The 54,903-nt window shown below is 71.5% G+C and carries 57 protein-coding genes (2 of these 57 cut by a window edge); 25 read left to right on the top strand and 32 right to left on the bottom strand.

Going from position 1 to position 54,903, the window contains the following annotated elements:
* Positions 1-246, top strand: partial view of a 2Fe-2S iron-sulfur cluster-binding protein gene (locus ACFT32_RS07160; protein WP_382486660.1) — the 3' end only. The gene continues 615 nt to the left of window position 1, outside the view; only the last 246 of its 861 coding nucleotides appear in the window; its start codon lies beyond the left edge, outside the window; it ends in the stop codon at positions 244-246.
* Between the two features lie 7 nt (positions 247-253).
* On the top strand, positions 254-1,102 hold the full coding sequence (fdhD, locus tag ACFT32_RS07165) for a formate dehydrogenase accessory sulfurtransferase FdhD (protein WP_382486662.1): 849 nt from the start codon (positions 254-256) through the stop codon (positions 1,100-1,102).
* Positions 1,103-1,194: 92 nt separating this feature from the next.
* Here the strand turns inward: fdhD and ACFT32_RS07170 are convergent, their stop codons facing one another.
* Complete coding sequence (locus tag ACFT32_RS07170; protein ID WP_382486664.1) at positions 1,195-1,632, bottom strand: MarR family winged helix-turn-helix transcriptional regulator; 438 nt, start codon at positions 1,630-1,632, stop codon at positions 1,195-1,197.
* A gap of 104 nt (positions 1,633-1,736) precedes the next feature.
* On the opposite strand from ACFT32_RS07170, the gene ACFT32_RS07175 reads away from it, so the two are divergent.
* The 3 genes from ACFT32_RS07175 (at position 1,737) to ACFT32_RS07185 (ending at position 5,932) form a co-directional block, all read left to right on the top strand.
* Positions 1,737-2,654 carry a zinc-binding alcohol dehydrogenase family protein gene (locus ACFT32_RS07175; protein ID WP_382486666.1) on the top strand — a complete coding sequence of 306 codons (918 nt, stop codon included), beginning with the start codon at positions 1,737-1,739 and terminating at the stop codon, positions 2,652-2,654.
* Between the two features lie 156 nt (positions 2,655-2,810).
* Positions 2,811-4,682 carry an exo-alpha-sialidase gene (locus ACFT32_RS07180; protein ID WP_382486668.1) on the top strand — a complete coding sequence of 624 codons (1,872 nt, stop codon included), beginning with the start codon at positions 2,811-2,813 and terminating at the stop codon, positions 4,680-4,682.
* A gap of 11 nt (positions 4,683-4,693) precedes the next feature.
* Positions 4,694-5,932: a DUF4185 domain-containing protein gene (locus tag ACFT32_RS07185; RefSeq protein WP_382486670.1), complete on the top strand. Its 1,239-nt coding sequence runs from the start codon at positions 4,694-4,696 to the stop codon at positions 5,930-5,932.
* On the opposite strand, the gene ACFT32_RS07190 is transcribed toward ACFT32_RS07185, so the two are convergent.
* Positions 5,868-6,881 carry a bile acid:sodium symporter family protein gene (locus tag ACFT32_RS07190; RefSeq protein ID WP_382487081.1) on the bottom strand — a complete coding sequence of 338 codons (1,014 nt, stop codon included), beginning with the start codon at positions 6,879-6,881 and terminating at the stop codon, positions 5,868-5,870. The two genes, ACFT32_RS07185 and ACFT32_RS07190, sit on opposite strands and share 65 nt — an antisense overlap.
* A gap of 190 nt (positions 6,882-7,071) precedes the next feature.
* Between ACFT32_RS07190 and ACFT32_RS07195 the strand changes: the two genes are divergently transcribed.
* The 3 genes from ACFT32_RS07195 to ACFT32_RS07205 all read left to right on the top strand — a co-directional run bounded on the left by ACFT32_RS07195 (position 7,072) and on the right by ACFT32_RS07205 (position 11,026).
* Entirely contained in the window at positions 7,072-7,950 is an 879-nt protein-coding gene (locus ACFT32_RS07195; protein WP_382486672.1) for a LysR substrate-binding domain-containing protein, read from the top strand.
* Between the two features lie 298 nt (positions 7,951-8,248).
* Positions 8,249-10,075, top strand: a complete 1,827-nt coding sequence (locus ACFT32_RS07200) for an AMP-dependent synthetase/ligase (protein WP_382486674.1) — start codon at positions 8,249-8,251, stop codon at positions 10,073-10,075.
* Positions 10,076-10,234: 159 nt separating this feature from the next.
* Positions 10,235-11,026, top strand: a complete 792-nt coding sequence (locus tag ACFT32_RS07205) for an aldo/keto reductase (protein ID WP_382487084.1) — start codon at positions 10,235-10,237, stop codon at positions 11,024-11,026.
* A gap of 88 nt (positions 11,027-11,114) precedes the next feature.
* Here ACFT32_RS07205 and ACFT32_RS07210 read toward each other — a convergent pair whose 3' ends face one another.
* Positions 11,115-12,020, bottom strand: a complete 906-nt coding sequence (locus ACFT32_RS07210) for a class I SAM-dependent methyltransferase (protein ID WP_382486676.1) — start codon at positions 12,018-12,020, stop codon at positions 11,115-11,117.
* 137 nt (positions 12,021-12,157) lie between these two features.
* Entirely contained in the window at positions 12,158-13,879 is a 1,722-nt protein-coding gene (locus ACFT32_RS07215) for a glycoside hydrolase family 6 protein (protein ID WP_382486678.1), read from the bottom strand.
* A 408-nt stretch (positions 13,880-14,287) separates the two neighbouring features.
* Between ACFT32_RS07215 and ACFT32_RS07220 the strand changes: the two genes are divergently transcribed.
* Positions 14,288-17,206, top strand: a complete 2,919-nt coding sequence (locus ACFT32_RS07220; RefSeq protein WP_382486679.1) for a glycoside hydrolase family 48 protein — start codon at positions 14,288-14,290, stop codon at positions 17,204-17,206.
* A 213-nt stretch (positions 17,207-17,419) separates the two neighbouring features.
* Positions 17,420-20,074 (top strand): cellulose binding domain-containing protein, encoded by a 2,655-nt coding sequence (locus ACFT32_RS07225; RefSeq protein ID WP_382486681.1) that lies wholly within the window; start codon positions 17,420-17,422, stop codon positions 20,072-20,074.
* A 61-nt stretch (positions 20,075-20,135) separates the two neighbouring features.
* Here the strand turns inward: ACFT32_RS07225 and ACFT32_RS07230 are convergent, their stop codons facing one another.
* Both ACFT32_RS07230 and ACFT32_RS07235 read right to left on the bottom strand, forming a co-directional pair.
* Positions 20,136-22,010, bottom strand: a complete 1,875-nt coding sequence (locus tag ACFT32_RS07230) for a rhamnogalacturonan lyase (protein WP_382486683.1) — start codon at positions 22,008-22,010, stop codon at positions 20,136-20,138.
* 38 nt (positions 22,011-22,048) lie between these two features.
* Positions 22,049-23,017 (bottom strand): helix-turn-helix transcriptional regulator, encoded by a 969-nt coding sequence (locus tag ACFT32_RS07235; protein ID WP_382486685.1) that lies wholly within the window; start codon positions 23,015-23,017, stop codon positions 22,049-22,051.
* 39 nt (positions 23,018-23,056) lie between these two features.
* Here ACFT32_RS07235 and ACFT32_RS07240 point away from each other — a divergent pair, with 39 nt between their 5' ends.
* Together ACFT32_RS07240 and ACFT32_RS07245 are read left to right on the top strand one after the other, a co-directional pair.
* Positions 23,057-23,536 (top strand): hypothetical protein, encoded by a 480-nt coding sequence (locus tag ACFT32_RS07240; RefSeq protein ID WP_382486687.1) that lies wholly within the window; start codon positions 23,057-23,059, stop codon positions 23,534-23,536.
* Complete coding sequence (locus ACFT32_RS07245) at positions 23,533-24,006, top strand: hypothetical protein (RefSeq protein ID WP_382486689.1); 474 nt, start codon at positions 23,533-23,535, stop codon at positions 24,004-24,006. Before ACFT32_RS07240 ends, ACFT32_RS07245 begins: the two co-directional genes overlap by 4 nt.
* Here the strand turns inward: ACFT32_RS07245 and ACFT32_RS07250 are convergent.
* The gene (locus tag ACFT32_RS07250) at positions 23,975-24,733 is read right to left on the bottom strand and encodes a class I SAM-dependent methyltransferase (protein ID WP_382486691.1); all 759 of its coding nucleotides are present in this window, start codon (positions 24,731-24,733) and stop codon (positions 23,975-23,977) included. The genes ACFT32_RS07245 and ACFT32_RS07250 overlap by 32 nt on opposite strands.
* 4 nt (positions 24,734-24,737) lie before the next feature.
* Entirely contained in the window at positions 24,738-25,043 is a 306-nt protein-coding gene (locus tag ACFT32_RS07255) for a 4a-hydroxytetrahydrobiopterin dehydratase (protein ID WP_382486693.1), read from the bottom strand.
* A gap of 129 nt (positions 25,044-25,172) precedes the next feature.
* On the opposite strand from ACFT32_RS07255, the gene ACFT32_RS07260 reads away from it, so the two are divergent.
* The gene (locus ACFT32_RS07260) at positions 25,173-25,988 is read left to right on the top strand and encodes a helix-turn-helix domain-containing protein (RefSeq protein ID WP_382486695.1); all 816 of its coding nucleotides are present in this window, start codon (positions 25,173-25,175) and stop codon (positions 25,986-25,988) included.
* Here the strand turns inward: ACFT32_RS07260 and ACFT32_RS07265 are convergent.
* A complete protein-coding gene (locus tag ACFT32_RS07265; protein WP_382486697.1) occupies positions 25,970-26,395 on the bottom strand; it encodes a hypothetical protein in 426 nt (141 codons plus the stop codon). The two genes, ACFT32_RS07260 and ACFT32_RS07265, sit on opposite strands and share 19 nt — an antisense overlap.
* Positions 26,396-26,648: 253 nt before the next feature.
* Between ACFT32_RS07265 and ACFT32_RS07270 the strand changes: the two genes are divergently transcribed.
* Positions 26,649-27,512: a helix-turn-helix domain-containing protein gene (locus tag ACFT32_RS07270; protein ID WP_382486699.1), complete on the top strand. Its 864-nt coding sequence runs from the start codon at positions 26,649-26,651 to the stop codon at positions 27,510-27,512.
* Between the two features lie 93 nt (positions 27,513-27,605).
* A complete protein-coding gene (locus ACFT32_RS07275) occupies positions 27,606-28,073 on the top strand; it encodes a nitrate reductase molybdenum cofactor assembly chaperone (RefSeq protein ID WP_382486701.1) in 468 nt (155 codons plus the stop codon).
* Between the two features lie 21 nt (positions 28,074-28,094).
* Here the strand turns inward: ACFT32_RS07275 and dnaK are convergent, their stop codons facing one another.
* The 6 genes from dnaK to ACFT32_RS07305 all read right to left on the bottom strand — a co-directional run bounded on the left by dnaK (position 28,095) and on the right by ACFT32_RS07305 (position 35,413).
* Entirely contained in the window at positions 28,095-29,960 is a 1,866-nt protein-coding gene (gene dnaK, locus ACFT32_RS07280) for a molecular chaperone DnaK (protein WP_382486703.1), read from the bottom strand.
* Between the two features lie 65 nt (positions 29,961-30,025).
* Positions 30,026-30,766 (bottom strand): glycerophosphodiester phosphodiesterase family protein, encoded by a 741-nt coding sequence (locus ACFT32_RS07285; protein WP_382486705.1) that lies wholly within the window; start codon positions 30,764-30,766, stop codon positions 30,026-30,028.
* A complete protein-coding gene (locus ACFT32_RS07290) occupies positions 30,763-32,145 on the bottom strand; it encodes a hypothetical protein (protein ID WP_382486707.1) in 1,383 nt (460 codons plus the stop codon). The genes ACFT32_RS07285 and ACFT32_RS07290 overlap by 4 nt, the downstream gene beginning before the upstream one ends.
* A 122-nt stretch (positions 32,146-32,267) precedes the next feature.
* Complete coding sequence (locus ACFT32_RS07295) at positions 32,268-32,696, bottom strand: OsmC family peroxiredoxin (protein WP_382486709.1); 429 nt, start codon at positions 32,694-32,696, stop codon at positions 32,268-32,270.
* A 102-nt stretch (positions 32,697-32,798) separates the two neighbouring features.
* Complete coding sequence (locus tag ACFT32_RS07300; protein ID WP_382486711.1) at positions 32,799-34,871, bottom strand: phage holin family protein; 2,073 nt, start codon at positions 34,869-34,871, stop codon at positions 32,799-32,801.
* Positions 34,872-35,011: 140 nt separating this feature from the next.
* The gene (locus tag ACFT32_RS07305) at positions 35,012-35,413 is read right to left on the bottom strand and encodes a hypothetical protein (protein ID WP_382486713.1); all 402 of its coding nucleotides are present in this window, start codon (positions 35,411-35,413) and stop codon (positions 35,012-35,014) included.
* 83 nt (positions 35,414-35,496) lie between these two features.
* Between ACFT32_RS07305 and ACFT32_RS07310 the strand changes: the two genes are divergently transcribed.
* Both ACFT32_RS07310 and ACFT32_RS07315 read left to right on the top strand, forming a co-directional pair.
* Positions 35,497-36,270 (top strand): MBL fold metallo-hydrolase, encoded by a 774-nt coding sequence (locus ACFT32_RS07310; RefSeq protein WP_382486715.1) that lies wholly within the window; start codon positions 35,497-35,499, stop codon positions 36,268-36,270.
* Positions 36,267-36,935, top strand: coding sequence for a DedA family protein (locus tag ACFT32_RS07315; RefSeq protein WP_382486717.1), 669 nt, complete (start codon positions 36,267-36,269; stop codon positions 36,933-36,935). Before ACFT32_RS07310 ends, ACFT32_RS07315 begins: the two co-directional genes overlap by 4 nt.
* Before the next feature lie 2 nt (positions 36,936-36,937).
* Here ACFT32_RS07315 and ACFT32_RS07320 read toward each other — a convergent pair whose 3' ends face one another.
* The 5 genes from ACFT32_RS07320 to ACFT32_RS07340 all read right to left on the bottom strand — a co-directional run bounded on the left by ACFT32_RS07320 (position 36,938) and on the right by ACFT32_RS07340 (position 41,540).
* Positions 36,938-37,999 carry an MBL fold metallo-hydrolase gene (locus ACFT32_RS07320; protein WP_382486719.1) on the bottom strand — a complete coding sequence of 354 codons (1,062 nt, stop codon included), beginning with the start codon at positions 37,997-37,999 and terminating at the stop codon, positions 36,938-36,940.
* On the bottom strand, positions 37,996-39,243 hold the full coding sequence (locus tag ACFT32_RS07325) for an aminotransferase class I/II-fold pyridoxal phosphate-dependent enzyme (protein ID WP_382486721.1): 1,248 nt from the start codon (positions 39,241-39,243) through the stop codon (positions 37,996-37,998). The genes ACFT32_RS07320 and ACFT32_RS07325 overlap by 4 nt, the downstream gene beginning before the upstream one ends.
* Before the next feature lie 191 nt (positions 39,244-39,434).
* A complete protein-coding gene (locus tag ACFT32_RS07330; RefSeq protein ID WP_382486723.1) occupies positions 39,435-40,175 on the bottom strand; it encodes a hypothetical protein in 741 nt (246 codons plus the stop codon).
* A 144-nt stretch (positions 40,176-40,319) separates the two neighbouring features.
* Entirely contained in the window at positions 40,320-41,114 is a 795-nt protein-coding gene (locus ACFT32_RS07335; protein WP_382486725.1) for an RNA polymerase sigma factor SigF, read from the bottom strand.
* A gap of 234 nt (positions 41,115-41,348) precedes the next feature.
* Positions 41,349-41,540, bottom strand: a complete 192-nt coding sequence (locus ACFT32_RS07340) for a hypothetical protein (protein ID WP_382486726.1) — start codon at positions 41,538-41,540, stop codon at positions 41,349-41,351.
* A gap of 160 nt (positions 41,541-41,700) precedes the next feature.
* On the opposite strand from ACFT32_RS07340, the gene ACFT32_RS07345 reads away from it, so the two are divergent.
* From ACFT32_RS07345 to ACFT32_RS07360, 4 genes are all read left to right on the top strand, one after another.
* Complete coding sequence (locus ACFT32_RS07345) at positions 41,701-42,102, top strand: DUF2795 domain-containing protein (protein ID WP_382486728.1); 402 nt, start codon at positions 41,701-41,703, stop codon at positions 42,100-42,102.
* An 84-nt stretch (positions 42,103-42,186) separates the two neighbouring features.
* Positions 42,187-42,618 carry a CBS domain-containing protein gene (locus ACFT32_RS07350; protein ID WP_382486730.1) on the top strand — a complete coding sequence of 144 codons (432 nt, stop codon included), beginning with the start codon at positions 42,187-42,189 and terminating at the stop codon, positions 42,616-42,618.
* Positions 42,615-43,247 (top strand): diguanylate cyclase, encoded by a 633-nt coding sequence (locus ACFT32_RS07355; protein WP_382486732.1) that lies wholly within the window; start codon positions 42,615-42,617, stop codon positions 43,245-43,247. Before ACFT32_RS07350 ends, ACFT32_RS07355 begins: the two co-directional genes overlap by 4 nt.
* A 5-nt stretch (positions 43,248-43,252) precedes the next feature.
* Positions 43,253-43,795, top strand: a complete 543-nt coding sequence (locus ACFT32_RS07360; RefSeq protein ID WP_382486733.1) for a type 1 glutamine amidotransferase domain-containing protein — start codon at positions 43,253-43,255, stop codon at positions 43,793-43,795.
* 35 nt (positions 43,796-43,830) lie between these two features.
* Here the strand turns inward: ACFT32_RS07360 and ACFT32_RS07365 are convergent, their stop codons facing one another.
* Complete coding sequence (locus ACFT32_RS07365; RefSeq protein ID WP_382486735.1) at positions 43,831-44,088, bottom strand: DUF6158 family protein; 258 nt, start codon at positions 44,086-44,088, stop codon at positions 43,831-43,833.
* Positions 44,089-44,181: 93 nt separating this feature from the next.
* Between ACFT32_RS07365 and ACFT32_RS07370 the strand changes: the two genes are divergently transcribed.
* On the top strand, positions 44,182-45,282 hold the full coding sequence (locus ACFT32_RS07370; protein WP_382486736.1) for a Vms1/Ankzf1 family peptidyl-tRNA hydrolase: 1,101 nt from the start codon (positions 44,182-44,184) through the stop codon (positions 45,280-45,282).
* 109 nt (positions 45,283-45,391) lie between these two features.
* Here ACFT32_RS07370 and ACFT32_RS07375 read toward each other — a convergent pair whose 3' ends face one another.
* Positions 45,392-47,011, bottom strand: a complete 1,620-nt coding sequence (locus tag ACFT32_RS07375; protein WP_382486738.1) for an ABC-F family ATP-binding cassette domain-containing protein — start codon at positions 47,009-47,011, stop codon at positions 45,392-45,394.
* A gap of 111 nt (positions 47,012-47,122) precedes the next feature.
* Between ACFT32_RS07375 and ACFT32_RS07380 the strand changes: the two genes are divergently transcribed.
* The 3 genes from ACFT32_RS07380 (at position 47,123) to ACFT32_RS07390 (ending at position 49,759) form a co-directional block, all read left to right on the top strand.
* Positions 47,123-48,619, top strand: a complete 1,497-nt coding sequence (locus tag ACFT32_RS07380) for a bifunctional phosphatase PAP2/diacylglycerol kinase family protein (protein WP_382486740.1) — start codon at positions 47,123-47,125, stop codon at positions 48,617-48,619.
* Positions 48,620-48,725: 106 nt separating this feature from the next.
* Entirely contained in the window at positions 48,726-49,547 is an 822-nt protein-coding gene (locus tag ACFT32_RS07385) for a class I SAM-dependent methyltransferase (protein ID WP_382486742.1), read from the top strand.
* A 41-nt stretch (positions 49,548-49,588) separates the two neighbouring features.
* Entirely contained in the window at positions 49,589-49,759 is a 171-nt protein-coding gene (locus tag ACFT32_RS07390) for a hydrophobic protein (protein ID WP_382486744.1), read from the top strand.
* Positions 49,760-49,786: 27 nt separating this feature from the next.
* Here ACFT32_RS07390 and ACFT32_RS07395 read toward each other — a convergent pair whose 3' ends face one another.
* The 10 genes in view from ACFT32_RS07395 to ACFT32_RS07440 are tightly spaced (at most 46 nt apart) and all read right to left on the bottom strand, a layout consistent with a single transcriptional unit that may run on beyond the window.
* Positions 49,787-50,116, bottom strand: a complete 330-nt coding sequence (locus ACFT32_RS07395) for a gas vesicle protein K (RefSeq protein ID WP_382486746.1) — start codon at positions 50,114-50,116, stop codon at positions 49,787-49,789.
* On the bottom strand, positions 50,116-50,304 hold the full coding sequence (locus ACFT32_RS07400; RefSeq protein ID WP_184588487.1) for a gas vesicle protein: 189 nt from the start codon (positions 50,302-50,304) through the stop codon (positions 50,116-50,118). Before ACFT32_RS07400 ends, ACFT32_RS07395 begins: the two co-directional genes overlap by 1 nt.
* Before the next feature lie 16 nt (positions 50,305-50,320).
* On the bottom strand, positions 50,321-51,076 hold the full coding sequence (locus tag ACFT32_RS07405) for a GvpL/GvpF family gas vesicle protein (protein WP_382486748.1): 756 nt from the start codon (positions 51,074-51,076) through the stop codon (positions 50,321-50,323).
* A complete protein-coding gene (locus ACFT32_RS07410; RefSeq protein WP_215117553.1) occupies positions 51,073-51,414 on the bottom strand; it encodes a gas vesicle protein in 342 nt (113 codons plus the stop codon). The genes ACFT32_RS07405 and ACFT32_RS07410 overlap by 4 nt, the downstream gene beginning before the upstream one ends.
* Positions 51,411-52,523: an SRPBCC family protein gene (locus ACFT32_RS07415; protein WP_382486750.1), complete on the bottom strand. Its 1,113-nt coding sequence runs from the start codon at positions 52,521-52,523 to the stop codon at positions 51,411-51,413. The genes ACFT32_RS07410 and ACFT32_RS07415 overlap by 4 nt, the downstream gene beginning before the upstream one ends.
* Positions 52,520-53,185 (bottom strand): DNA primase, encoded by a 666-nt coding sequence (locus tag ACFT32_RS07420; protein WP_382486752.1) that lies wholly within the window; start codon positions 53,183-53,185, stop codon positions 52,520-52,522. Before ACFT32_RS07420 ends, ACFT32_RS07415 begins: the two co-directional genes overlap by 4 nt.
* Positions 53,182-53,448, bottom strand: coding sequence for a gas vesicle protein GvpG (locus ACFT32_RS07425; protein WP_382486754.1), 267 nt, complete (start codon positions 53,446-53,448; stop codon positions 53,182-53,184). The genes ACFT32_RS07420 and ACFT32_RS07425 overlap by 4 nt, the downstream gene beginning before the upstream one ends.
* A gap of 4 nt (positions 53,449-53,452) precedes the next feature.
* Positions 53,453-54,229: a GvpL/GvpF family gas vesicle protein gene (locus tag ACFT32_RS07430; RefSeq protein ID WP_382486756.1), complete on the bottom strand. Its 777-nt coding sequence runs from the start codon at positions 54,227-54,229 to the stop codon at positions 53,453-53,455.
* Positions 54,226-54,660, bottom strand: a complete 435-nt coding sequence (locus ACFT32_RS07435; RefSeq protein WP_382486758.1) for a gas vesicle structural protein GvpA — start codon at positions 54,658-54,660, stop codon at positions 54,226-54,228. Before ACFT32_RS07435 ends, ACFT32_RS07430 begins: the two co-directional genes overlap by 4 nt.
* 46 nt (positions 54,661-54,706) lie before the next feature.
* A protein-coding gene (locus tag ACFT32_RS07440) for a gas vesicle protein (protein WP_382486760.1) crosses the window boundary here: on the bottom strand, positions 54,707-54,903 show its final stretch. 199 nt of this gene lie beyond the right edge of the window; the window shows 197 of its 396 coding nt (coding positions 200-396); the start codon falls outside the window, past its right edge — the gene reads right to left on this strand; the stop codon is at positions 54,707-54,709.

The raw sequence follows: 54,903 nt of genomic DNA on the forward strand, positions 1-54,903 counted from the left end.
TGCCCCACGGGCGCGCTGTCCTTCAAGTCGGAGTTCGACATGCGCGCGGCGGGTACGTGGGAGGAGTCGCGCCAGACGGAGACGACCACGGTCTGCGCGTACTGCGGAGTGGGCTGCAACCTGACGCTCCATGTGCAGGACAATGAGATCGTGAAAGTCACCTCGCCGCACGACAACCCGGTGACCCACGGCAATCTCTGCATCAAGGGCCGCTTCGGCTACCAGCACGTACAGAACCGGGGCTGATCAGGACATGGGACGTGTCACGGAACGACGCAAGGTGCTCCGCATCCGGGACGGGGTGGTCTCCAGCCGCCCGGACACGCTCGTCGCGGAGGAACCCCTGGAGATCCGGCTCAACGGCAAACCGCTGGCGATCACCATGCGCACCCCGGGCGACGACTTCGCCCTGGCCGCGGGATTCCTGGTGAGCGAGGGGGTGCTGGGCGGGCAGGACGACCTCCAGAACATCGTCTACTGCGCCGGGGCGACGGTCGACGGCTCGAACACGTACAACATCGTCGACGTGAAGACGGCCCCGGACGTGGTGATCCCCGACATCACGCTGGAGCGGAACGTCTACACCACCTCCTCCTGCGGCCTGTGCGGCAAGGCGTCGCTGGACGCGGTGCGCACCACGGCACGGTGGCCCATCGCCGACACTCCTCCGGTCCGGGTCACCCCGGAGCTGCTGGCGAGCCTGCCCGACCGGCTGCGCGCGGCGCAGCGGGTCTTCGACCGGACCGGGGGCCTGCACGCGGCGGCGCTGTTCTCCGAGGAGGGCGAGCTGCTGGACGTCCGGGAGGACGTGGGCCGGCACAACGCGGTCGACAAGCTGGTCGGCCGTGCCCTGCGGAACGGGGACCTGCCGCTGTCGCGGACGATCCTGCTCGTCTCGGGCCGGGCCTCCTTCGAGCTGGCGCAGAAGGCCGTGATGGCCGGGCTGCCGGTGCTGGCCGCGGTGTCGGCGCCGTCCTCGCTGGCGGTGGATCTGGCCGCAGAGACCGGCCTGACGCTGGTGGGCTTTCTGCGGGGCGGTTCCATGAACGTGTACGCGGGTGAGGACCGGATCGCTCTGCGGGCGGCGGCCGCCCAGGGCTGAACAGGTTCCTCCGCGACACGGCGGCGGGGCCCCGACCGGCGGGGAGCGCCCCCTGCGCCGCAGGGGCCCCGTCTCACATCTGTCCGGCCGCCTCAGTCAGCCGTGCCGGATATCCGTCGCAGCATCCCGGTGAACTGCTCGCGTTCGGCTGCCGACAGCGGGGCGAGCAGCTCGTCGTTGGCGGCCCGGGCCGCCTTCTCGCAGCGCTTGAGCAGCCGGGCTCCCCGCGTGGTCAGGGACACCGCGTTCTTGCGGCGGTCCTTCGGATCGGGCTCGCGGACCACCAGGCCGGCCGACTGGAGGTCGTCGAGGATGCCGACCAGGTCCTTGGGGTCGAGCCGGATCCCGCGGCCGAGGTCGGCCTGGGCGACAGGGCCGAGGTCACGGACGGCGGAGAGCACCACGTGGTGCCACATCCTCATCTCCTCCTCGGCCAGCGCCTCGGCCACCAGGGTCCGGCCGCGGGCGGCGGCGCGGCCGAGCAGCCAGCTGGGCAGGGAGCGGATCGCGGGCAGAGGGGCTTTCGACATGGCCGCAGCCTAGCCAAGAAATCGTTGGTCCTTCCTATGATCGTCCTATACCGTTGGGCTCCCCAATGACTTCGTTGGGAGTACCAACGAGTACCGGAGGTGCGATGCGTCGCGTCCGCTACGAATCCCGAGGTGGCCCCCTGTTCGTGGAGGAGGCTCCGGTCCCCGGGCCCGGCCCCGGAGAACTGCTCGTGCGCGCGGAGGCGATCGGCGTCACGCTCCCGGTCGTACGCAAGGTCACCGAGGCGGCCGAGCCGGGCCCGCTCGGCGGCGAGATCGCCGGGGAGGTCACGGCCGTCGGCGAGGGCGTCACGCGCTTCGGCACCGGCGACCGGGTGACAGGGCTCTGCTTCGGCCACGGCTATGCCGACTTCGCCCTCCTGCACGAGGCCATGGCCTCCCCGGTGCCGGCCGGTGCCCGCGCCGTCGACGCGGTCGCCCTGGTCCGCAGCGGCCTGGTCGCCCTCGGCGCCCTGGCGGCGGCCCGGCCCGAGCCCGGCGAGGCGGCCCTGGTCACGGCGGCGGCGAGCGGCGTCGGCCATCTGGCCGTCCAGCTGGCCAGGACGCGGGGCGCGGGCCGGGTCGTGGGGGCCGTTTCCGACCCGGCGAAGGCCGGGTTCGTCCGCGGTCTGGGCGCCGATCACGTCGTCACATACGGCGACGACAGCTGGGGCGCTCCCGTCGACTACGCCCTGGACGCGGTCGGCGGCGAGCTGCTCACCCGGGCCCTCGCCGCGCTCGCCCCGGAGGGACGGCTGGTGGCGTACAGCTCGGGCGGCGGCACCGTCCAGGCCTACGACCTGCTGGTGGGCGCCAAGTCGGTGATCGGGTTCCAGATGGCGCGTATCGCTCGCGGGAGACCGGAGTTGTACGAGCAGTGGCGCGAGGAGCTGTGGCGGCTGTTCGCGGCGGGAGAGATCGCGCCCGTCGTCCACGGGGAGTTCGCCTTGGCGGACGCCGCGAAGGCCCACGGGGAGATCGAGGCGCGGGCCAACCACGGAAAGGTCGTCCTGATCCCCTGACGCACGCTTCTTGTGGGGGGTCTGTGAGTCCAAGTACCGTCTGTGGCCCCACACATGGGACGTGGGATGTCCGGTTGTCCGCACCTCTGCCGCCCGGATGTCCGTTCCCATGCCTCGGTGGTCCAGCCGACAGACGCATGAAGGGCAGGTCGCACCATGCCGTCAAGTCTTCGCGCACGTCTGAGATCCACCCTGACAGCCGCTCTCGCCGCCGCCGCGCTGCTCGCGCCGGCCCTCCCCGCCCAGGCCCGGCCGGCCACGGCCTTACCGGAGTTCGAACAGCAGGTCCTCTTCAAGGCCTCCCAGGACCCCGGCTACGCCTGCTTCCGCATCCCGGCGATCGTGCGGACCACGTCCGGCACACTGCTCGCCTTCGCCGAGGGCCGCGTCCTCAACTGCGGTGACGCGGCCGACATCGACATCGTCCTCAAGCGCTCCACCGACGGCGGCCGCACCTGGGGGCCGCTCCAGGTCGTCACCGAGGGCGCCGGCGACACGCACGGCAATCCGGCGCCCCTCGTGGACCGCAGGACCGGCCGGATCCTGCTGGCCGAGACGTACAACACCGGCCGGACCGACGCCGGGAACTGCACCGTCCCCTGCGACCGCACCCCGCATCTCCAGCACAGCGACGACGACGGCAGGACCTGGTCCAAGCCGCGCGACCTGAGCGACCAGATCCTGCCCGCGCACTGGAACTCCTGGTACGCCACCGGCCCCGTGCACGGCATCCAGCTCACCCGCGGCAAGCACGCCGGGCGGCTCGTGTTCGGCGTCAACACCGAGACGTGGGACGGCAGCCGGGTCACCGCGAACCACGCCGCGCTCATCGTCAGCGACGACGGCGGCGACCACTGGCGGGTCGGCGCCACGGACTCCTGGCCCATAGCGCAGGACGGCACGTTCCGACAGAAGCCCTCCGAGGTGACGCTCACCGAACGCACCGACGGCGTCGTCCTCGTCAGCGGCCGGGAACAGGACGGCACCGATCTGGGCCACCGCGCCCAGACCCTCAGCCAGGACGGCGGCGACAGCTTCGCCACGCCCTTCCGCGATCTCCCGGACCTCTACACCCCACAGGTCCAGGGCGCGACCGTACGCCTGGGCGACCGGCTCCTGCTGTCCGCTCCGGCCGACCCCGACCGCCGCCGGACGATGATGGTCCGCTCCTCCTACGACGGCGGGCGCACCTGGGACACCGTGGACCGGGGCACGGTCGTCACCACCGACTGGTCCGGCTACTCCGACATGGCGGCCGTCGACGGCACGACGGTGGGCCTGCTGTACGAGGGCGGCGCGGTCGACGCCCGCGACGAGATCCGCTTCGCCCGCTTCACCGAGGACTGGCTGAAACCGCGCCGGGGCCCCGACCCGACCACCCGTGACGCCGCGTCGGCCGCGACGCCGGCGGCCGTGCTCGGCGGTGCGGGCCGGACCACCGGCGTGCGCGGCGGTGCGCTGTCCTTCGACGGCACCGACGACGCCGTACGGCTGCCGTACCGGTCCCGGCTCCCGCTCGGCGAAGGGGACTTCACCGCCTCGCTGTTCTTCCGCTACACGGCCACGACCGGCGAGCAGCCCTTCCTGTGGATGGGCGGCATCGGCAGCACGCAGCCACAGATCTGGCTGCGCGGGGAGCCGGCGAGCAATCGGGTCCGGGGGCTCATCACCACGCGGTCGGGCGCGAGCACCGTCAGGTCGGCCTCGGTGTGGACCGACGGCGCCCACAACGACGGACGCTGGCACCATCTGGCCCTGCGCCGGGGCGCCGGGAAGCTGACGCTCTTCCTCGACGGCGCGCCGCTCACCACCACGGACGTGGCGGGCTCGGTCAGCCGTAACTCCCCGTTCGGTGTGCACATCGGCCAGCGGATGGACAGCAGGGCGTTCCTCAGCGGGGCGATCGACGACGTCCACGTCTGGAACCGGGCGCTGTCCGACGAGGAGTTGGCGTCGGGCGCCGCGAAGGCGGCCGCCGGGGGCACCGTCCTGTGGCTGCCCATGGACCAGGTGAGCGGCAGCAACTAACGTCACGGAGCGTGCCCGACGACTCAAGAGCAGCACGAGCACGACAGCGCACCGGAACCGGGATCGGCCTGCTGCTGGCCCTGGTTCTCGGTGCCGCCCTGATCGTCGCCCTTCCGGAGGACGAGAGCCGGGACGACGACGGCGCCTGCCGGGCGCGGACGGTGGACTCGTGGCGGGCGGACGACGGCCTCACCGCCGAGTTCGCCCGCTACGGCGACGACGCGGGCCGCACCGACGACTGGACCGGCGGCGACGGCACCCACTCGCTGCGGCTGCCCGACGGCCGGGTGCTGTGGCTGTTCTCCGACACCTTCCTGGGCCGGGTGTACGGCCCGCCCAACCCGGCCGGCGAGTCCCACGCCTGGCGGGACACGGCCGCGCCGCTGGTGCGCAACTCGGCCGTGCTGATGCGGGAGGGCCGGCTGGAGACCACCCTCCCCGCCCCGCTCTTCGCCGACCCGGCGCCGAACCAGTGGCGCTGGCCGGTCGCCGCCCGCGTCGAACCCCGCTCCCCCGGCTCCTCCGAGCAGGTGGTCCGGGTGCTGCTGTGGGTGCGCACGGCCGGCCAGGCCCCATGGATCTACGGCGTGCCCACCGCGACCGAGGTCGCCACCCTGTCGCTGCCCGGTCTGCGCCTGGAGTCGATCACCAAGGTGCTCGACCAGCAGCTGGTCCCCGACCCGTCCCGGCGTGTGCTGTTCGGCACGACACTGGTCGAGGAGGACGGCTGGACGTACGTCTTCGGCGGCGACGACGGCCGGGCCGCCTCCCGCCCGGCCTCGCACGCCTACGTGGCACGCGTACGGGAGGGCGGGCTCGGGGATCCGGCGGCCTGGCGGTACTGGAACGGCTCGGCGTGGACGGCCGCCGCCCGCCCCCGGCCGGTGCTCGGGGACGGGCAGCGCAGGGGCGTCGGCAGCGCGTTCTCGGTCGTCCGGGACGCCGGCACGTACATGCTGTTCACGATGGCCACGGGCACCAAGGGCCTGACCACCGTGGCCTCGTACTGGGCGTGCTCCCCGGCCGGGCCGTGGCACGGGCCGGCGAAGGAGTTCAGTCCGTCGCTGCCGCAGGGCCAGGTGGCCGCCTACAACCCGCAGGTCCATCCGGTGCTGAGCGGCGACGGACGGCTCGTCCTGAGCTACGACGTCAACTGGCTGGAGACGACCGGTGCCGCGGCCCAGCTCAGCCGGAACGTGTCCCTGTACCGACCGCGGTTCGTGTCGCTGCGACTGGCTCCGGCGGAGTGACCTCCGCGCGGGGGTCGTGCGAGCGGCGCTTGGCGATCACCGCGCACACCATCAGCTGCATCTGATGGAAGAGCATCAGCGGCAGCACGGCCAGCGAGGCGTGCGCGCCGAACAGGACGCTCGCCATGGGCAGTCCGGAGGCCAGCGACTTCTTCGAGCCGGCGAACTGCAGGGTGATCCGGTCCTCCCTCTTGAAGCCCAGCGCCTTGCCGCCGTACCAGGTCAGCAGCAGCATCACGGCGAGGATCACGGCCTCGACGACGAGCAGCGCACCCAGCCGGGCGGGGCTGACCTGGTGCCAGATGCCCTGCACCATGCCCTGGCTGAACGCGGTGTAGACGACGAGCAGGATCGAGCCGCGGTCCACCAGACCGAGGATCTTCTTGTGGCGGGTGACGAAGCCGCCGATCCAGCGGCGCAGCAGCTGTCCGGCGAGGAACGGCACGAGCAGTTGCAGCACGATCTTCAGCAGCGAGTCGGCGGAGAACCCGCCGCCGCTGCCGCCGAGCAGCGAGGCCGCGAGCAGCGGGGTGGCGACGATGCCGATCAGTGAGGAGAAGGAGCCCGCGCAGATCGCGGCGGGCACGTTGCCGCGGGCCATCGAGGTGAAGGCGATCGACGACTGGACGGTCGACGGGACGAGCGTGAGGAAGAGCAGGCCCTGGTAGAGCGGGTCCGTGAGGATCACCGGCACCAGCCCGCGGGCCGCGAGGCCGAGCAGCGGGAAGGCGACGAAGGTGGCGGCCAGGACGGTGATGTGCAGCCGCCAGTGCCGCAGGCCGTCCAGTGCCTCACGGGTGGAGAGCCGGGCTCCGTAGAGGAAGAACAGGAAGGCGATCGCCGCCGTGGAGGCCCCGGACGCCACATCGGCGACCGACCCGCGGGCCGGGAACAGTGCGGCGACTCCCACGGTCGCCAGCAGGAGAAGGATGTACGGGTCGATCGGCATCCGGCGCGGCCGGCGCAGGCGTTTCACGGTGCTCCACTTGCTCGGTACTTGTCGCTCGGTACTTGTTGCTCGGTACGTACGGGCGGTGCGGGGCCGGGGAGGCCCCCTCCCATCCTGCTCCCCGGCCCGGCGATCGGGAATCCCGTACACCGCTCTGACTGTCATCGCGTTCCGCGATAACCTGAGGCTCATGTACGACCCCTCCCATCTGCGCACCTTCCTGTCGGTGGCGCAGACGCTGAGCTTCACTCAGGCCGCGCGGCGGCTCGGGCTGCGGCAGTCGACGGTCAGCCAGCACGTACGGCGGCTGGAGGACGCCACCGGGCGGACGCTGTTCACACGGGACACACACTCGGTGGAGCTGACGGAGGACGGCGAGGCCATGCTCGGTTTCGCGCGCCGGATCCTGGAGGTGCACGAGCAGGCGGCGGCGTTCTTCACGGGCACCCGGCTGCGCGGCCGGCTGCGCTTCGGCGCCTCCGAGGACTTCGTGCTGACCCGGCTGCCCGAGATCCTCGAGGGCTTCCGCCATGACCACCCGGAGGTCGACCTGGAGCTCACGGTCGAGCTGTCGGGCACGCTGCACGAGCAGCTGGCCGCCGGGAAGCTGGATCTGGTCCTGGCCAAGCGGCGCCCCGAGGACCCGCGGGGTGAGCTGGTCCGGCACGACAGGCTGGTGTGGATCGGCGCGGAACGTCTCCGGCTCGACCCGGACCGCCCGGTGCCGCTGATCGTCTACCCGCCGCCGGGCATCACCCGCGCGCTCGCCCTGGAGGCGCTGGAGCGGCAGGGCCGCGACTGGCGTGTGGTGTGCACGAGCGGGAGCCTCAACGGACTCGTCGCGGCGGCCCGGGCCGGTCTCGGTGTGATGGCCCACTCCCGCGGCCTCATCCCGCCGGGTCTGGTCCGGGTCCCGGACCGGGCGGGCCTGCCGGAACTGGGACAGGTCGATTTCGTGGTGGTCCACGGCCGGCGCCGCTCCTCCGCGCCGGGCGCGGCGGACGCTCTGGCGGCGGCGCTCCTGGCGGGCGGGGACCGGCTGCGCCGCAGCTCACGCAAGGATCTGTGACAACCGGAGTGACGGAATCCGCCGCCGCCGCGCTGACAGAAGAGACGCTCCTCAGAGTGCTCCGCATTGCGCCTGAAGTCGTACAGATTCGGTGGAGATTACGGCACCGAAACTTACTCAACCGTCAGTAATCTGTCCGACCCTTCCCCATGTGAGCGCTTTTTCCCTCGCTGACCAGCGCCGATGAGAGCGCTGCTCACCTTCGACCCCCCTCCCGCACCCTGGCCCCGTGGGGTAGCTTTCACGGCGCTGTGCGGAGCGTCACTCAACAGAAGCGCTGAGGAGCGGGGAGCGGGGTTTGCGCGAGTTCACCAACCCTCCGTTGGCGTTGGCACCTCCGGTGGGCGGTCTGGCCGACGTGGTCTTCGAGCATGCCCAGGAAGACCCGCTGTACATCGCCCTGGGCCGTAAGGACGACGCGGGGTACTGGCGGGATGTCACCGCCGCCGAGTTCCGTGACGAGGTGCTCGCCCTGGCCAAGGGCCTGCTGGCGAGCGGCATCCGGTTCGGCGACCGGGTCGCGATCATGTCCCGTACGCGCTACGAGTGGACGCTCTTCGACTACGCGCTGTGGACCATCGGCGCCCAGGTCGTGCCGATCTACCCGACGTCCTCGGCCGAGCAGTGCTTCTGGATGCTGTACGACGCCGAGGTGACGGCCGCGATCGTGGAGCACGAGGACCACGCGATGACGATCGCCACCGTCATCGACCGGCTGCCGCAGCTGCGCCGTCTGTGGCAGCTCGACTCCGGCGCCGTGCAGGAGCTGTACGACGCGGGCGCGCACCTCGACGACGAGGTGGTGCACCGCCACCGGCAGGCCGTCACGCCCGACTCGATCGCCACGATCATCTACACCTCGGGCACGACCGGACGCCCCAAGGGCTGTGTCATCACGCACGGCAACTTCGCGTACGAGGCGGACACCGTCATCGAGCGCTGGGAGCCGGTGTTCCACTCCAAGCGGGGGGACGAGGCCGCCACCCTGCTGTTCCTGCCGCTCGCGCACGTCTTCGGGCGAATGGTCCAGGTCGCGGCGATACGCGGTGGGGTGAAATTCGGCCATCAGCCGCAGCTGAACGCGGCGGCCCTGCTGCCCGATCTGGCCGCGTTCAAGCCGACGTTCTTCCTGGCCGTGCCGTACATCTTCGAGAAGGTGTTCAACGCGTCCCGCCGCAAGGCCGAGAAGGAGGGCCGCTCCGGCCCGTTCGAGAAGGCCGTGGACATCGCCATCAAGTACGCGGACGCCGTCGAGGCCAAGGCCTGGGGCATCGGGCCCGGCCCCTCGGCGGGGCTGCGCATGCAGCACCAGCTCTTCGACAAGCTCGTCTACTCCAAGATCCGCGCCGCGATGGGCGGCCGGATCCGGCACGCCATGTCGGGCGGCTCGGCGATGGACCGGCGGCTCGGTCTGTTCTGGGCCGGGGCGGGCGTGCACATCTACGAGGGCTACGGCCTGACCGAGTCCACGGCCGCCGCGACCGCCAACCCGCCCGGACGCACCCGGTTCGGCACGGTCGGCCAGCCCATCCCGGGCATGACCGTGCACCTCGCGGACGACGGCGAGATCTGGCTGCACGGCCAGAACGTCTTCCAGGGCTACCTCAACAACCCCAAGGCCACGGACGAGACCTTGCACGACGGCTGGCTGGCCACCGGCGACCTCGGCTCGCTCGACGAGGACGGCTACCTCACCATCACCGGCCGCAAGAAGGAGATCCTGGTCACCTCGGGTGGCAAGAGTGTTTCCCCCGGTGTGCTGGAGGAACGCGTCCGGGACCATCCGCTGGTCAACCAGTGCATCGTCGTCGGCAACGACCGTCCGTACATCGCCGCCCTCGTGACCCTCGACCCGGAGGCCGTGGAGCACTGGCTGGCGATGCGGGGCAAGCCGCAGCTGTCCGCGGCGGAGCTGGTACGCGACGCGGACCTGGAGACGGAGGTGCGGCGCGCGGTGGTCGCGGCCAACACCCTGGTCTCGCAGGCCGAGTCGATCCGCACCTTCCGCATCCTGGCCCAGCCGTTCACCGAGGAGCACGGGCTGCTGACCCCGTCCCTGAAGCTGAAGCGCAAGGCGATCGAGAAGGCGTACGAGAACGAGGTCGAGGCGCTCTACCGGGCATGAACCGCCTGTTAACGGATGGTGTGCCACCCGTCTGAATTCTCCCGTCAGGAATGCATCACGGCTCGTGATCGTTGACGATGGGAGTACACCCGTCACATACCTAAGGATCGAGAGCTCGTGAGCAAGGTCCCCCAGATCACCCTGAACAACGGCATCCAGATGCCCCAGCTGGGGTTCGGCGTCTGGCAGGTGCCGGACGACGAGGCCGAGTCGGCCGTCGCGACCGCGCTGGAGGCCGGGTACCGCAGCATCGACACAGCGGCGATCTACGGCAACGAGGAGGGCACCGGCAAGGCCATCGCCGCCGCCGGTCTCCCCCGCGAGGAGCTCTTCGTCACCACCAAGCTCTGGAACGCCGACCAGGGGTACGACTCCACGCTGCGCGCCTTCGACACGTCGCTGGAGAAGCTCGGCCTGGACTTCGTCGACCTGTACCTGATCCACTGGCCGCTGCCGGCCCGGGACACGTACGTCGACACGTACAAGGCGTTCGAGAAGCTGCACGCCGACGGCCGGATCCGTGCCATCGGCGTCTCCAACTTCCTGCCCGAGCACCTGGAGCGGCTGATCGGCGAGACGACGGTCGTCCCGGCGGTGAACCAGATCGAGCTGCACCCGCACCTGCAGCAGGGCGCCGCCCGTGAGTACCACGCGGAGCAGGGCATCGCCACGGAGGCCTGGTCGCCGCTCGGCCAGGGCAAGGGCCTGCTGGAGGTTCCGGCGGTCGTGGCCATCGCCCGGAAGCACAACCGCACGCCGGCCCAGGTCGTGCTCCGCTGGCACCTCCAGCTGGGCAATGTGGTGATCCCGAAGTCCGTGACGCCGTCGCGGATCAAGGAGAACATCGAGGTCTTCGACTTCGAGCTGGACACCGAGGACCTGGCGGCCATCAGCGCCCTCAACGAGGACCGTCGCATCGGCCCGGACCCGGCGACGTTCGACGGCGCCTGAGCCCTCTCTCTCGGCCCTACGACTGCCCGCAGCCTGTCACTCGGCTGCGGGCAGTCGTGCTTCTCGGAGACGGTGGGTGGGGTCCTGCTCAGACCGCCCGGACCGCCGTGTGCACCGTGTGCGCCTCCAGCACGAACATATCCGCCCGCCGGTACAGACCCGCCTCGTCGTCGGGATCGAGAAGCCGGTCGAGGGTGGCGAGATCGTCCGCGTCGAAGCCCTCCGGAATCCGCTCCCGCAGATGCGACAGGGAGCCGACGACATACTCACGGGCGCGGTCCGAGACGGGTGCTGGCAGATCCAGCAGGAAGGTGTGCGTCCTGCCCGGCTTCAGCCCCGCCGACGCCAGCAGGGCCGGCCAGTCCTCCGTCTCCGCGACATAACCCGGCAGCTCCGTCCGCATCCGCGTGAACCACTGCGCCTCCAGCCCGTCGAGCCGCGCCTGGAGCCCGGGCCGGCCGATACCGATGTCGCGCGGCAGATACCGGGCGGGCAGGCCCCCCTCCATGAGGGCAAGCGTGCCGCCGGGCGCCAGCCGGGCCGCGAACGCGGCGAGCGCGGCCCGCTGGTCGCCGAGGTGGTGCAGGCTGCGGCTCGCCCAGAGCAGGTCGGCCGGGTATTCCAACTGGTCCAGCACGTCGGGGAGTTCACCGGCGATCGTGCCGAAGCGGTCGGCGACGCCCAGCCGCTCGGCCCGTGCCCGGGCCCGTTCCAGCAGCGGCTCGGAGCCGTCCACCGCGACGATCCGCGCGCCCGGGAACGTCTCGGCGAACAGACACGACACGACGCCCGGCCCGCTGCCCGCGTCGACGATCAGGCCCGGCTCGGTCACCTCGTGCGCCAGCCAGCCCATGGCCCGCTCGTACAGGGAAGCGAACAACTCCGCCTGGGACTCCAGCCTCGGAGCCATCGCGGCCCAGTCGAGATGCGTGTGGTCGTGACCGCCGGGGCCGTGACGGTCGTGATCGTGGTCGTGGTCGTGGTCGTGCGCCATGGTGGTCAGCCTCTCCCTCGGATGCCGCCAGACTGCGCCGACGCACCGGGAAAAGGCCACCGCTGTTGCCGCTCCCGCAAAAATGATCCGCCGGGGCCGAAGCCCCGGCGGACCCGTGGGGACGGGGTGTCAGCCGCTCAGGACAGCGGCGGGTACGCGTTCTGCATCAGCTGCCGGAACTGGGCGGAGAACCAGTGCCCGGACAGCGGCGCGTCCGGCAGGGAACCGGACAGGTTGTTGCCGTTGCGCGGGTTGCCCGTGTAGGTCGGGTCGCACATCCGGTCGAAGCCCTTGCCCTCGTCGTTGGCGATCTCCTTGCTCGCCCCGTCGGACTCGCCCGGCGGCTTCATCCACACATAGGCGTCGATCCCCGCGGCCGGACTGGCCTTGGGCCGCTCGCCGAGGCCGGCTCCTGACTGGTTGCACCAGTTGCCGACGTGGATGCGGCGGTCGTAGCGGCCGCCGTCGACGTAGGTGTCGACGGAGGTCTGCGCACCGGGTCCGCTGGGCCGGGCCGAGCCGCCCCAGCCGTTGCGGGAGGTGTCGATCAGCATGCCGATCGAGGACGGGAAGCCCGCCGAGACCAGCTGGTTGCGGAAGCCCTGGGCGAAGCCCTGCTCGTCGACGTAGCGGTTCCAGTCGACCCACTTCGACTCGCGGACGGACTTGCCGGCCACGTTGTCGTTGATGGTGAAGTTGTTCTCCTTCAAGGCGCTGTAGTTCGCCGTGTTGGTGATGAAGCCGTGGACGTCGTTGACGGTCGCGCCCTCGGCGGACGCCGCCTCCTTGAACAGGGTCGCGGAGGCACCGAAGTTGTCGTCCCAGCCGATCCAGCCGTGGTGCCCGGCGTCGACGTAGTTGTAGACGTTCGGCACGTCGCCGAGCTTGTTCAGGGCGTAGCCGACGCCCTTGACGTAGTTGCCGTTGGCCTTCATCACATCGCACTGCGGGGTGGCCGTCGGGCGGCTGCCGGTGTTGGTGACGAGGTTCGGCAGCGAGTCGATCTCGACGGTGGTGACGATCCGCAGCGAGGCGTACTTCGAGTCGGCGAAGATCGCCTTGATCGGGTCGATGTACTGCGTCTTGTACCGGTCGATCTCCGTCGGGCCGAGCTCGCCGTTGGAGGCGAGGGCGGCGCAGTCACGGCCGGGGAGGTTGTAGATGACGAGCTGGACGACGAGCTCGCCGGAGCCCTTCTGGCGCAGCGCCTCGTCGAGGTGGGCGCGCAGGCCCATGTTGCCGCCCGCGCCGTTGATCGCGGCGATCCGGTCCAGCCAGACACCCGTCGGCTGGCTGGAGACGCGGCTGCCGCCCGGCTCGGCTGCGGCCTTCGCCGACCATTCCGGGTTCACGTACACCTTGGCGCCGGCATAGGGGTTGTCGACCCGGTTGGACGGGCCGCCGGGGCCCGGCGGGTCGGTCGGCCCCGGGTTGCCGCCGTCGTCGACGTTGCAGGTGACGCCGTCGAGGGTGAACGTGGCCGGGATCGCGTTGCTGCCGCTGTAGCTGCCCTGGAAGCCGAAGCTGACCGAGGCGCCGGTCGCGAGCTGGGCGTTGTAGCTCTCGTTGGCCGCGGTGACGGCGGCACCGCTCTGGCTCAGCTTGGCGTTCCAGCCGCTGGTGACCTGCTGGTTGCCGGCGTAGGACCACTTCAGCGACCACGACGACTTGGCGGCGCTGTTGTTGGTGACGGTCACGGCGGCGGTGAAGCCGGTGCTCCACTGGTTCTGGATCTTGTAGTCGACGGTGCAGGGGACGGCGGCGATGCCGGCGCCGTCCGGGTCGACGGCGAACGCCGTGCCGGTCGCGCCGGCGACCAGGGCCATGGCGGCCAGTAACGCAGTTCTCGTACGGCTCATGAGTGCGGGTTTCCCTTTCGCTGGTGAGGGTGTCAGCCGTTCAGGGCGCGCTCCGACAAGGACATGAGGAACCGAGGAACCCGGCATGGCACTCGCGCAGACGGGGACGACCGCGCTGAGGGCGGCTCAAAGTACTGAACGCGAGAGGTGTCGCATGAGCGACTCCTTGCAGGCCGGGCACGCCGTGACGGACGCGTCGACTGATGGAATCGCTCCCACTGGTGTCAAGGAAGGTAGCGCCAAGTGTCTGCAAAGAACAGGGGAGTCGCTGACTTTCGCTCAACATGCGGCGTCGAATCTTTTCGACTCTTCAAGGCCCTTGACCGATACCACACCCGTCCTCACGATGGGAGCGCTCCCACTGGTTCAAGCCTTGACTTCTCCGAGCCGCAAGGAGGAACCAGCACCATGCATCCCCCACCCCGGAGACGCGGAGCGGTGCGGCGCGTGTGGATCGCCGCCGTCGCAGCTCTCGCGCTTCCGTTGACGATGCTCTCCTCAGGGTCGACTCCCGCGCAGGCGGCCGCACTTCAGTGCAGTGTCGATTACAAGACGAACGACTGGGGCTCCGGCTTCACCGCGGATCTGACCCTCACCAACCGCGGCACGGACGCCATCGACGGCTGGACGCTGACCTACGCCTACTCCGGCAACCAGAAGCTGGGGAACGGCTGGAACGGCACCTGGTCGCAGTCCGGCCAGAACATCACCGTCAAGAACGCCCCCCACAACGCGCGGGTCGCCGCGGGCGCCGCCGTCTCCACCGGCGCCCAGTTCACCTACAGCGGCGGCAACGCCGCGCCTACGTCCTTCTCGGTCAACGGCACCGCCTGCACCGGCGCGCACCAGCCGCCGATCGCCGTGCTGACCAGCCCGTCCGCCGGTGCCGTCTACACCCAGGGCCAGGCGGTCCCGCTGGCGGCCACAGCGGCCGCGGCGGACAACGCCACGATCAGCAAGGTGGAGTTCTACGACGACACCACGCTGCTGGGCACGGACACGAGTGCGCCCTACTCACTCTCGGTCTCCGACTTGACCGTGGGCAGTCACTCGCTGGTGGCGAAGGCGTACGACAGCATGGGCGCCTCCGCGAACTCCACCCCGGTCGGCATCACGGTCTCCTCCGGCCCCACCGTCGTCGCCTCGCCGCTCCAACTGGGCGTCCAGTCCGGCAAGTCGGGCACCTACGAGGTCAAGCTGTCCAAGCAGCCGACGTCCAACGTGACGGTGGCATCGGCCCGTGCGAGCGGCAATTCGGGTCTGTCGGTCACGGGCGGTGCTTCGCTCACCTTCACCCCGCAGAACTGGAACACCGCGCAGAAGGTGACCGTCACCGCGGCCGACTCCGGCACCGGCTCGGCGGTCTTCGAGTCGACGGCCGCGGGGCATGCCAAGGCCGCGGTCACGGTGACCCAGCTGGCGGCGGCGAAGGTCTACGACGCCCGCTTCCTGGAGCTCTACGGGAAGATCACCAACCCGGCGAACGGCTACTTCTCCCCCGAGGGCATCCCCTACCACTCGGTCGAGACGCTGATCGTCGAGGCGCCGGACCACGGCCACGAGACCACCTCGGAGGCGTACAGCTACCTCCTGTGGCTCCAGGCCATGTACGGCAAGGTGACCGGCGACTGGGCCAAGTTCAACGGCGCGTGGGACCTCATGGAGAAGTACATGATCCCCACCCGCGCCGACCAGCCGACCAACTCCTTCTACAACGCGTCCAAGCCGGCGACCTACGCGCCCGAGCTGGACACCCCGAACGAGTACCCGGCCAAGCTCGACACCGGCGCCTCGGTCGGCCGGGACCCGATCGCGGCCGAGCTGAAGAGCGCCTACGGCACGGACGACGTCTACGGCATGCACTGGCTGCAGGACGTCGACAACGTCTACGGCTACGGCAACTCGCCCGGCAAGTGCGAGGCGGGCCCGTCGGACACCGGCCCGTCGTACATCAACACCTTCCAGCGCGGCTCGCAGGAGTCGGTGTGGGAGACGGTGCCGCAGCCGACCTGTGACGCCTTCAAGTACGGCGGCAAGAACGGCTATCTGGACCTGTTCACCGGTGACGCCTCCTACGCCAAGCAGTGGAAGTTCACCAACGCGCCGGACGCCGACGCCCGGGCCGTGCAGGCCGCCTACTGGGCGGACCTGTGGGCGAAGGAGCAGGGCAAGGGCGGGGACGTCTCCGCGACGGTCGGCAAGGCCGCCAAGATGGGCGACTATCTGCGCTACTCCATGTTCGACAAGTACTTCAAGAAGATCGGCAACTGTGTCGGGCCCTCGTCCTGCCCGGCGGGCACCGGCAAGGACGCCTCGCACTATCTGATGTCCTGGTACTACGCCTGGGGCGGCGCCACCGACACCTCGGCCGGCTGGGCCTGGCGCATCGGCTCCAGCCACGCCCACGGCGGCTACCAGAACCCCCTCGCGGCCTACGCGCTCGGCAACTACGCCCCGCTGAAGCCCAAGTCGGCCACGGGCGCGGCCGACTGGTCCAAGTCCATGGAGCGGCAGCTGGAGTTCTACCGCTGGCTGCAGTCGAGCGAGGGTGCGATCGCCGGCGGCGCGACCAACAGCTGGGCGGGCCGGTACGCGACCCCGCCCGCCGGGAAGTCGACGTTCTACGGCATGTACTACGACGAGAAGCCCGTGTACCACGACCCGCCGTCCAACCAGTGGTTCGGCTTCCAGGCGTGGTCCATGGAGCGGGTCGCCGAGCTGTACCAGCAGACGGGGAACGCGCAGGCCAAGACGGTCCTCGACAAGTGGGTCGACTGGGCGCTGTCCAAGACCACGTTCAACCCGGACGGCACGTTCCGGATCCCTTCGACGCTGCAGTGGTCGGGCCAGCCCGACACCTGGAACGCCTCCAGCCCGGGTTCCAACAGCGGATTGCGGGTCACCGTCGCCGACTACACGAACGATGTCGGTGTGGCGGCCTCGTACGCCAAGACCCTGACGTACTACGCCGACCGCTCGGGTGACACGGAGGCCGGCGCGGCGGCGAAGAAGCTGCTGGACGGGATGTGGGACAACCACCAGGACGCGCTCGGGATCGCCGTTCCGGAGAACCGGGCCGACTACAACCGGTTCGACGACGCGGTGTACATCCCCAGTGGGTGGACGGGCACGATGCCGAACGGTGACGCGATCAACTCGTCGTCGACGTTCGACTCGATCCGGTCCTTCTACGAGGACGATCCCGCGTGGTCGAAGATCGAGAGTTATCTGGCGGGCGGTGCGGTTCCGTCGTTCACGTATCACCGGTTCTGGGCTCAGGCGGATATCGCGCTTGCCATGGGCTCGTACGCGGAGCTTCTCGAATAGCCCCCGCCGGGCGCTCCGCGGGTGGTGCGGTGGTGATCTGCGTGCCGTAGGTGGCTGGTCGCGCAGTTCCCCGCGCCCCTGAAAGACAGGTGCGTCCGAAGCTCTGCGTTCGTGGTCTCGTCACCTGACGGCGAGGCCGAACGGCCGGGCGGTGCCCACCCGCACTGGGGACCGCCCGGCTCTCGCACGTTCCCTCACGGAAGGACCCCCACCGTGCGAAGAACCCGTATCCTCACCGCCGTGCTCGCGCTGGCGGCCGGGCTGCTGTCGGGTGCCCCCACCGCCCTGGCCGCCGATCCGCCGTCGACGAAGCTCGCCGCGGACACGTACACCTGGAAGAACGCCCGGATCGACGGGGGCGGATTCGTCCCCGGGATCGTCTTCAACCGCTCCGAGAAGAACCTCGCCTACGCCCGTACCGACATCGGCGGCGCGTACCGCTGGCAGGAGTCGTCGAAGAGCTGGACGCCGTTGCTGGACTCGGTCGGGTGGGACGACTGGGGGCACACGGGTGTCGTCAGCATCGCGTCCGACTCCGTCGATCCGAACCGGGTGTACGCGGCGGTCGGGACGTACACCAACAGCTGGGACCCGAAGAACGGCGCGGTCATGCGGTCATCGAACCGGGGCGCGAGCTGGCAGAAGACGAATCTGCCGTTCAAGCTGGGCGGCAACATGCCGGGGCGGGGCATGGGCGAGCGGCTGGCGATCGACCCGAACCGGAACAGCGTGCTGTACCTGGGCGCGCCCAGCGGCAAGGGGCTGTGGCGGTCGACGGACTCGGGCGTGACGTGGTCGCAGGTGACGAACTTCCCGAACGTCGGCAACTACGTGCAGGATCCGAGCGACACGTCCGGCTACGCGTCCGACAACCAGGGCATCGTCTGGGTCACCTTCGACGAGTCCACGGGCACCTCGGGCAGCGCCACGAAGACGCTGTACGTCGGGGTCGCCGACGCGGAGAACGCGGTGTACCGCTCGACGGACGCGGGCGCGACCTGGCAGCGGCTGGCCGGGCAGCCGACGGGCCAGCTGGCGCACAAGGGCGTCCTGGACGCGAAGAACGGCCACCTCTACGTCGCCTACAGCGACAAGGGCGGCCCGTACGACGGCGGCAAGGGCCGGCTGTGGCGGTACGCGACCGGGGCCGGTACCTGGACGAACATCAGCCCGGTGGCGGAGGCCGACACGTTCTACGGCTTCAGCGGGCTGACGGTGGACCGGCAGAAGCCGGGCACGGTCATGGCCACGGCGTACAGCGCCTGGTGGCCGGACACGCAGATCTTCCGCTCCACGGACAGCGGGGCGACCTGGACCAAGGCGTGGGACTACACGTCGTACCCGAATCGTGAGAACCGCTACACGATGGACGTCTCGTCCTCGCCGTGGCTGACGTGGGGTGCGAACCCGGCGCCTCCCGAACAGACCCCGAAGCTGGGCTGGATGACGGAGTCGATGGAGATCGACCCGTTCGACTCCGCTCGCATGATGTACGGGACGGGCGCGACGATCTACGGCACCGAGAACCTCACGAACTGGGACAGTGGCGGGAAGTTCACCGTCAAGCCGATGGTGCGGGGCCTGGAGGAGACGGCGGTCAACGACCTCGCCTCTCCCCCGTCCGGGGCCCCGCTGCTCAGCGCGCTCGGCGATGTCGGCGGCTTCCGCCACACGGACCTGACCAAGGTGCCGTCGATGATGTTCACGCAGCCGAACTTCACGACGACCACGAGCCTGGACTTCGCCGAGTCGAGTCCGAACACGGTCGTCCGGACCGGCAACCTCGACTCGGGCCCGCACATCGCGTTCTCGACGGACAACGGCGCCAACTGGTTCGCGGGCACCGACCCTTCGGGAGTCAGCGGCGGCGGCACGGTCGCGGCGGCGGCAGACGGGAGCCGGTTCGTGTGGAGCCCGCAGGGCGCCGGCGTGCACCACGCGACGGGCTTCGGCACGTCCTGGCAGGCCTCCGGCGGGATCCCCTCCGGGGCGCTCGTCGAGTCGGACCGGGTCGACCCCAAGACCTTCTACGGCTTCAAGTCCGGGAAGTTCTACGTGAGTACGGACGGGGGTGCGACGTTCAAGGAGTCCCCGGCGAGTGGCCTGCCCAGCGGCGACAGTGTCCGCTTCAAGGCCCTGCCCGGCGGGAAGGGCGATGTGTGGCTGGCGGGCGGCGCGAGCGACGGTGCGTACGGTCTGTGGCACTCCACGGACGGCGGGGCGAGCTTCACCAAGCTCTCGAACGTCGAGCAGGCCGACACGATCGGCTTCGGCAAGGCGGCGCCCGGCGCGACCTACCAAACCCTCTACACGAGCGCGAAGATCGGCGGCGTACGCGGCATCTTCCGCTCCACGGACAAGGGGGCGAGCTGGACGCGCATCAACGACGACGCCCACCAGTGGGGTTGGACGGGCGCCGCCATCACCGGCGACCCGAGGGTCTACGGCCGTGTCTACGTCTCGACGAACGGCCGTGGCGTCGTCTACGGCGACAGCTCCGACGGCGGCTCCACGGACCCGGGGCCGGGCCCCGACCCGACACCGACGGGCGCCTGCAAGGTGACGTACAAGGTCACCAACCAGTGGTCGGACGGCTTCCAGGCGGACGTCCAGCTCACCAACACCGGGACCGGCACATGGAACGGCTGGTCGCTGAGTTGGCCCTTCACCGACGGGCAGAAGCTGACCCAGGCGTGGAACGCCGAGGCCGCGCAGTCGGGTTCGACGGTGACGGCGAAGAACGCCGGCTGGAACGCCAGCGTGGCCGCGGGCTCGTCGGTGAGCTTCGGCTTCACGGCGAACCGGTCGGGGGCGAACACGAAACCGACCGTGTTCAAGGTGGGTGACCAGACCTGCACGGTCGCCTGACGGGCCTGCTGTCGTGACCGGTGAGTGCGCGCTCCCCCCGGGGCGCGCACCCACCGGGGTCTCACGGGGTGTAGACCGTCGGCCGCGGAGCCGTCGGCATGGCGTTGCCGAGGAAGAAGCTCGGGTGCGGGGGCTGGTTGTAGGCCGTGTTCTGCCAGGCCAGGGCCGTGCGGTACTGCGTGTCGTGGAGCAGGGTCGTGATCTTCGTGTTCGTCTCGTGCGGGGTCGAGTAGACGCGCAGGGCCGTGTTGTCGCCGGTGCGCCAGACGACCTCCTCGCGCCAGTCGCCGAGGATGTCGCCGGACAGCACGGGCGTGGACTTCGTGCCGTTGTTGGAGGAGACCCCGGATCCGGTCAGCAGGCGGGTGTCGCCCGACGTGCCGTACTTGTCGATGCGGGTGCCGTCGAGGAGTTCACGGACGGGGTCGCCGTCCCACCAGGACAGGAAGTTGATGCTGGAGGGTTCCCGGCCGAGGGAGGCGCCGGTCGCCGAGCGCAGGGTGGTGTCGGAGGCGGACCAGGACTCGGCGCCCGCGCTGCCCGCGTGGATGTCGGCGGAGACTCCCCGGCCGTTGTCGGCGCCGGAGGCGGTCTTCCAGAGGATCGCGCCGGTGCGGGCGTCGGCCATCCAGGAGCCGGGCTGGCTGGTGCTCTCCGAGACCTTGAAGTACTCCAGGCCCGCGCGGGACGGGTTCAGGTCGCCGACATGGCCGGCGTCACCGTGGCCCGTCTTCGTGGTCCAGAGTCCGTTGCCGTTGTCGTCCACGGTCATGGCGCCGTAGACGATCTCGTCCTTGCCGTCCGCGTCGACGTCCGCGACGGACAGGCTGTGGTTGCCCTGGCCGTCGTAGCCCTTGCCGCTGTTGGTGGAGGAGTTGGTGTCGAAGGTCCAGCGGCGGGTGAAGGAGCCGTTCCGCCAGTCCCAGGCGGCGATCACCGTGCGGGTGTAGTAGCCGCGCGCCATGATCAGGGAGGGGCGTGAGCCGTCGAGGTAGGCCGTGCCCGCGAGGAAGCGGTCGACGCGGTTGCCGTAGGAGTCGCCCCAGGAGGAGACGGAGCCGCGGGCCGGGACGTAGTCGACGCTCTGCATCGCCTTGCCCGTCTGCCCGTTGAACATGGTCAGGAACTCGGGCCCGGCCAGCACGTACCCGCTGGAGTTGCGGTGGTCGGCCGAGGAGCTGCCGATGACCGCGCCGGTGCCGTCCTTGGTGCCGTCGGCGGTCTTCATGGCGACCTCGGCCTTGCCGTCGCCGTCGTAGTCGTACACCTGGAACTGCGTGTAGTGCGCGCCGGAGCGGATGTTGCGGCCCAGGTCGATACGCCACAGCCGGGTGCCGTCGAGCTTGATGCCGTCGACGATCGTGTTGCCGGTGTAGCCGGACTGGGAGTTGTCCTTGGCGTTGGTGGGCTGCCACTTCAGGACGATGTCCAGGGCGCCGTCGCCGTCGAGGTCGCCGAGGGAGGCGTCGTTGGCCTCGTAGGTGTACGCGGAGTTGCCCGGGGCGGTGCCCCCGGCGGGCGGGGAGATCGGGATGTCCTTGTAGCCGGTGCGGAACTGGACCGCGTGCACCGAGTCGCCCTGTTCCGTTCCGTTCACGACCGCGCGAACGGTGTAGTCGGCCTGGGCGGGTGCGCCGGAGTGAAAGTAGTTCGTGGAGCCGGTGACCGGCGTGGAGTTGACCTTCGTACCGGCCCGGTAGACGTTGAAGGAGACATTGTCCGGGTCGGTGCCGAGCCAGCGCCAGCTGACCAGGTTGCCGCTGCCGGTGTGGACGCTGACCACGCCCCGGTCGAGCTTCTCGACCTGCCGGGCGGTGGCGGCCTGGGCGGCGTCGTCGGTGGCGAACGTGGTCAGGCCGGCGCCGGCGAGCGCCGCCGTGGCCACGGCCACCGGGAGGAGAACACGGCGTCTGCGGTGCCTGTGGGGGTGCTTCACGTGACGGACCTCCTGGGAGGACGGGCGGGTTCCGCCTCTCAGTCGCCGCCGGGGGCACGGGAGTTGCCGTACCGCTCGGCCAGTTCGGCGACCGTGCGGGCGATGCGCGCGCGCAGTTGGTCCGGGGCCAGCACCTCGATGCCCGTGCCGAGGCGCAGGAACTCGGCGTGGGCGTGCTCGACGGACTCGATGGGGACCGTCGCGCGCGTCCAGCCGTCCTCGTCGGTACGCCCTTCGCGACGAACCGCCTCCCCCGCCGGGCCGGTGAGCGTCGTCCCCGGGGCCAGTCGCACCACCGCCTCGCCGCGGTACAGCCGGGTGTGGAAGTCGCGCTGGTACGCCGCCCAGTACGCGGCCAGGTCGAAGTCGCCGGGGCGGGAGAACTCCTCATCACCGGTGGCGACTTCGAGGATCTGGTCGACACGGAAGGTCCGCGGTCCCGGCCCGGCGACGACATACCAGCGGCCCGCCTTCAGCACCAGCCCGTACGGCTCCAGACGGCGCTCCACATCGGTGGGCTCGCGCCAGCGGCGGTAGAGGACGTGCAGCACCCGGGAGCTCCAGACGGCGTCGGCGACGGCCGGGAGGTACGGGGTGTCGTCGGCGTCCGTGTACCAGCCGGGGGCGTCCAGGTGGAAGCGGCCGCTGATCCGGTCGGCATGGGCACGCAGCTCCGGCGGCAGGGCGGCACGCACCTTGAGCTGGGCGGCGGCCAGGACCGAGCCGAGGCCGAGCTGGGCTGCGGCAGCGGGGGCGCCCGCGAGGAAGAGGGCTTCGGCCTCGCCGGTGGTGAAGCCGGTGAGGCGGGTGCGGTAGCCGTCGAGGAGGCGGTAGCCGCCGGCGTGGCCCGCGTCGCCGTACAGCGGGATCCCGGCGGCGCCCAGGGCCTCCACGTCCCGGTACACCGTCCGCACCGACACCTCCAGCTCCTCGGCGAGCTGGGCGGCGGTCATCCGGCCGCGGGTCTGGAGCAGCAGGAGGATCGAGACGAGCCGGCTGGACTTCACTGACACAGGATGGCAGTGAACCGGCCTTAGCGTCCCGCCATGCCCTTCACGGAGAAACACCTGACCGTGCCGCCGCCCGTCGAGGTGGCGGGACGGTGGGTCAAGCGCTACCACGTCACCGCCGACCCGGCGGGCATCGCGCCCGAGGTCGAGGAGACCGCCTACCGCTTCCTGCCCGCGCTGCTGCCGAAGCCGGACGGCACCGCGCCGGCGACGTTCGTCGTCCTGCACCGGGGCGGTGACGACGGCGCCTATCTCAACGCCTACAGCTGGGTGTGGGACAACGCCCTGCACTTCGGGGGCGCGGCGGCGGGCCAGCCCGTCCTCGGCTGCCCGGACGACGACCCCACCCACTTCGTCCAGACCGGCAAGCCATGGATCGGCTGTGTCTGGGAGCTGCCGCCGATCCTGCACGAACGCGACGCCTGGGTGCGCCACATGCTCGCCCCCGCCACCCCCGACCTCGACGCCTACCTCGCCGACTCCCTGCCCGGGGGAACCACTGGAGACCGCCCATGAGCAGCCCGCACGACTTCGACTTCTTCCACGGCGACTGGCGGGTCCTGCACCGCCGGCGCACCGACTTCCTCGACCCGGACGGCGGATGGGAGGAGTTCACGGGCACGAGCCACTGCCGGCCGCTGTTCGACGGGGCCGCCAACATCGACGAGATCGACATGCCGCATCTGGGCTCGAAGGGCGCCACCCTGCGGCTGTTCGACCCGGTCACCGAGCTGTGGTCGCTGAACTGGGCCTCCAGCCGCACCGGCACCCTCTTCCCGCCCGTCTTCGGTCACTTCGAGGGCGACCGCGGCGAGTTCACCGGCAGCGACACGTACGACGGCAAGGACGTGCTGGTGCGGTTCGTGTGGTCGGGGGTGCGTGACACCGCCGCCCGCTGGGAGCAGGCGTTCTCCGTGGACGGCCGGACCTGGGTGACCAACTGGATCATGGACTTCACCCGGCCGGAGGATCCGTCGGCTTCCTGAAGGCCCGGAGTGTGAAGACCGGGTCGGGGCGGGGCCGGTCCTGGTCGGGGAGTTCCGCCAGCCGGGTGGCGAAGCCGTCGGCGAGCGGGTCGCCGGGCGGCAGCGTGACGAACCAGCCGCGTCTGAGGTCGGCCACCGTGCGCCGGGGGCTGCGGCCCTGCCCGTGGCCCCGGAAACAGGCCTGCCCGGCCGGGACCAGGCCGTGTCCGGCGGCGCGGGACAGGACGTCCGCCGCTCCGTCCCGGAACGGGCTGGGCGGACGGGAGGACAGGACGACATCGATGTCACTGCCCACGTTGTGGGAGGCGGCCTTGTCGACCGTGGTGACGTAGACCCCGCCGGGGCGCAGCACCCGGGCGCACTCGCCGACGATGGTCCCCACCTCGGCGGGGCCGGCGGCCAGGTGCAGCAGCCACACGCTGCTGACGGCGTCGAACTCCCCGTCCCGGAAGGGCAGCCGCCTGCTGTCGGCGAGCACGACCGCACCGGGCAGCCGGGCAGCCGCCTGCCGGGCCATCGCGAGGGCGAGGTCCACGCCGGTCACCCGCATGCCGTCGCGGGCGGCCGCGAGCCGGCGGGTCACTATGCCGGTGCCGCAGCCGAGGTCCAGCAGGCTGCGCGTCTGCCTCGGTACGAGGCTCAGCACCGCTTCAGCGGCGGCGGCCGCCCTGGGCTCGCCGCCGCGCGAGGCGTCGTACCGCTCCGCTTCCTTGTCGTAGTCGAGCACCCGGTCAGTGTGCCCCGTGCCCGGGGGCCAAGGCCTCCACTCTGCGGGCGAGCTCGAAGTCCTTCTCGGTGACGGCGCCGCCCGCACTGTGCGTGTGGACGGACAGGGAGACGGTGTTGTAACCGAGCGTGAGGTCGGAGTGGTGGTTCAGTTCCTCCTGGACCTGGGCGATGTGCACGACCATCGCCGTCGCCGCGAAGTGCGAGCCGAGCCGGTAGGAGCGGATGAGACGGTCCTTGTCGAGCGACCAGCCCGGCAGCTCGGCCAGCCGGTCCTCGACCTCCTTCTGCGACAGCGGTTCGACGGTCATGGGCCGCGCCTCCTTCCCTTGCGCCGGTGTCCTCGGTGTTTCTCTCAGCCTGCCACAGCGGAGCGCCCGAGACCCTGGTCAGAGGCGTGCGCCTGTCGGGCACGGCCGGTTCTCGACTACGGTCCCGGCATGACCACTCACCCGTCCACGACCGACCAGGGCGTGGGTCCGCTGCTGCGGGCCTGGCGGGAGCAGCGCCGGGTCAGCCAGCTGGAGCTGGCCCTGCGCGCGGACTCCTCGGCCCGGCACATCAGCTTCGTCGAGACGGGCCGGTCCCGGCCCAGCGAGGAGATGGTGCTGCGGCTGGCCGAGCATCTGGACGTGCCCGTGCGGGAGCGCAACGCGCTGCTGCTGGCGGCCGGTTACGCCCCGCGCTACCCGGAGACCCCGCTGGACGACCCGGCGCTGGACGCGCTGCGCGAGGGCATCGAGCGGCTGATCGGGGGCTACGAGCCGTATCCGGCGCTGGTGGTGGACGCGCTGTACAACGTGGTGGCGGCCAACCGGGGGATCATGACGCTGGTCGACGGGGTCTGCGCGTCCCTGCTCGAGCCGCCGCTGAACGCGATGCGGCTCGCCCTGCACCCACAGGGGCTGGCCCCCCGCATCCGCAATCTGCGCGCCTGGCGCGGTCACCTGCTGGAGCAGATGGAGCGGCAGATCGCGCTGCACCGCTCCGAGCCGCTTCGGGAGCTGTACGAGGAGGTGGCGGCGTATCCGGTGCCGGAGGAGGAAGCGGAGGCCGGGTCCGAGGAGCCTTCGGACCCGGTGCCGTACTTCGCGCTGCCGCTGCGGATCGAGCACGAGGGGCGGACGCTGTCGTTCATCTCCTCGATCTCCACGTTCAACACCCCGATGGACGTGACCGTCGCCGAGCTGGCCATCGAGACACTGCTGCCGGCCGACCCGGCGACGGCCAAGTACCTTCAGGCGCTGCTGTCCTGACGTGCCTTCAGCGCCGTGTGCTGGAGGACGGCGAACCCGGCCACGGTCAGCGCCTGGAGCACCGTCCACACGGCGCCCGGCGTGCTCGGCGTGAGCCACAGCGCCAAGGCCGCGAGGCTCACCGCCGTCCAGGCGAGATTGGCCTCGACGACGGCCCGCACGCCGAGCGCCGGCGGCCGTCGGCGGGAGGCCAGCAGGCCGACGCCCGCCGCGTAGACGGCGAGGAACGCGCCCAGTGCGAGCAGCAGCGTGGAGTCGACACCGAGGAAGCGTCCGAGCGGGCCGGGGAACGCGAGGTAGGCGAGGGCGTTGGCGCCGGTCACCAGGGCGTCCAGGGCCAGGAAGCGGCGGAGCATCGACTGCGGCTCGGAGGTCCGGGCGAGTGCGGCGAGCTGGATCGCGGACATGGGGCATCACCCTCCGTCGGGTCATGGTGCGGCTGGTCGTGGTGCGGCTGGGGGCCGGGTCCCGGGCCGGAGTGCGCCGGCCCGGGGCCCGGTACCTTCACGATCCCGGTCCGGCGGCGACCGGTCGATTACCCGCGGGGTAATGCCACTGCGACACGTCCGCTCCCGTGATCTCCTCACCGCCGGCCCTGTGAGACCGTCAGCGGAACGTGACAGACTGAGCGCGGGCTTGGGCGCGTTGGGGAGGCGTGGCGTGAGTGAACGGCGGGCCGCACCGACCGTGGGCCAGGTGGTGCTGGGCAAGCGGCTCCAGGAGCTGCGCGAGGCGGCGGGCATCGGTCGTGACGAGGCCGCCCGGGTGCTGCGTGTCGCCCCCGCGACCGTCCGGCGGATGGAGACCGCCGACGTCGCGCTGAAGATCCCGTACGTGCAGATCCTGCTGACCGCGTACGGCGTGCCCGAGGACGAGGTGAGCGCGTTCGTCGGCCTCGCCGAGGAGGCGAACCGGCCGGGCTGGTGGCAGCGGTTCCACGATGTGCTGCCTGAGTGGTTCAGCCTGTACGTGAGCCTGGAGGGCGCCGCCAGGATCATCCGCTCGTACGAGCCGCACTTCGTGCCGGGGCTGCTGCAGACCGAGGGGTACGCGCGTGCGGTGCTGGAGGCCGGCACCATCGCGAACGCGGGACCGGAGGCGGTGGAGCGGCATGTGTCGCTGCGCATGGAGCGGCAGCGGCTCCTGGACCGCGAGAACCCTCCGCACCTGTGGGTGATCATGGACGAGACGGTGCTGCGCCGCCCGGTGAGCGTCGACGGCCGGGTGATGCGCGACCAGCTGGACAAGCTGCTGGAGTACGCCGCGCGCGACCGGGTCACGCTCCAGATCGCCGAGTTCAAGGACGGCCCGCATCCGGGGACGTACGCCCCGTTCTCGCTGTTCCGGTTCGCCGAGCCGGAGCTGCCCGACATGGTCTTCACCGAGTATCTGACGGGCGCGCTGTACCTGGACTCCCGCAAGGAGGTCTCCGCGCATCTGGAGGTCCTGGACCACATGACGGCCCGGGCGGGCTCGGCACAGCGCACGGAGGCGCTCCTGCGGGAGTTCCGCGAGGGCTTCTGACCCGTACGGGCCCTGTCGGCGGGTGTCCTCCGCGGCCCGCCCCTAGCGTCGGCATGACGGTGCAGGCAAGGGAGCGCACGCGAAGGAGGTCCGATGCCCGGATTCGAGGTGCTGTACCAGGCTGCCGCGCTGTGCCTGATGTATCCCGACGACGACTTCCGCGCCCGGCTGTCGCTGCTGCGCGAAGCCGCCCCGCAGCTGCGGGAGTTCGCCGACCACGCGGCCCTCACCCCGCCCCGGGAGCTGGCCGCGCACTACGTCGAGGTCTTCGAGGCCGGGCAGGACCACAGCCTGTACCTGAGCGTCTGGCGCGAAGCGGCACCGGCGCCCTCCGAGGAGGTGTACCGCGCGCACGGCCTGGAGACCACCGGCGAGGAACCGCCCGACTTCCTGCCCGCGGTCCTGGAGTTCGCGGCCCGCACGGGCAGCACCGAACTGCTGACGGACCACCGCGACGGCCTGGACCGCCTCCGGGCCGGGCTCACCGCCTTCGGTACGCCGTACGCGACGGTCCTGGACGCGGTGTGCGCGACGCTGCCGCCGGCGCACACCGGTCCCTAGGACTGCCGAGGGTGGCCCGGCCTATGCGGCGCCGCCCTTCTCGTCCCGCTGGTCCTTCTCCTCGTCCACGATCTCCGCGTCGACCACGCCCTCCTCTTCCTGCGCGGTGCCGGAGGATTCGCCGGTGGGCGCCTGCTGGGCCTGGGCGTACATCGCCTGGCCCATCTTCTGGCTGACGGAGGCGAGTTTCTCGACGGCGGTGCGCAGGGCGGCCGTCTCCGCCTGCTGCTCCAGTTGTCCCTTCACCTCGGTGACGGCCGACTCGACCTCGGACTTGGTGTCGGCCGGGATCCTGTCGGCGTTGTCGCGGAGGAAGTTCTCCGTCTGGTAGACGAGTTGCTCGGCCTGGTTGCGGGTCTCGGCGGCCTCGCGGCGGCTGCGGTCCTCCTCGGCGTACTGCTCGGCCTCGCGCATCATGCGGTCGATGTCTTCCTTGCCCAGCGCCGAGCCGCCGGTGACGGTCATCTTCTGTTCGCGGCCGGTCGCCATGTCCTTGGCGGAGACGTGCATGATGCCGTTGGCGTCGATGTCGAAGGCCACCTCGATCTGCGGCACGCCGCGCGGTGCCGGCGGCAGGCCCGTCAGATCGAAGACGCCGAGCTTCTTGTTGTAGGCGGCGATCTCCCGTTCGCCCTGGTAGACCTGGATGCCGACCGAGGGCTGGTTGTCGGCCGCCGTCGTGAAGATCTCCGAACGCCGGGTCGGGATGGTCGTGTTGCGCTCGATGAGCTTCGTCATGATGCCGCCCTTGGTCTCGATGCCCAGGGACAGCGGGGTGACGTCGAGCAGCAGCACGTCCTTGACGTCGCCGCGCATGACGCCCGCCTGGAGCGCGGCGCCGAGCGCCACGACCTCGTCGGGGTTGACGCCCTTGTGCGGCTCCTTGCCGGTGAGTTCCTTGACCAGCTCGGTCACCGCGGGCATCCGGGTCGAGCCGCCGACGAGAATCACGTGGTCGACCGTGGAGAGCTTCACCCCGGCGTCGTCGACCGCCTGGTGGAAGGGGGCCTTGCAGCGGTCGAGCAGATCGGCGGTGAGTTCCTGGAACTGGGCCCGGGTCAGCTTCTCGTCGAGATGCAGCGGCCCTTCGGCGGAGGCCGTGATGTAGGGCAGGTTGATCGTCGTCTCGGTGGAGCTGGACAGCTCGATCTTGGCCTTCTCGGCGCCCTCGCGCAGCCGCTGCACCGCCATCTTGTCGCCCGCGAGGTCAACGCCGTACTGGCCCTTGAAGCGCTTGACGAGGTAGTCGACGATCCGCTGGTCCCAGTCGTCGCCGCCGAGGTGGGTGTCGCCGTTGGTGGCCTTCACCTCGATGACGCCCTCGCCCATCTCCAGCAGCGACACATCGAAGGTGCCGCCGCCGAGGTCGAAGACGAGCACCGTCTGGTCGTTCTCCTTGTCCAGCCCGTACGCCAGCGCCGCCGCCGTCGGCTCGTTGATGATCCGCAGCACCTTCAGGCCCGCGACCTCCCCGGCCTCCTTGGTCGCCTGCCGCTGATGGTCGTCGAAGTAGGCCGGGACGGTGATCACCGCGTCGGTGACGTCCTCGCCGAGGTAGGACTCCGCGTCCCGCTTCAGTTTCTGCAGCACCCGGGCGGACAGCTCCTGCGCCCGGTAGCGGGTGCCGTCCACGTCGCCCTGGTCCGGGAAGCGCCAGCTCGCGTCGCCCATGTAGCGCTTGACCGAACGGGCGGTGCGCTCCACGTTCGTCACGGCCTGCCGTTTGGCGACCTCCCCGACCAGCACCTCGCCGTTCTTGGCGAACGCCACGACCGAGGGCGTGGTTCTCGCCCCCTCCGCGTTGGCGATGACCGTGGGCTCACCGCCCTCCAGCACGGCCACCACCGAGTTCGTGGTCCCGAGGTCGATCCCGACCGCTCGTCCCATCGCTGTCCCCTTCCGTCAGGGCACCGGCCACCCACTCTCCAGCACAAAACTTGAGCGCGCTGTTGTCAATGCCGCGAAGGAGTGATCGGCCCGCGCAGGGCCACGGCGCGCCGGGGCCGGTCCGTGACCAGCACATCCACGCGCGGGTGGGCGAGGAACGCCTGCATCAGGGTGTCGTCGTTGACCGTCCACACCATGGTGAACAGACCGCGCCTGGTCGCCTCGCGCAGCACGGTGGTCCTGGCCAGCCGCTGGTGCACGGCGACGCCGTGGGCCCCGCAGGCGCGGATCCGGCGGGCGGGGAACAGCTCGCTCAGCCGGGTCCCCGGCAGCCGGGCCAGGGCCAGGTCCCGGCGGTCGCGCCCCAGGGACAGCGCGGTGCGCACCCCGGGGAAGGCCTGTGTCACGGCGGCGAGGGAACGGTCCTCCAGCGTCGTCACGACGAGTCCGTCCGTGCCGAGCAGGGCCACCGCCCGGTCGACCACCTCCCGCTCGTACCCCACCTCCTTGAGGTCCAGGTGGGCCACGAGTCTCCCGGCGATCAGCGCCATGACCTCGTCCACCAAGGGCACGTCGTATCCGGCCAGCTCGCTCAGCTCGGCGTGTGTGAGCCGGGACAGCGGCGGCCCGGTGGGGCCGACCCGGGGGTCGTGGTAGACGACGAGGACGCCGTCGGCCGTGCGGCGGATGTCGAACTCGACGTACTCCGCGCCGGACTCCAGCGCGTCCTTGTACGCCTCCCAGGTGGCGGCGTCGGCGCGCTCGGAGCCGCCCCGGTGGGCGGAGACGGCGGGGCGGGGCGTCATGGTCGGGGGCTCCCGGAGGGCGGACGTGGGGGCGGTACGGGTACGGCGTCGCCGTCGGACGTGGGCAGCAGTGAGCCGGAGCGGGTGCTGATCCGTCTGAGCAGGACGTATCCGATCACGACGAGGACGACGAAGGGGAGCCAGGCCAGCGCGTAGGCCGTGCCGTAGGCGCGCAGGTCGAGGATGGAGCGGTGGTCGTCGACGTTGGTTCCGTTCACGCCGAAGAAGGCGAGCAGCAGGGTCGGCGGCAGGGCGATCAGCGTGGCGGCGGCGACGAGGCCGGACACGGTGCGGTCGCGGCGCTCGTCGCGCTCGGCGAGTTCGGCGTCCAGGGCGGCGGAGCGAGCGCTGATCACCGAGGTCAGGCGCTCGACCATGCGGGCCGAGTTCTCCAGGCTGTCGCGGATGCCGAGGGCGTCGCGCTGCGAGGACTGGAAAGCCTCCATCACCATCTCGGGGATCAGCAGGCTGTCGACGTAGGCCTCGACGCCGAAGGCGAGGTCCAGCTGGAGTTCGTTGACGCCCGCGGAGAGGCGGGAGATCAGGGAGCGGATCTCGGTGGGCGAGTCGGTGAGGGCCTGCTCGTTGGCCTTCATCATCGCGAAGGCGGCGAGCCGGGTGCGTTGGAGCACGGCGAGGGCGGAGACCATGCCGACGGCGACGAGCATCAGGCCGTTCTCGACGTGCGGGGCCCAGCCGGCCTGGACGGAGACGCCCCGGCCGAGGGCGGACAGGGTGAGGCCGTGGTTCCTGAGGCGCGGCGCGAGGCTCGCGTCGTAGGGCGTGGCGGGGTTCCAGGGCATCCGGCCGCGGTAGACGATCTCGTTCAGCAGGATCGCCTTGCGGGCCTCGTCGGCGCTGAGCAGTTCGCGTTGTAACCGGCCGCCGGGGAAGACGAGTTGGTGCACGTTCTGGCCGAGGGCGAGCGGGCGGCCGAGCTGCTCGGTCAGGGTCTGGACGAGCGGGCGGTCGTCGAGTTCGATGCGCTCCCGGTCGAAGCAGGTCGTGGCCAGCCAGGCGGCGAGGTCGCCGGCCGTGGTCTCGCCCGCGAAGGAGCAGTCCACGACCAGGGTGGCGTCGCCGCGCGGGGTGGTGACGACGAGGATCCGCAGGGAGGCGAGGCCCAGGCCGTGGTCGCCCTGCGGCAGCCGCAGCCGGCGGGGCGCGACCTGTTCGTCGAGGACCGGGACGGGGAGCACGTCCTGGCTGGTCATCAGGTGCGAGGCGAAGCGGCCGTAGTCGTAGCGGTCGACGAGGGCGCCGAGGCCGTTGTCCCGGGGGCGGAGCCGTCCGGAGAGGCTGACCAGCAGCAGGACGCGGGTCCGGTCGCGGGTGGCGGAGTCGAGCACCGTCGCGTTCGGGGAGGTTCCCGGCAGCATCGCGTTCCTTCCGGCCCGTCGGTTCCGATGCGTCTGGTTCTACCCCGGCCGCGGGTGGCGAACCGACGACGTCGCGCGGGCCGCCCCTGGTGGGCGGGCCCGCGCGACGGGGGTGTGCCTGGTCAGGCGAGCTTGGCGGTCAGCGTGATGGGCGTGGCCTTCAGCGCCTGGCTGACCGGGCAGCCGACCTTGGCCTCCTCGGCGGCGGCGAGGAAGGCCGCCTCTTCGATGCCGGGGACGGTGCCCTCGACGGTGAGGTGGATGCCGGTGATGCCCTCGCCGGGCTGGAAGGAGACGTCGGCGGAGGTGATGAGCTTGGTGGGCGGCGTCCCGGCCTTGTTCAGGATGTTGGAGAAGGCCATGGAGTAGCAGCTGGAGTGGGCGGCGGCGATCAGCTCCTCGGGGCTGGTCTTCCCGTTCGCCTCCTGGGCGCGCGACGCCCACGTGACCGGCTGCTCGCCGATCGCACCGGAGGTGTCGAAGGTGACGACGCCGTTGCCCTCGAGCAGGCTGCCTTCCCAGACGGTGTGTGCGGAGCGCGTGGTAGCCACGGTTCTTCCTTTCGCGTGCGGACTCGCGGTGGGGCCCGTCTCCGGGTCCCGTACCCCCATCCGATCACACCCGTGGCGCCGCGTCCGCGCACGCGCCGAATTTCAGGCCGCGCGTTCCTCGCTGCTCTCCAGCGGCACCTGAGGGCCGTTCGACTCGCGCAGCCAGCGGCGCAGGACGCGGTGGACGTGCTCGGCGCCGACGATTTCCGCCCCGTCCGCCACCGGTGCGGAGAGGACGAGCGGGGACAGCAGGAAGGGCCTGCCCTGGGCGCCGCCGAGGCCGCCGTGGGAGCCGATCTGCTCCTCGAAGGCGAGGACTTCGCCGTCGGCCGGGTCGTGGAAGGAGTTGACCATGATGTCGGCGGTGTGCGGGAAGGAGTGCGTACGACGCACCGCGTCGGCCGCGCCCGGCCCGAACGCGGCGAGCGGGCCCGGGTCGTCGTCGAGGTCTGCGAGCGAGATCTCGGCGCCGTTCGCGCCGAGGACGACTCCGCCGTGCTCGTCGCTGCGGACCAGCAGGAAGCCGATGCCGGGGTGGTTGGCGAGGGTCGGCAGCAGCGCGGGGTGGCGGGCGTCGATCTCCTCCTTGCTCATCCGGTGCGTGACGTCGGGGAAGGACACCAGGCCGAGGTTGCCGGAGGCCAGCACGATCGGCTCCGGGCGGCGCGCCGGACGGTGCCGCTCGCCGCCCTCCTCGACCGGTATGCGCAGGGCGGCACGGACGGCGGCTCGGGCCTCCGTGCCGCTGCGGGTGCGCTCCGCCCTGCGCGGCACGGGCAGTCCGCAGCCGGCCCGTACCAGGTCGCCGAGGGTGAGGCCGTAGCGCGAGCGGAACGTCTCGCCGGGGCTCTGGCCGTGGTCGGACAGCACGACGATCCGGTACGGGCGCGGGGCGTGCTCGGCGACGTTCTCGATCAGCGCGAGCGAACGGTCGAGTTTCTCGAGGACCTTCTGCGCGTCGCGGCTCACCGGGCCGGAGTGGTGGGCGACCTCGTCGTAGGCCACCAGGTCGGCATAGACGGCGGTGCGGCCGACAAGCATGTCGCCCGTCACCGAGGCGACGACGACGTCCCGCTCGACGACCGTCGCGAAGGCCCGGACGAACGGGTAGAGGCCCGCGCGGGAGACCCTCGGGCGCTGCTTGCGGAGCCGGGCCCGGGTGGACTGGCCGATCTCCCGGCCGACGTCGGCGACGAAGGACAGGGCGGTGCGCACGGCGTTGGCCGGATCCGAGAAGTAGGCGAAGTAGCCCGCCCGGGAGCGGTTCTCGCGGCTGCGGCGGCGGGCGGCGATGGACAGCACCAGGGCCTGCTGCTCGGCGCCGCCGCTGAACAGGTTGCCGCGGCTGGCGCCGTCGACGGTGAGCAGACCGCCGTGTCCGGCGTATCCGACGGCGCGGCGCTGGAGTTCGGCGGCGCTGGTCGGGCGGTTGCAGACGACCACCTCGCGGGTGTCCTTCTCGTACCAGCGGAACGCGGGGACGTCGTGGTTGCTGCCGTGCAGGATGCCGAGCTGGCTGGCGCCGGTCTGGCTGGACCAGTCGGTGCGCCAGGGGGTGAGGCGGTGGGTGGAGCGGCCGCCGTCGCCGAAGTCGAGCCAGCGGGCGACGGTGGGCATCAGGCCCTTGCCGACCGCGTCCAGCAGGACGTCGTGGCCGACGCCGTCGAGCTGGACGAACACCGTGCCGGGGCTGGACGGGCTGGGCGGTCCTGACCGGCGGCGGCGGTCGGAGAGGCGGTACAGCCTGCGGCGGTAGGCGTCGTCGTCGCGCACGGCCAGGGCGGCACCGGTGGCGGACGCCACGGCGGACATCACGGCGGCGACCACGACGGCGGTCTCCGGGGCGGCGGCGCCGCGCTCGGCGGGGTTGAGTCTCAGGGCGAGCAGCAGCAGCGCGCCGTTCAGGAAGAACACCAGCAGCCCGAGCACGAGCGCCGGCACGAGGAGCAGGAGCCGGACGAGCAGCGGCCAGACCACGGCCGACAGCAGGCCGAAGGCGCCGGCGCCGAAGGCCGCCGTGACGGCGATGTCGGTGGCGCTGTCGCCGTCCGCCGACCGGAGCCGGAAGTCCGGCAGGATCCCGGCGAGCAGCAGCAGGGTGACGGTGGAGACCGCCCACACGGCGACACTCCGCCCGACCTGACTGGCGACCCGCCGCCACCGCACGCCCCGCACGCCCAGCCACCTCACGTCCCGGCCCGCCGCCGCGAGCTCTTCCCCACCCTGTCACAACGCCTGGGGAACGCTTTGTGTCCCTCGAAACGCCCCCGTGAAACCCCCGGCGGACCGAGGTCACGCCTTTCGCCGCGGCCGGGTCAGCGTCCGTCGTAGCCGGCCGTCGGCATCGACAGCCGGCGGTGCACGCACGCCTTCATCGCCGCGTCGTACGCCGGCTCCGCGTGCCCCACCGTCTCGACGCGCACCCCGCGCTTCGAGCACTCCGCGGTGAATTCCTCGACGGACGCGAGCGCGCTCTCGAGCACCCGCCGGCTGGGCGCCACGAACAGGTCGAGGCCGGGCCGGACGCCGTCCCACAGGGCACCGTGGTCGGGACGCAGCCCACGGACCAGTAACTCCCGGCTGACCACATAGCCCCGCTCGGCGGCCCAGCGGGAGCACATCGCGTGCTGGCTGCGGGAGTCGACCAGGAACGGATCGTCGTCCAGCTCCTCCAGCGGCGTCAGACTCGCGATCGCCGTGACCCGGACCGGCACCATGGCGTCCCCCCTCACCTCCGGTTTCGCCGCCGACCCTACTCCTGCCCGTAGGCTTCGGGGAGTCGCGCGAAGGAGGCAAAGAAGTGCCGGTGGAGATCACCTGGTGGGGTCACGCCACTTGCACGGTCGAGGACTCGAACGTACGCGTGCTCACCGATCCCCTGTTCGCACGCCGGCTCGCACACCTGCGGCGCCGGCGCGGAGCCCTGCCGCCGCCCGGCGCCCTGGACGCGGACGTGGCACTGGTCTCTCATCTGCACGCCGACCATCTGCATGTGCCCTCGCTGATGCGGCTCGCTCCGGGCACGCGCCTGCTCGTGCCCCGGGGCGCGCGCCGAGCGGTGCCCGGACTGCGCCGGCTCGCGCACCTGCGGGTGAGCGAGGTGGCGCCCGGGGACGAGACCCCGGTCGGCGACGTCGTCGTACGGGCCGTGCCCGCGCGGCACGACGGGCGGCGGCTGCCGCTCGGACCGCACCGCGCTCCCGCGCTCGGCTATGTCATAGCCGGCGAGGCCCGGACGTACTTCGCCGGGGACACCGGGCTGTTCGACACGATGGCCGAGGAGGTCGGGCCGGTCGAGGTGGCGCTGCTGCCGGTCGGCGGCTGGGGACCGTACCTGGGCGAGGGGCATCTGGACGCGGGACGGGCGGCGGAGGCGCTGGCACGACTGGCGCCGTGCAGTGCGGTGCCGGTGCACTACGGCACGTACTGGCCGATCGGGATGGACGCCGTGCGCCCCCACGAGTTCCACGCGCCGGGCGACGAATTCGTACGGCTGGCGGCCCGTAGCGCACCCGGTGTGGCGGTGCACCGGCTCGGGCACGGGGAGAGCGTGCGCCCGAAGGTCGCGCGGTGACCTGGACCGCGCCCGTGGCGCAGGCGGGTCTGCCCCTGCTGGCGGCGTCGGCCGTCACCCCGGCGGCCATCGTGCCGACCTCCACGCAGCAGGCGGTCGGCTATCCGACGCTCTTCCTGCTGGTGCTGGCCGGGGCGCTGGTGCCGGTGATTCCGACGGGGGCGCTGGTGAGTTCGGCGGCCGTGGTCGCCTTTCACCAGACGTCGCCGTTCTCGCTGGCGATGGTGTTCCTGACGGCGTCGCTGGCGGCGTTCCTCGGGGACGCGACGCTGTACTGGCTGGGACGGCGCGGGCTCAAGTCGAAGAACGGCTCGCGCTGGCTGGAGGCGATCCGGGCGCGGGCGCCGGAGGACCGGCTCGCCCAGGCGCAGGAGAAGCTCGCCTCGCACGGTGTCGCGGTGCTGGTGCTGTCCCGGCTGGTGCCGGCGGGGCGTATCCCGGTGATGCTCGCCTGTCTGCTGGCCCAGTGGCCGTTGCGGCGGTTCTCCCGGGGGAACCTGCCGGCATGTCTGGCGTGGGCCGTGACCTATCAGTTGATCGGGATTCTCGGAGGGTCGCTGTTCGACGAGCCGTGGGAGGGCGTGGTCGCGGCGATCGCGCTGACGCTGGTGATCAGCGTGGTGCCGAGTCTGGTGCGACGGGTGCGCAGCGTCCCGCGCCACTGAGGTCAGTGCCCGGACAGCACCCTCGAGGCGCCCACCGGCATGTCCCAGAGGTCGTCGCGTGCCAGTCCCGCCTTCTCCCAGGCCGCTCGTACGCGCGTGAGCGGCTCCAGGACCGGCTCCGCCGACAGGACGAAGGTCGCCCAGTGCATGGGGGCCATCCGCCGGGCGCCCAGGTCCTGGGTGGCCCGGACCGCCTCCTCCGGGTCGCAGTGGACGTCGCTGAGCCACCAGCGCGGGTCGTAGGCGCCGATGGGGAGGAGAGCGAGGTCGATGCCGGGGTAGCGGCGGCCGATGCGGGAGAACCAGTGGCCGTAGCCGGTGTCGCCGGCGAAGTAGACGCGCTGTCCGTCCCGGTCGGTGAGCACCCAGCCGCCCCACAGGCTGTGGCAGGTGTCGGTGAGGGTGCGCTTGGACCAGTGGTGGGACGGGACGAAGTCGAAGCGGACGCCGTCCAGTTCGGCCGCTTCCCACCAGTCGAGTTCCGTGACGCGGGTGAAGCGGCGGCGGTGGAACCAGCGGGCGAGCCCGGCCGGGGCGAACACGGGGGTGTCGCGCGGGAGTCTGCGCAGGGTGGGGGCGTCCAGGTGGTCGTAGTGGTTGTGGCTGATGACGACGGCGTCGACGTGCGGCAGCTCGTCCCAGGGGACGCCCACGGGGGTGACGCGGGCGGGGGTGCCGAGGATCCGGCGGGACCAGACCGGGTCGGTGAGGATCGTGAGGCCGCCGACGCGCAGCACCCAACTGGCGTGCCCCGCCCAGGTGACGGCGATCGTGCGGGCGTCGACGCGGGGCAGCGGGCCGGGGGCGTAGGGGAGCCGGGGGATGTCGGCGAGTCCTTGGGGGCTCGGTCTCACGGAGCCTTCGCGGGCGAAGCGGGCGATGGCCTTCAGGCCGGGGAGCGGGGCGGTCAGCCGGTCGTGGAAGGTGCGCGGCCACACTCTCCGCTCGGCCAGCGGCCGGGGTTCGGCCAGGGGCGGGTACGGGGGCGCGAGCGGGGACGGGAGTGCCGGGTCGCCGGCTTCCCGGGTGGTCGTACCGGTGGTCGACTCGGACTGCTGCGTCATCGAGGAGGCTCCCGTCGCTGAGCTTCGTCACGGAGGTCGTCGAAGACCGACTTCAGCCGGAGCAACGCCCTTCGCACATGCGGCAGTTCCAACGGTGCGGGTGAGGTGAGGCATTCCGCGCGTTCCGGGTCGGAGGCGGGCAGCAGTGCGCCGGTGGACAGGCGCACGCGCGGGGCTTCGAGGTCGTCGCCGAAGCGGTGGCCGCCCGGCGCGGGCATGCCGAGGCGGGCGGAGAGGAAGTCCTCCAGTTCCTGTGCGTCGCCCACGCCGTGCGCGCTCAGCGCGGGGCGCAGCGGGGCGAGGTCCACGTACAGATGCCGGCCGGCCCGCGGGGGCCGGGAGAAGGCACCGGCGGCGGCGACGGCGGAGTGCGCCGCGGCGGCCACCCGCGCGTGCAGGCGCACGGTGGCGGCCACGCGCTCCGTGACCGGGTCCGGTTCGGCCAGGGCGTACCCGGCCGCCGCGGCGACCGGGGCGGCGACACGGGCGTCGAGCGCGGTGAGGACGTCGAGCACGCGCGCGTGGAGGCCGTCGCCGTCCTCGCCCGCCGGGAAGCGGGCCACGGCGGCGGGCCAGCCGGGCGGGAGCAGGGAACCGGCCAGGTCGGTGACGACGGTGACCCGGTCGGGCAGCATCTCGGCGGGACTGAGCAGCACGGTGTCGTGCGGGTCGTGCAGGGTGTCGCGCCAGGTCTCGTCGCTGACCAGGTGCAGGCCCTCCCCCTGGGCGGCCTCTACGGTCTCGTGCAGCAGCTCGGGAGGGGCGACGGTCGCGGTGGGGTCGTCGGCGACGGACAGCACCAGCAGGCGCGGGTCGCCGCCCTCGGCGCGGACCCGGCGCACGGTCTCCAGCAGGGCGTACGGATCGGGGACGCCACCGCTCTCCGGCGGGGTCGGCACATGGAAGGCGGGCCGCCCCAGCAGACGTGCGTACGGCGCCCACCAGGCCGCGCAGGGCCTCGGCACCAGGACGTCACCGCCGAGGGCGGCGGTCAGCGCGAGCAGCAGAGAGGGGGCACCGGGGCCGGCGGCCGCGCGGTCGGGGGCGCAGTGCAGTCCGCGCCGGTCCCAGTAGCCGCAGGCGGCCTCCCGCAGCGCGGGGCCGCCGCCGACCGGCTCGTGGTCGCCGCGGGACGCCGCCGCGGCGAGCACCGCGGACAGCTCCGGCAGGACAGGGAGCCCGTCCTCGGGGAGCGGCGGCCCGAACCGGACGGGGCCGTGGCCTTGCGGGTCCGTCCGCCGCATCCGTACCTCCGCAGTGCCTGGTGCCGCCGTGTTCTGGTGATCCGTACGGTGCGGCTCGTGCTCTCGGCCAGTGAGTACCCAGGGTGCCGCCGCCCCATGGGCGCCCCGCCGGGTTGTGACGGTCACAGCATGAGCGGGCCGGGCCGGGGAAGCGGGCCGTTTCCGGGGCACCGCGGAACGGTCCGGGCAGGTCAGCGGTAGGGATCGCGCTCCCGGTTGCGCAGCCGGTGCGCGGCGGCGCCGAACGCGCCCGCGATCAGCAGCCCGCCCGCGACCAGGGCCGGCACGGAGTCGGTGAAGGCACCGCCGTCACCGGCCCGTACCCCGCGCTGGATCACCGCTCCGCCGCACTCGCTGTCGCGGGGGTGGTCCGATTCGTGGTCCACGTGGTCCGATTCGTGGTCCGATACGTGGTCCGATTCGTGGTCCGATTCGTGGTCCGATTCGGGGCACGGCTTGTGGGTGGGCCGGTGCGTGGGATCGTGGGTCGGCTTGTGGTGGCCACCGCCGCCGTGGGCCACCGTGAACGTCGCGCTCCACTCCTTGCCCTGACCGCCGGGAGCGGCCGGGCAGGTGCCGTCGACGGTCCACGCCGAGTCCTCGCCGAGGGCGTCCGGGTCGCCCTCGAAGTTCTCGGCGGACGCGATGCGGGCCGTGCCCCGGTAGGCGGGCCCGGACACCTTGTCGTCGTTGCCGGTGACCCTGCGCAGCGGGACCGTGCCGTCGTCGAAGGCCTGCGAGGTGGCGTCGATGGTGTCGGGCGGCGGTCCACCCGTCGGATCACAGCTGACCGAGACGGTGAGCGTCCCCCCGGGCTCGACGGTGGCGGGACTGACCTCGGCGGCGGGTTCGGCGAAGACGGCGGGTGCGAAGCCCGCCAGGGCGGACCCGGCGAGAACGGCGACGGACAGGGCCTGGAGGGTGCGGCGCATGGCGCGAACTCCTTCGGCGACGACAGAGAAAGCCCTCCGCCATCACAGCCCGCTCACCGCGTCACCGCCCGCGACCGACCCCCATTAGCGGGACGGCACGCTCCAACCGGGTGAACCGCGACCCCCTAGGGGCGCGACCCCGCGCTACCCGGCATCCCGCATCACCTGCTCCCGCACCCGCACGCAGCACCGGCTGATCAGCCGGGACACATGCATCTGCGAGATCCCCAGCTCCTCGGCGATCCGGCTCTGCGTCATGTCGGAGAAGAACCGCATGTACAGAATCGCCCGCTCCCGCTCGGGCAGCGCCGCCAGCCGGTCCTTCACCGCCTCACGGTCCACGACCGTGTCCAGTGCGGGATCCGGCGACCCGAGCGCGTCGCTCAGGGAGTACCCGTCCTCGCTGCCGGGCAGCTCCGCGTCCAGGGACAGGGCCGTGAAGCTCTCCAGCGCCTCCAGACCGGTCTTGACGTCCTCCTCGCTCATCTTCGCGTGCTCGGCGATCTCGGCCACGGTGGGCCGGCGGCCGGAGATGGTCTGGGACAGGTCCTGTGAGGCGAACCGGACACGGTTGCGCAGGTCCTGGACCCGGCGGGGTACGTGCAGGGTCCACATGTGGTCACGGAAGTGCCGCTTGATCTCGCCGGTGACGGTGGGCACGGCATAGCTCTCGAAGGCGTTGCCGAGTTCGGGGTCGTACCGGTCCACGGCCTTGACCAGGCCGAGGGCCGCGACCTGGCGCAGATCGTCCAGGTTCTCGCCTCGGCTGCGGAAGCGCCCGGCGATGCGGTCCGCCATGGGCAGCCAGGCCTCGACGATCTCGTCGCGGAGCGCGTCGCGCTCCGGGCCGGCGGGGAGGGCGGCGAGCCTGCGGAAGGCCTCGGCGGTGTCGGGGGCGTCGTCGTGGGGGTGCTGCTTCGTGCTCGTGTGAGTCGGCATGATGCGTCGCAATTCCCTTGCAGGTGCTCTGGGTTGGACGGTCACCGTGGGAGCGCATCCGCTGCGGGACAGGGGCGCCGGTGGCGACGCTTCACGCCGCTCCCACGGACGTGCCTCCTGTCCGAAGCACTGAGGTGCGCCTGCCCCGGGCCCTCACACGCAAACCCGGAGAGGTTCTCCGCCGTCGCGCACGGTGACCTGACGCGGACCTGCGAACGACGGCCGAGCAGGGCTTCAGGCCGAAGGGGCGGGAGTTCCCGCCGGGGCGGGAGAAGCGGCGGCGGCCGCGGGAGCGGGGGGTACGGGCACGCCGGCCGGTTCACGCCGGCCGGTCTTCTCCTCGGGCAGCAGCAGCTCCTCGTACCGGCCCAGAACGAGCACTACTCCGAGCATGAGCAGCGGAATGAGCACAGCGAGCATCGCCATGACGGGTCCTTCCCCAGGGAGGTGTGGGGGGGTGTGATCCGGGTCTCCCCCAGGCCGTGGCGCAAACCAGGGCGGGTTGTGGGGATCCGGTGTGCCCAACCCGTGTCGGCTTCCGGTGTGCGGGTACGCGGTGCGGGCCCCCGAAGGTCTGGAGGGAAACATGCAGCGAGGCAGCGACCGGCTGAGCGTCCACCGGGACGACGAGATGAAGCACGAACTGCAGGGTCTGCTCAGGTCCGGGCACCCCACCCGCAGTGAGGAGTGGCACGACCCGGAGCCGGCCGCCGAGGACGACCCCGAGGTCGCGCACGGGCCGGTGACACCGAGCCGTGCGCCGACGTCTCTGGAGTCGGTACGGCTGGATCTGGCCCGGATCCTGGGCCGCAAGGCGTTCCCGGCGAGTTCGCGTGAGCTGGCCCGTGAGCTGCGCGGCCACCAGGCGCCCGACACCCTCGTCGAGGCACTGGAGCGGCTGCCGCGGCAGGAGCGCTACGGCAATGTCCAGGAACTGGCCCAGGCCCTGATCCGGGCCCGCGAGACCGGGCCCGAGGAATACGCGTAGTGACCGCGCCAGGGGTACCGCGGCGCGCCCGCCGGTGCGCCGCGGTACCCCTGCCGACCTGGGAACGGAGAGAGGGCCCCAGTGATGGCCGAGTTGGTGAAGGACGTGATGACTCCGGGTGTGGTGGCCGTGCGCCCGGACGCCTCGCTCGTCGAGGCGGCACAGTTGATGCGCACGCAGAACATCGGCGACGTGGTGGTCGCCGACGGGCAGGACGTGATCGGAGTGCTCACCGACCGTGACATCGCGGTGCGGGCCGTCGCCGACGGCGCCGATCCGATGACGGTGAGCGCGCAGACCGTGTGCACCCCGGATCCGGTGACGGTGACGCCGGACGACCGGGTGGCGACGGCGGCCGCGCTGATGCGCGAGCACGCGGTGCGCCGGCTGCCGGTGGTGGAGAACGGACTGCCGGTCGGCATGGTGAGCCTCGGCGACCTGGCCGAGGCCGAGGACCCCGCGTCGGCGCTCGCCGACATCAGCCGCGCCGAGCCGGACGCCCGGGGCGGTGCATGAGCACGGACCAGGCGAAGGAGATCAGCGCCTCCGGCGTCACGGTCGACGTCGGTGACGCCACGACCCGCTATCTGCTGTACGGACTGCTGCCCAGCTGGTTCGTGCCGGGCGTGGCCGACTGGGTGATGCACCGGCGGACCCGCATCGAGGAGACCGCGGGCACCAAGGAATCACTGATCCACTCCCTCATGATGGCCGAGGTCGGCATCCCCATCGCGCTGACGCTGCGCTACGAGGTCAACCCGCTGCTGCTGAGCGTGCAGCTGGGCGGGGCCACGGTGCACGAGGCGACGGCGCTGTGGGACGTCCGTACGGCCGTCGGGAGCGAGCGGGAGGTCAAGCCGGTCGAGCAGCACATCCACAGCTTTCTGGAGTCGCTGCCGTTCGGGGCCCTGGCCGCCCTGATGTGCCTGCACGCCGACCAGGTGAAGTCGCTGCTGCGCGGCGGCGAGGGCGATCCGGACGCGTGGCGCCTCGTGCCGCGCCGACGCCCGCTGTCGCGCGGCTATCTGGCGGGCATCGCCGCCGCGATCGGCACGTGCGTGCTGCTGCCGTACGGCGAGGAGCTGCTGCGGTGCGTCCGCACGGGCCGCGAGAACAAGAAGAACCGTTCCGGGAAAGGACGTTGAGCATCATGCGTATCGCGTTTCTGGTCGCGCCCGAGGGCGTCGAGCAGATCGAGCTGACCGATCCGTGGCAGGCGGTGAAGGACGCCGGCCACGAGCCCGTGCTGGTGTCCACGAAGCAGGGGAAGATCCAGGCGTTCGAGCACCTCGACAAGGCGGACACCTTTCCCGTGGACGAGGTGGTGGGCGAGACCGCGCCCGACTCGTTCGGCGGTCTTGTGCTGCCCGGCGGTGTGGCCAACCCGGACTTTCTGCGGATGGACGACAGGGCCGTCGCTTTCGTCCGGGACTTCTTCGAGCACGGCCGGCCCGTGGCCGCGATCTGCCACGCGCCCTGGACGCTGGTCGAGGCGGACGTCGTACGGGGCCGGGAGCTGACCTCCTGGCCGAGCCTGCGGACGGACATCCGCAACGCGGGCGGCACCTGGGTGGACAAGCAGGTCAAGGTCTGCGACCACGGCGCGGGCAAGCTCGTCACCAGCCGCAAGCCGGACGACCTCAAGGCGTTCTGCGAGACCTTCCTCGAGGTGTTCGCCGAGGAGGCCGGCTGAACGCCCTGTCACCGGGCGCGTGTCCTTCGAGGGGCTCAGGTGCCGGGGGTCGTGGGAGTCGCCGACTCCCCGCTCCCCCGCTCCCGGGCCCCTTCGCGGGTGCGGCCCGCGGCCACCGGGCGCCGCGGGTTGCGGCGCAGGTACTCGCCCTCGAGCTGCGCCATGCGCTCGTTGTGGGCCCGCAGCGCGTCGTTCGACCCGTACAGCAGCGTGTCGTGGCGCGTGCGGTGGATGGTCTCCAGCTCCTTCATGAGCTGCTGGTCGTCCAGCCGGTCAGGGTCCACTCCGGTCATGGTGTCGCCCCGCTCGTCGTGTTCGTGTCCGCGGTACGGGTACCCGCCCGGTGCAACTGAGCACTACACCCGATCGGCACCCGGGAGGGAGCCATGGATCTCGCCTTTCTGCACCCACTCTACGAACACTCGGGCCCCTGGGCCTCTGTGTACGTCGACACCTCCCGGCACACGGAGGACACGCCTCACGAGCGGCAGCTGACGGCCCAGGCCATGGCCAGGCAGCTTGCCGCGCAGGGCGCGGACGAGGCGACCTGCGGGGCCGTGCAGAACGCGATCGAGGATCTGCGGCACTCCTCCGAACCGCACGGCCGGGCCTTGTTCGCGCGCGACGGCGAGGTGGTCCTCGACCCGCCGCTGGCCCGCCCCCCGCAGGCCGGCGACTGGGCCGAGTGGGCCCCGCTGCCGCGTGTCACGCCCCTGCTGGAGCTGGCCGGCGAGGACCCGGTCTGCGTGGTGGCCTACGTCGACCGCAAGGGCGCGGACTTCGAGCTGCGCAGCGCGCTGGGCCGGGAGGACTCCGGGAGCGTCACCGGGCGGCAGTGGCCGGTGCACCGGACGAGCTCCGCGGACTGGTCCGAGCGGCATTTCCAGCTGCGGGTGGAGAACACCTGGGAGCACAACGCCGCGGAGATCGCCGACGCGCTCGCCGTGTGCCAGGAGGAGACCCAGGCCGACCTGCTGATTCTCGTCGGCGACGACCGTGAGCGGCGGTCCGTGCACGACCGGCTGCCCAAGCGGCTGCACGGCCTGGTGGCCGAGGCGCCGCACGGCAGCGGCAGCCGGCTCCTCGACGAGGACGTGGAGCGGGCCCGCGCCGAGCATGTGGCGCGGCAGGCCGAGGCGGAGCTGGAGCGGTTCCGGGCCGGCCGGAGCCCGGACGACGAGGGCCGGGCCCGGGCCGTGGAGGGCGTGCCCGCGCTGATCGAGGCGGCACGTGAGCACCGTATCGACGAGCTGCTGATCAGGCCGAACGGGCCGGACGCGCACCGCGAGGTGTGGATCGGCGAGGATCCGGACCAGGTGGCTGTGCGGCGCACGGATCTGAAGATCCTCGGCGAGCAGCACTCGTGGCCGGCCCGGGCGGATGACGCGTTGATCCGGTCGGCGGTGGCCACGGACGCGCATGCGCTGGCGGTTGCGGAGGAGGAGGTGCCGGTGGGGGGACTCGGGGCGTTGCTCCGCTGGAAGTGAGCGGAGCTGTTGTGCGCCCAGCCGCCATAGGGGTGCTTGCGGCAGTGCGGGTGCGGGTGCGTTGTGGCTGGTCGCGCAGTTCCCCGCGCCCCTAGGGGGCTGCGGCCCCCTAGCGGGCGCGTTCCACTCTGCGTTCGTCCCAGACCGGGGTCGGGGTCTCCCGGACCCGGCCGTCGCTGCCGAAGACCAGGTAGCGGTCGAAGGAGCGGGCGAACCAGCGGTCGTGGGTGACCGCGAGGACCGTGCCCTCGAAGGCCTCCAGGCCCTCCTGGAGCGCCTCGGCGGACTCCAGGTCGAGGTTGTCGGTCGGCTCGTCGAGCAGCAGCGCCGTCACGCCCTGGAGCTCCAGCAGGAGGATCTGGAAGCGGGCCTGCTGGCCGCCGGACAGCCGGTCGAACGTCTGCTCCGCCTGGTTCGTCAGCTCGTAGCGGCGCAGCCGGGACATCGCGGCGCCCCGGTCCTGCGCGTGCTCCTTCCACAGGATGTCGAGGAGCGTACGGCCCTCCAGCTCCGGGTGGGCGTGGGTCTGCGCGAAGTGGCCGGGCACGACCCGGGCGCCCAGCTTCCAAAGCCCCGTGTGCGCCACGTCGCCGCCGGCGAGCAGCCGCAGGAAGTGGGACTTGCCCGAGCCGTTGGAGCCGAGGACGGCGACGCGTTCGCCGTAGAAGACCTCCAGGTCGAAGGGCTTCATCAGGCTGGTGAGTTCCAGGTGCTCGCAGGTGACCGAGCGGACGCCGGTGCGGCCGCCCTTGAGGCGCATCCTGATGTCCTGCTCGCGCGGCGGCTCCGGGGGCGGGCCGGCCTCCTCGAACTTGCGCAGGCGGGTCTGGGCGGCCTGGTAGCGGGACGCCATCCCGTCACTGTTGGTGGCCGCCTGACGGAGGGTCAGCACCAGCTTCTTCAGCTGGGCGTGCTTCTCGTCCCAGCGCCTGCGCAGCTCCTCGAAACGGGAGAAGCGCTCCCGGCGGGCCTCGTGATATGTCGCGAAGCCGCCGCCGTGCATCCAGGCGTCGGCACCGGCGGGGCCGGGTTCCAGGGAGATGATGCGCTGGGCCGAGCGGGCGAGGAGTTCGCGGTCGTGGGAGACCAGCAGCACGGTCTTGCGGGTCTCGGCGAGCCGCTCCTCCAGCCAGCGCTTGCCGGGTACGTCGAGGTAGTTGTCGGGCTCGTCGAGCAGCAGCACCTCGTCGGTGCCGCGCAGCAGCGCCTCCAGCACGAGCCGTTTCTGCTCGCCGCCGGAGAGGGTGCGGACGAGTCGCCACTGGGCCCTGTCGTACGGGATGCCCAGGGCCGCCGTGGTGCACATGTCCCACAGCGTCTCGGCCTCGTAGCCACGTGCCTCGGCCCAGTCGGCGAGGGCCTGGGCGTAGGCGAGCTGGGCGGCCTCGTCGTCGACGGTCATGATGGCGTGCTCCGCGGCGTCGACGGCACGGGCCGCCTCGCGGATGCGGGGCGTCGCCACGGACACGAGGAGGTCGCGCACGGTCGTCTCGTCGCGTACGGATCCGACGAACTGCCGCATCACGCCGAGGCCGCCGCCGACGGTGACGGAACCGCCGTGCGGCTTCAGTTCACCGGCGAGCATGCGCAGCAGGGTGGTCTTCCCGGCACCGTTGGGCCCCACGAGCGCCACGACGGCGCCCTCCCCCACCCGGAACGACACATCGCCGAGCAGCGCCCTTCCGTCGGGCAGGTAGTACTCCAGGTGCGCGGCTTCGAGGTGACCCATGTGCAGGGATTCTGCGGCGCCGGGGCGTGCGGGGCAAACGCATTTGGCGCGGGCGACGCCGAGCACGGTGAAGCGACGGTGTGCCCACCCCCCTCCGGGTACCCGCAGACCATGACAACCCCCGACCTGGACCTCACCACACCGAAGCCCGGGCACCACCCCCTGCGCGACCGCGTCCTCGCCCTGGACCGCCGTCTCTTCGAGTCCGCGGCCGGCCGGCACTGGCCCGGGGCGGACCACGTCCTGCCCCGTCTCTCCCGCGGCGCGAACCACGGCGTCCTGTGGTTCGCGGCCGCGGCCGCCCTCGCGGCGAGCCGCACGCCCCGGGCCCGCCGTGCGGCGACCCGCGGGCTGGCCTCGCTGGGCCTCGCCTCCCTCGCCATCAACACCCTCGGGAAGCGCTCGGTGCGCCGACCCCGCCCCGCGCTGGACCCGGTCCCGCTGATCAGGCAGCTGAAGCGGCAGCCGATCACCACCTCGTTCCCCTCCGGGCACGCCGCGTCGGCCGCCGCCTTCGCGACCGGTGTCGCCCTGGAGTCCCCGGCCTGGGGCGCGGTCGTCGCCCCGGTGGCCGCCTCGGTCGCCCTCTCCCGCGTGTACACCGGCGTCCATTTCCCGAGCGATGTCCTGGCCGGCGCGGCCCTGGGCGCGGGCGCCGCGTTCGCCGTACGGGGCCTGGTGCCGACGCGGACGCAGGCCCTCCCGCCGGCGCGGCCCCGTGCCGAGGTCCCGGCGCTGCTGGAGGGCGAGGGGCTGGTGCTCGTGGCGAACACCGCCGCGGGAACCGCCGAGCGTGCCCGCGCCCTGCGCGACGAGCTCCCCCGGGCCGAGGTCGTCGAGTGCGAACCGCAGGACGTGGCCGCCGAGTTGGAGAAGGCGGCCGGCCGCGCCCGGGTCCTCGGCGTGTGCGGCGGCGACGGCACCGTGAACACCGCCGCCCGCATCGCCCTGAGTCACCGGCTGCCCCTCGCCGTACTGCCCGGCGGCACCCTCAACCACTTCGCCTACGACCTGGGCGTGGAGGACGCCCGCGACCTGGCCCGTGCGCTGCGCCAGGGCGATGCGGTACGCGTGGACGTCGGACGGTTCTCCTGCGGCGAGGAGCACGGCGTCTTCCTCAACACCTGCAGTGTCGGCGTCTATCCGGAGCTCGTGCGGGAGCGGGAGCGCTGGTCGCACCGGATCGGCGGCTGGCCGGCCGGCGTGCTCGCGGCCCGGCGCGTGCTGCGGGCCGATCGGCATCCGCTGGAGGCCGAGTTCCAGGGCCGTACGCGTCCGCTGTGGCTGCTGTTCGCCGGGAACGGCACCTATCACCGCGTGGGGCTCGCGCCCGGGCGCCGGCTGGACCTCGCGGACGGGCAGCTCGACGTGCGGGTCGTGCACGGCGGGCGCCGGCCCGCCGCGCGACTGCTGGCCGCCGCCCTCGCGGGACCGCTGACCCGTTCGCCCGCCCATGCGGCCGTCCAGGTGGGGCGGCTGCGGCTGGACCACGTGGCGCCCGGCACGCTGCTCGCCTACGACGGCGAGGTCATCGACGTCGAGGGCCGCGTGACCCTGGAGAAGATGCCCGAGGCACTGACCGTGTACCGGCCCATCACCGGCTACTGACTGACACCCCGTCAGTCCATATAGCAGGATACGGATCTCATTATACGGCCAGGATGCGTACGGTGATCCCATGCCGACCGGAGGAACGGAAGGGGTGGGATCCGCCATGCCGGAACCACGGGAGACCGCCGTCTACACGCACGGACACCACGAGTCGGTGCTCCGTTCGCACACCTGGCGGACCGCCGCCAACTCGGCGGCGTATCTGCTGCCCTCGCTCGAGCCCCGCATGAAGATCCTGGACATCGGCTGCGGACCGGGCACGATCACCGCCGACCTGGCGGAGCTCGTGCCCGGCGGGCACGTCACCGGTGTCGACCGGGCCCCGGAGATCCTGGAGCAGGCCCGCGCCACCGCGGCCGGGCGGGCACTGGGCAACACCGACTTCGCCGTCGCCGACGTGCACGCCCTGGACTACCCCGACGACACCTTCTGCGTGGTCCACGCCCACCAGGTGCTCCAGCACGTGGGGGATCCCGTGCGGGCCCTGCGGGAGATGAAGCGGGTCGTCAGGCCCGGTGGCATCGTCGCCGTGCGGGACGCGGACTACGCGGCGATGACCTGGTATCCGGCGTCCGCGGGGCTCGACGCCTGGCTGGACCTCTACCGCCGGGTCGCCCGGGCCAACGGCGGCGAGCCGGACGCCGGGCGCCGGCTGAAGGCCTGGGCGCTGCGCGCCGGGCTCACGGACGTCACGGCGAGCTCCGGGACATGGACCTTCGCCACACCTCAGGAGCGGGCCTGGTGGAGCGGGCTGTGGGCCGATCGCACCCTGGCCTCCACGTACGCGGACCGGGCCCGGCTGGGCGGGCACGCCGGTGAGGAGGAGCTGCGGGCCGCGGCCGGCGCGTGGCGCGAATGGGGCGAGCGGGAGGACGGCTGGTTCAACGTGCTGCACGGAGAAATTCTCTGCAGAAAGAAAGCCTGAAACAGAATTTCGGGGACACCCTGAATGCAGGAGGTCATATCATGGTTCCCATTCTGCTGGTACTGCTTCTGGCTTTGGTTCTGTTCGGTGCCGGATTTGCGGTAAAGGTACTCTGGTGGATCGCGTTGGCGGTTCTCGTCCTGTGGCTGCTGGGATTCTTCGTGCGGGGCACGTCGGCAGCCGGGAGCCGAGGCCGGTGGTACAGGTGGTGAATCAGCCCGCTGATTCAGCAGGCTGATTCAGCCCCCGTCGCGGGGAAGCAGCGGTCCGAGCGGCCCGAGGTCCAGATTGAGGTCCTCGGGCCGCAGTCCGTAGCGATCGCGCAGTTCCGCCATCCGCTCCTCGAGCAGCATGAGCGTGAGCCCGACCCGCTCCTCCTGCTCCTCGCTCAGGTCCCCCACGTCGAACCTGCGCAGCGCCTGGCGCTCCATGAGCTGGCGCAGCAGTTCCACCACCGTCAGCACGAGTTTGACCAGGTCGCGCTCGACGGTGTCGGGCTCCAGGTCCATCCGGTTGCGCTGCGGACGAGGGTTGGGCCGGGGGGTGGGACGGGGGTTGTCGGCCGACATCACAGCAACTCCTCGAACGGTGAGGACACCTGGGCGTTCACCGAGCTGATGAGCGCGTTGAGGTCGATCCGGACCAGGTCGACGTCGGCGATGCGCAGCGTGATGTCCCCCGTGATCACGACGCCGCCGGCGAGCAGCCGGTCGAGCAGGTCCACGAGGGCGACCTCACGGCGTTCCACTACGGTCACGGCTTCTCTCCGTCGGTCATGTGGCCTCCCCGGCGAACGAATAGGCCGCCCAGGGGCCGGTGAGTTCGATGCGCATTCCGGGCGCCTCGCCCTTCGTGCGGTCCACCAGTTCCACGAATTCCTCGGAATTGGCGCGCGGCACCAGATATGCGGCATTCAATACGTTCCGCCCGGTCGCCTTGGAAAGCGCGGGATTCTGCGGGGGGTGCAGCCGGGAATCCTCCGCGAATGCGGAAAGGTTTTCGTGCAGTCGGGTCGAGAAATGCTCGGCCTTCTGCCACATCTCCTCGTGCGACCTGGTCTGCATGCGCCGCTGCCGCAGATAGTCCCGGCCCGACGCGGCTTTCTGCGCGGGCCGGGGGCTTTCCTGCTGTTCGGACTCGGCGTACACCTTCACGCCCCACTCGACCCGGCCCTCCAGGCGCTCGAGGGTGCGCTGGAAGTCCTCTTCGCGGGCCTCCATCATCGTCCGAACCCCGCTGTCGTCCCGGAAGACTGTGCCGAGCCGCAGCGGCAGCGGGGTCGTGACGGTGGTGAGCGCGTCGATCACGCCCTGGTGGGCGCGGGCGGTCTCGGTGAGCCAGTCCAGGTCCTCCAGATGGCGGTGGAGCGGTTCCTCGGCGAAGTCCCGCTCCGGCACATGGCTGACCACGGCGACGAGACCGTGATGGGTCAGCGCCCGGGGCGGATCGCCCGCCACCCCGGACAGCTGGGACTGGAGCGGCGTACCGAAGGGGCGGCAGACGGCGTAGACGTACCGCAGTCCGGTCACGGGGCCTCCTTCTTCTCCGCGCGGCCGGGCTCCAGCTCCTCCAGCCGGGCCAGCCTCTCGCGCAACTCGGCGTTCTCACGGGTCAGTTCATCACGGCGGGCCCGTGAGCTCAGGTTCGGGTCGCTCTCCCACCAGTCGATGCCCATCTCCTTGGCCTTGTCGACGGAGGCGACGATGAGCCGGAGCTTGATCGTGAGCAGTTCGATGTCGAGCAGGTTGATGCGGATGTCGCCCGCGATGACGATGCCCTTGTCCAGCACCCGTTCCAGGATGTCAGCGAGGTTGGCGCTGCTTCCCTGGCCTCCGTAGGGTTCGGGCATCCTGCTGGGCGTGGTCATCGACGGCTCCCGCCCTCGGCGTACTCGTCCTCGTACTCCTCTTCAGGCTCCTCCTCCGCTTCCTCCTCGGGCTCCTCCTCGCCTTCGGCCTCTTCGTCGTACTCGGCCTCGGCGTCTTCTTCGTACTCGCCCTCGGGTTCTTCCTCTTCTTCCTCTTCTTCTTCCTCGTACTCGCCCTCCGGCTCCTCTTCCTCCGGCTCCTCGCCCTCGGGGCGCTCCTCCTCGGACTCCTCCTCGGCGAGCGCGTCCTCGTGGCTGCGGACGACCTCGCCGTCGCGGATCTCGCCGCGCCAGCCGTCCTCCGCCTCACCCTTGATCGTGATGAACCGGACGTAGTTCTTGAGGTCGAGCCGGGCACGGCGGCCCTGGGCGCGCCAGATGTTGCCGGTCTTCTCGAAGAAGCCGGAGGGGTAGTACTCGATGACCAGGAGGACACGCGTGAGGCTGTCGGTGAGCCGGTGGAAGGAGACGACACCCTTCGTCGTGCCCTTGGCTCCCTCCGAGGACCAGGCGATGCGGTCGTCCGGCACCTGCTCGGTCGTCTTCGCCTTCCAGCTGCGGTTGGACCAGAAGACCTTCAACTGCCAGTCGGAGGCGGTGTCGTCGGCCTTGCTCGCGGCCTTGACGCCCTTCGCGAAGGTACTGAAGTCCTGGTACTGGGTCCACTGGTCGTACGCCGTGCGCAGCGGTACTCCGACATCGATGTGCTCGATGATGACGGTGGGCTTGTTGCCGGAACGGCCCTTGCCCTTCCCCTTGCCCTTGCCGCCGAGGCCCTTGAAGGCACCGGTGACCTTGTCCTTCAGGTGCGAGCCGCCGGTCTCCAGTGCGGCGCGCAGCGGCCCCTTGCCCTCGGCGATCTTCTTGCCGCCGTCGAGGGCGAGCTTGGCGAAGCCGGGGCTGTTGCCCTCGGCGATGTCGTTCAGCTTGCCGGTGGTCTCGCCGAGTTTGCGGCCCGCGCCGGTCAGTATGCGCGTGGCCTGAGCGGCGAGGTACTCCTGCAGTTCGGCCTTCAGCCGGTCGGCGGCCTCGCTGTGGGCCACGTCGGTGAGCGGGTTCTTCGTCGCGCCGTTCGCGGCGGACTTCGCCGATCCCAGGGTGTCGCTCATCCCTCACCGCCTCCCTTCGGCAGTCGGGACCGAGCGCTGCCGCCCCGGTTCCCGGCGGAGGTCGCCTTCTTCGCGGCCGTGGTCTTCTTCGCCGCCGGCTTCCGGCCCGCCGTCTTCTTCGCCGGGGCCTTCTTCGCGGGCGCCTTCTTGGCGGGAGCCTTCTTCGCGGTCTTCTTCGCGGGCGCCTTCTTCGCGGGCGCCTTCTTGGCGGGGGCCTGCTTCGCCTCCGGCTCCTCGTCCTCTTCCTCGCCCTCGTCGGGTCCGGAGTCCTCGGGCTCCTCGTCCTCTTCCTCGGCGTCTTCGTACTCGGCGTCCTCGGCGTCCTCGTCCTGCCCGCCGGGCACCACGCCCGTCAGCTGGTCGCGCACCTGAGCGGTCCGGCCGTGCAGCCGGTCGGCGAGGGAGTCGAGCTGGCGCTCGACCATGGCACCGGAGGCGGCCTTGCCGACACCGCGCAGGTCCTCGCGCAGCTGGTCCCCGATCTCCTTGAACTGCGGGTTGTTCTGCAGCTGCTGCTGGAGCAGCTCCGCGACCATGCGCGGGCTCAGGTTCAGCTTCTTGCCTGCCACCAGTCCGCCGATGGCGATCGCCATCTTCAGCTTTTTGGTACGTCCCAGCAGGTATCCGGCCCCCACCGCGAGGCCCAGTCCCGTTCGGTTCATTGTGCCGTCCCTTGTTGGCCTGTTCCCGCGCTCCCGCGCGAGGCGGTCTCCAACCGGTCGAGGAGTTCGTCCTCAAGACGGTCGAACTCCTCGTCCGTGATCTCTCCGGCCTCCAGCCGCTCCTCGAGGCGGGCCAGTTCGGCCTGGACCGTGGCGGGGTCGTAGTAGATCCGCTCGGCCTCCTGCAGCACCTGATTGATGGCCCAGGCACTGCCGCGCACGGGTGCGAGAGGCAGCAGCAGCACCTCGGAGATCAGGCCCATGTCGTCACCCCGCTCCGGTGGTGTCCGTGCCGCTCGCCAGGGTGCCCGCCGGCTCGGCCGGGCCGGGCTCGACGAAGCTGTACGGCGGCAGCGGACCGTTGACCCGCACCTCCAGGTGCGGCATGTCCTTGCGGGCCTGCTCGACCGCGGCCAGGAAGTGCTCGGCCGACTCCCGGTCCACCAGGTACGACACATTGGCCAGCCAGCCGGTGGACTCGGGGCCCGTACTCACGTCCTCGGCGGCGGAGTCCAGAGCGCTCCGGAGTGCGGCGGCGTCGTCGGCCTCCCTGGCCTTGACCGCGGCCGCGACCAGCTCGCCGAGCCGGATCTTGTCGTCGTAACTGCCGCCACCGGACTGCCGGTTGGCCTCCGCGAGACCGCGGATGTCGGGGCTCTGGGCCATCACCTGGTGCAGGACGGCCTCTTCGACGTGGTTGGCCTTGACGTTGTACTCGACCCGGCCTTCCAGCGCCCGCAGGCGTTCCTTGTAGTGCTCGGCACGCTCGGCCAGCACCCCGGTGATCGAGTTGTCGTCCGGGGCGACGCTGCCGAACCGCATGGGCAGCACACAGCCGGCCGCACCCGCCTCGCTGAGCACGTTCTGGTGGGCGAGCAGGTCCCTGCGCTTGGGCCGCAGCCCCTCGGGCGCCTCACTGACGACGGCCGCCAGCTCGCCCTCGCGCAGGATGCGCACCGGGCGGGGCGGGTCGCCCACACCGCCCATACCCTCGGGCAGCGCCGGGTGCGCGGTCGCCGCGATGCCGTAGACGTAGGTGCTCACTCCTGCTCCTCCTTCCGGCGGGCGGACGTGCTCTTACGGGCGCGCGGACGGGACTCGCCCTGGCGCTCGGAGCCGTCTTCACGCGCCTGCTTGAAGGCGTCGGAGATGGTCTCGGCGGCGCCGGACAGCGCCCCCTTGGACTTGCCGCGCGCGCCGGACTCGGTCATCTCCCCGACCAGGTCGGGCAGGCCCGGGTCCTTGCGCGGCCCGGCCTCCAGGTCGAGCCGGTTGCACGCCTCGGCGAAGCGCAGATAGGTGTCGACGCTGGCGACGACGACGCGTACGTCGATCTTCAGGATCTCGATGCCGACCAGGGAGACTCGCACGAAGGCGTCAATGACCAGCCCCCTGTCCAGAACAAGTTCGAGTACGTCGTAGAGACCGCTGCTGCCGCCTCCGCCGCCGGACTGCTGTGCCGGTACGACAGTCATGCCGGATGTTCCTCCTCGTGTATGGGTGCGGGTCCGACCGGGCGGCCTAGCGGCCGCCAGGCCTGCGCGCGTCGGATCGACCGCGTTCGTAGCGACGGACGCGCCGGTAGCCCGTGAGCTGCCCGTCGGTGTCGAGCTCCACCTGGTAGCTCGCCATCAGGCTCATCGTGTCGGGCACGCGCTCGAGCTCGAGGACCTCGACCTCCAGCGCCCAGCCCTCCTCCGTCTGCTCGAAGGACGACA

It is taken from the genome of Streptomyces sp. NPDC057002 (assembly GCF_042673825.1).
GTDB lineage: Bacteria > Actinomycetota > Actinomycetes > Streptomycetales > Streptomycetaceae > Streptomyces.

Bases quoted from the DNA above. Each gene is read 5' to 3' on its own strand.
- ACFT32_RS07190 (WP_382487081.1), bottom strand. From the start codon at position 6,881: ATGCCGATCGACCCGTACATCCTTCTCCTGCTGGCGACCGTGGGAGTC.
- ACFT32_RS07355 (WP_382486732.1), top strand. From the start codon at position 42,615: ATGAGCACGGACCAGGCGAAGGAGATCAGCGCCTCCGGCGTCACGGTC.
- ACFT32_RS07175 (WP_382486666.1), top strand. From the start codon at position 1,737: ATGCGTCGCGTCCGCTACGAATCCCGAGGTGGCCCCCTGTTCGTGGAG.
- ACFT32_RS07205 (WP_382487084.1), top strand. From the start codon at position 10,235: ATGCCCCAGCTGGGGTTCGGCGTCTGGCAGGTGCCGGACGACGAGGCC.
- ACFT32_RS07425 (WP_382486754.1), bottom strand. From the start codon at position 53,448: ATGGGCCTGATCTCCGAGGTGCTGCTGCTGCCTCTCGCACCCGTGCGC.
- ACFT32_RS07390 (WP_382486744.1), top strand. From the start codon at position 49,589: ATGGTTCCCATTCTGCTGGTACTGCTTCTGGCTTTGGTTCTGTTCGGT.
- ACFT32_RS07220 (WP_382486679.1), top strand. From the start codon at position 14,288: ATGCATCCCCCACCCCGGAGACGCGGAGCGGTGCGGCGCGTGTGGATC.
- ACFT32_RS07325 (WP_382486721.1), bottom strand. From the start codon at position 39,243: ATGCGGCGGACGGACCCGCAAGGCCACGGCCCCGTCCGGTTCGGGCCG.
- ACFT32_RS07365 (WP_382486735.1), bottom strand. From the start codon at position 44,088: ATGACCGGAGTGGACCCTGACCGGCTGGACGACCAGCAGCTCATGAAG.
- ACFT32_RS07305 (WP_382486713.1), bottom strand. From the start codon at position 35,413: ATGGTGCCGGTCCGGGTCACGGCGATCGCGAGTCTGACGCCGCTGGAG.
- ACFT32_RS07370 (WP_382486736.1), top strand. From the start codon at position 44,182: ATGGATCTCGCCTTTCTGCACCCACTCTACGAACACTCGGGCCCCTGG.
- ACFT32_RS07415 (WP_382486750.1), bottom strand. From the start codon at position 52,523: ATGAGCGACACCCTGGGATCGGCGAAGTCCGCCGCGAACGGCGCGACG.
- ACFT32_RS07260 (WP_382486695.1), top strand. From the start codon at position 25,173: ATGACCACTCACCCGTCCACGACCGACCAGGGCGTGGGTCCGCTGCTG.
- fdhD (WP_382486662.1), top strand. From the start codon at position 254: ATGGGACGTGTCACGGAACGACGCAAGGTGCTCCGCATCCGGGACGGG.
- ACFT32_RS07290 (WP_382486707.1), bottom strand. From the start codon at position 32,145: ATGCTGCCGGGAACCTCCCCGAACGCGACGGTGCTCGACTCCGCCACC.
- ACFT32_RS07195 (WP_382486672.1), top strand. From the start codon at position 7,072: ATGTACGACCCCTCCCATCTGCGCACCTTCCTGTCGGTGGCGCAGACG.
- ACFT32_RS07330 (WP_382486723.1), bottom strand. From the start codon at position 40,175: ATGCGCCGCACCCTCCAGGCCCTGTCCGTCGCCGTTCTCGCCGGGTCC.
- ACFT32_RS07255 (WP_382486693.1), bottom strand. From the start codon at position 25,043: ATGACCGTCGAACCGCTGTCGCAGAAGGAGGTCGAGGACCGGCTGGCC.
- ACFT32_RS07360 (WP_382486733.1), top strand. From the start codon at position 43,253: ATGCGTATCGCGTTTCTGGTCGCGCCCGAGGGCGTCGAGCAGATCGAG.
- ACFT32_RS07285 (WP_382486705.1), bottom strand. From the start codon at position 30,766: ATGACGCCCCGCCCCGCCGTCTCCGCCCACCGGGGCGGCTCCGAGCGC.
- dnaK (WP_382486703.1), bottom strand. From the start codon at position 29,960: ATGGGACGAGCGGTCGGGATCGACCTCGGGACCACGAACTCGGTGGTG.
- ACFT32_RS07395 (WP_382486746.1), bottom strand. From the start codon at position 50,116: ATGTCGGCCGACAACCCCCGTCCCACCCCCCGGCCCAACCCTCGTCCG.
- ACFT32_RS07215 (WP_382486678.1), bottom strand. From the start codon at position 13,879: ATGAGCCGTACGAGAACTGCGTTACTGGCCGCCATGGCCCTGGTCGCC.
- ACFT32_RS07385 (WP_382486742.1), top strand. From the start codon at position 48,726: ATGCCGGAACCACGGGAGACCGCCGTCTACACGCACGGACACCACGAG.
- ACFT32_RS07380 (WP_382486740.1), top strand. From the start codon at position 47,123: ATGACAACCCCCGACCTGGACCTCACCACACCGAAGCCCGGGCACCAC.
- ACFT32_RS07350 (WP_382486730.1), top strand. From the start codon at position 42,187: ATGGCCGAGTTGGTGAAGGACGTGATGACTCCGGGTGTGGTGGCCGTG.
- ACFT32_RS07275 (WP_382486701.1), top strand. From the start codon at position 27,606: ATGCCCGGATTCGAGGTGCTGTACCAGGCTGCCGCGCTGTGCCTGATG.
- ACFT32_RS07210 (WP_382486676.1), bottom strand. From the start codon at position 12,020: ATGGCGCACGACCACGACCACGACCACGATCACGACCGTCACGGCCCC.
- ACFT32_RS07320 (WP_382486719.1), bottom strand. From the start codon at position 37,999: ATGACGCAGCAGTCCGAGTCGACCACCGGTACGACCACCCGGGAAGCC.
- ACFT32_RS07180 (WP_382486668.1), top strand. From the start codon at position 2,811: ATGCCGTCAAGTCTTCGCGCACGTCTGAGATCCACCCTGACAGCCGCT.
- ACFT32_RS07265 (WP_382486697.1), bottom strand. From the start codon at position 26,395: ATGTCCGCGATCCAGCTCGCCGCACTCGCCCGGACCTCCGAGCCGCAG.
- ACFT32_RS07375 (WP_382486738.1), bottom strand. From the start codon at position 47,011: ATGGGTCACCTCGAAGCCGCGCACCTGGAGTACTACCTGCCCGACGGA.
- ACFT32_RS07245 (WP_382486689.1), top strand. From the start codon at position 23,533: ATGAGCAGCCCGCACGACTTCGACTTCTTCCACGGCGACTGGCGGGTC.
- ACFT32_RS07345 (WP_382486728.1), top strand. From the start codon at position 41,701: ATGCAGCGAGGCAGCGACCGGCTGAGCGTCCACCGGGACGACGAGATG.
- ACFT32_RS07420 (WP_382486752.1), bottom strand. From the start codon at position 53,185: ATGAACCGAACGGGACTGGGCCTCGCGGTGGGGGCCGGATACCTGCTG.
- ACFT32_RS07335 (WP_382486725.1), bottom strand. From the start codon at position 41,114: ATGCCGACTCACACGAGCACGAAGCAGCACCCCCACGACGACGCCCCC.
- ACFT32_RS07435 (WP_382486758.1), bottom strand. From the start codon at position 54,660: ATGACTGTCGTACCGGCACAGCAGTCCGGCGGCGGAGGCGGCAGCAGC.
- ACFT32_RS07340 (WP_382486726.1), bottom strand. From the start codon at position 41,540: ATGGCGATGCTCGCTGTGCTCATTCCGCTGCTCATGCTCGGAGTAGTG.
- ACFT32_RS07240 (WP_382486687.1), top strand. From the start codon at position 23,057: ATGCCCTTCACGGAGAAACACCTGACCGTGCCGCCGCCCGTCGAGGTG.
- ACFT32_RS07410 (WP_215117553.1), bottom strand. From the start codon at position 51,414: ATGACCACGCCCAGCAGGATGCCCGAACCCTACGGAGGCCAGGGAAGC.
- ACFT32_RS07170 (WP_382486664.1), bottom strand. From the start codon at position 1,632: ATGTCGAAAGCCCCTCTGCCCGCGATCCGCTCCCTGCCCAGCTGGCTG.